At 73.8% G+C, this 57,671-nt stretch carries 48 protein-coding genes and 5 pseudogenes (2 of these 53 only partly in view); 37 read left to right on the top strand and 16 right to left on the bottom strand.

The features are described 5' to 3' along the window. The 3 genes and pseudogenes from JKP75_RS23935 to glgX all read right to left on the bottom strand — a co-directional run. Window positions 1-224: the 5' portion of a hypothetical protein gene (locus tag JKP75_RS23935; protein ID WP_309229774.1), read on the bottom strand. It extends 1,069 nt beyond the left edge of the window; 224 of the gene's 1,293 nt are visible here — the first part of the coding sequence; it begins with the start codon at window positions 222-224; its stop codon lies beyond the left edge, outside the window. An 811-nt stretch (window positions 225-1,035) separates the two neighbouring features. Beyond that, window positions 1,036-1,233: pseudogene (locus tag JKP75_RS24610) on the bottom strand (alpha-amylase family glycosyl hydrolase); the annotation flags it as partial. A 56-nt stretch (window positions 1,234-1,289) separates the two neighbouring features. Further along, window positions 1,290-3,398, bottom strand: a complete 2,109-nt coding sequence (gene glgX / locus JKP75_RS11535) for a glycogen debranching protein GlgX (protein ID WP_200493090.1) — start codon at window positions 3,396-3,398, stop codon at window positions 1,290-1,292. Between the two features lie 416 nt (window positions 3,399-3,814). Between glgX and uvrB the strand changes: the two genes are divergently transcribed. From uvrB to JKP75_RS11490, 9 genes are all read left to right on the top strand, one after another. Then, the gene (uvrB, locus tag JKP75_RS11530) at window positions 3,815-5,932 is read left to right on the top strand and encodes an excinuclease ABC subunit UvrB (RefSeq protein WP_200491079.1); all 2,118 of its coding nucleotides are present in this window, start codon (window positions 3,815-3,817) and stop codon (window positions 5,930-5,932) included. Between the two features lie 16 nt (window positions 5,933-5,948). Beyond that, on the top strand, window positions 5,949-6,356 hold the full coding sequence (locus JKP75_RS11525) for a hypothetical protein (protein ID WP_200493089.1): 408 nt from the start codon (window positions 5,949-5,951) through the stop codon (window positions 6,354-6,356). Next, entirely contained in the window at window positions 6,271-7,428 is a 1,158-nt protein-coding gene (locus JKP75_RS11520) for an alpha/beta hydrolase domain-containing protein (protein ID WP_200493088.1), read from the top strand. The genes JKP75_RS11525 and JKP75_RS11520 overlap by 86 nt, the downstream gene beginning before the upstream one ends. 251 nt (window positions 7,429-7,679) lie before the next feature. Then, window positions 7,680-8,705: a TerC family protein gene (locus JKP75_RS11515; RefSeq protein ID WP_200493087.1), complete on the top strand. Its 1,026-nt coding sequence runs from the start codon at window positions 7,680-7,682 to the stop codon at window positions 8,703-8,705. Beyond that, window positions 8,702-9,199 carry a hypothetical protein gene (locus JKP75_RS11510; RefSeq protein WP_200491081.1) on the top strand — a complete coding sequence of 166 codons (498 nt, stop codon included), beginning with the start codon at window positions 8,702-8,704 and terminating at the stop codon, window positions 9,197-9,199. Before JKP75_RS11515 ends, JKP75_RS11510 begins: the two co-directional genes overlap by 4 nt. Before the next feature lie 11 nt (window positions 9,200-9,210). Beyond that, complete coding sequence (locus tag JKP75_RS11505) at window positions 9,211-10,305, top strand: TerC family protein (RefSeq protein WP_200491082.1); 1,095 nt, start codon at window positions 9,211-9,213, stop codon at window positions 10,303-10,305. Window positions 10,306-10,740: 435 nt separating this feature from the next. Further along, the gene (locus JKP75_RS23925) at window positions 10,741-12,291 is read left to right on the top strand and encodes a prolyl oligopeptidase family serine peptidase (RefSeq protein WP_309229772.1); all 1,551 of its coding nucleotides are present in this window, start codon (window positions 10,741-10,743) and stop codon (window positions 12,289-12,291) included. Window positions 12,292-12,339: 48 nt separating this feature from the next. After that, window positions 12,340-12,627 (top strand): hypothetical protein, encoded by a 288-nt coding sequence (locus tag JKP75_RS11495; RefSeq protein ID WP_200491083.1) that lies wholly within the window; start codon window positions 12,340-12,342, stop codon window positions 12,625-12,627. Window positions 12,628-12,725: 98 nt separating this feature from the next. After that, on the top strand, window positions 12,726-13,130 hold the full coding sequence (locus tag JKP75_RS11490; protein ID WP_200491084.1) for a plastocyanin/azurin family copper-binding protein: 405 nt from the start codon (window positions 12,726-12,728) through the stop codon (window positions 13,128-13,130). Window positions 13,131-13,155: 25 nt separating this feature from the next. Here JKP75_RS11490 and JKP75_RS11485 read toward each other — a convergent pair whose 3' ends face one another. Then, window positions 13,156-13,818: an MBL fold metallo-hydrolase gene (locus JKP75_RS11485; protein ID WP_200491085.1), complete on the bottom strand. Its 663-nt coding sequence runs from the start codon at window positions 13,816-13,818 to the stop codon at window positions 13,156-13,158. Window positions 13,819-13,867: 49 nt separating this feature from the next. Between JKP75_RS11485 and JKP75_RS11480 the strand changes: the two genes are divergently transcribed. Continuing rightward, on the top strand, window positions 13,868-15,361 hold the full coding sequence (locus JKP75_RS11480) for an amidase (protein ID WP_200491086.1): 1,494 nt from the start codon (window positions 13,868-13,870) through the stop codon (window positions 15,359-15,361). Between the two features lie 151 nt (window positions 15,362-15,512). Beyond that, the gene (uvrA, locus tag JKP75_RS11475) at window positions 15,513-18,404 is read left to right on the top strand and encodes an excinuclease ABC subunit UvrA (RefSeq protein WP_200491087.1); all 2,892 of its coding nucleotides are present in this window, start codon (window positions 15,513-15,515) and stop codon (window positions 18,402-18,404) included. 38 nt (window positions 18,405-18,442) lie between these two features. Here the strand turns inward: uvrA and JKP75_RS11470 are convergent, their stop codons facing one another. Further along, window positions 18,443-19,015 (bottom strand): hypothetical protein, encoded by a 573-nt coding sequence (locus tag JKP75_RS11470; protein ID WP_200491088.1) that lies wholly within the window; start codon window positions 19,013-19,015, stop codon window positions 18,443-18,445. Here JKP75_RS11470 and JKP75_RS11465 point away from each other — a divergent pair. The 12 genes and pseudogenes from JKP75_RS11465 to JKP75_RS11410 all read left to right on the top strand — a co-directional run bounded on the left by JKP75_RS11465 (window position 18,929) and on the right by JKP75_RS11410 (window position 31,419). Beyond that, a complete protein-coding gene (locus JKP75_RS11465) occupies window positions 18,929-19,894 on the top strand; it encodes an SDR family NAD(P)-dependent oxidoreductase (protein WP_200493086.1) in 966 nt (321 codons plus the stop codon). The genes JKP75_RS11470 and JKP75_RS11465 overlap by 87 nt on opposite strands. 113 nt (window positions 19,895-20,007) lie before the next feature. Beyond that, window positions 20,008-20,364 carry a hypothetical protein gene (locus tag JKP75_RS11460; RefSeq protein ID WP_309229771.1) on the top strand — a complete coding sequence of 119 codons (357 nt, stop codon included), beginning with the start codon at window positions 20,008-20,010 and terminating at the stop codon, window positions 20,362-20,364. A gap of 140 nt (window positions 20,365-20,504) precedes the next feature. Further along, window positions 20,505-22,547: an excinuclease ABC subunit UvrC gene (gene uvrC / locus JKP75_RS11455; RefSeq protein ID WP_200493085.1), complete on the top strand. Its 2,043-nt coding sequence runs from the start codon at window positions 20,505-20,507 to the stop codon at window positions 22,545-22,547. Next, window positions 22,544-23,449 carry an RNase adapter RapZ gene (rapZ, locus tag JKP75_RS11450; protein ID WP_309229770.1) on the top strand — a complete coding sequence of 302 codons (906 nt, stop codon included), beginning with the start codon at window positions 22,544-22,546 and terminating at the stop codon, window positions 23,447-23,449. The genes uvrC and rapZ overlap by 4 nt, the downstream gene beginning before the upstream one ends. Continuing rightward, window positions 23,449-24,286, top strand: a pseudogene (yvcK, locus tag JKP75_RS24605) (uridine diphosphate-N-acetylglucosamine-binding protein YvcK). The gene rapZ and the pseudogene yvcK overlap by 1 nt, the downstream one beginning before the upstream one ends. Window positions 24,287-24,559: 273 nt before the next feature. Beyond that, window positions 24,560-25,540 (top strand): DNA-binding protein WhiA, encoded by a 981-nt coding sequence (gene whiA / locus JKP75_RS11440; protein WP_040340095.1) that lies wholly within the window; start codon window positions 24,560-24,562, stop codon window positions 25,538-25,540. A gap of 213 nt (window positions 25,541-25,753) precedes the next feature. Next, a complete protein-coding gene (gene gap, locus JKP75_RS11435; RefSeq protein WP_200491091.1) occupies window positions 25,754-26,758 on the top strand; it encodes a type I glyceraldehyde-3-phosphate dehydrogenase in 1,005 nt (334 codons plus the stop codon). Beyond that, window positions 26,758-27,951, top strand: a complete 1,194-nt coding sequence (locus JKP75_RS11430) for a phosphoglycerate kinase (protein ID WP_200491092.1) — start codon at window positions 26,758-26,760, stop codon at window positions 27,949-27,951. The genes gap and JKP75_RS11430 overlap by 1 nt, the downstream gene beginning before the upstream one ends. Before the next feature lie 14 nt (window positions 27,952-27,965). Further along, window positions 27,966-28,796, top strand: coding sequence for a triose-phosphate isomerase (tpiA, locus tag JKP75_RS11425; protein WP_200491093.1), 831 nt, complete (start codon window positions 27,966-27,968; stop codon window positions 28,794-28,796). 50 nt (window positions 28,797-28,846) lie between these two features. Continuing rightward, on the top strand, window positions 28,847-30,634 hold the full coding sequence (locus JKP75_RS11420; protein WP_200491094.1) for an ABC transporter substrate-binding protein: 1,788 nt from the start codon (window positions 28,847-28,849) through the stop codon (window positions 30,632-30,634). 90 nt (window positions 30,635-30,724) lie between these two features. Beyond that, window positions 30,725-30,958, top strand: coding sequence for a preprotein translocase subunit SecG (gene secG, locus JKP75_RS11415; RefSeq protein WP_097195411.1), 234 nt, complete (start codon window positions 30,725-30,727; stop codon window positions 30,956-30,958). A gap of 119 nt (window positions 30,959-31,077) precedes the next feature. After that, window positions 31,078-31,419: an RNA polymerase-binding protein RbpA gene (locus tag JKP75_RS11410; protein ID WP_200491095.1), complete on the top strand. Its 342-nt coding sequence runs from the start codon at window positions 31,078-31,080 to the stop codon at window positions 31,417-31,419. 3 nt (window positions 31,420-31,422) lie between these two features. On the opposite strand, the gene JKP75_RS11405 is transcribed toward JKP75_RS11410, so the two are convergent. From JKP75_RS11405 to JKP75_RS21290, 8 genes and pseudogenes are all read right to left on the bottom strand, one after another. Further along, entirely contained in the window at window positions 31,423-31,617 is a 195-nt protein-coding gene (locus JKP75_RS11405) for a hypothetical protein (protein ID WP_200491096.1), read from the bottom strand. A 110-nt stretch (window positions 31,618-31,727) separates the two neighbouring features. Further along, entirely contained in the window at window positions 31,728-32,540 is an 813-nt protein-coding gene (gene pgl, locus JKP75_RS11400; protein ID WP_200491097.1) for a 6-phosphogluconolactonase, read from the bottom strand. Beyond that, entirely contained in the window at window positions 32,537-35,155 is a 2,619-nt protein-coding gene (zwf, locus tag JKP75_RS24600) for a glucose-6-phosphate dehydrogenase (protein ID WP_242473303.1), read from the bottom strand. The genes pgl and zwf overlap by 4 nt, the downstream gene beginning before the upstream one ends. 3 nt (window positions 35,156-35,158) lie before the next feature. Then, window positions 35,159-35,704 (bottom strand): hypothetical protein, encoded by a 546-nt coding sequence (locus JKP75_RS19810; protein ID WP_207147035.1) that lies wholly within the window; start codon window positions 35,702-35,704, stop codon window positions 35,159-35,161. A gap of 436 nt (window positions 35,705-36,140) precedes the next feature. Further along, window positions 36,141-36,518: pseudogene (locus JKP75_RS19805) on the bottom strand (glucose-6-phosphate isomerase); the annotation flags it as partial. Between the two features lie 248 nt (window positions 36,519-36,766). Further along, window positions 36,767-37,885 (bottom strand): transaldolase, encoded by a 1,119-nt coding sequence (gene tal / locus JKP75_RS11380; RefSeq protein ID WP_200491101.1) that lies wholly within the window; start codon window positions 37,883-37,885, stop codon window positions 36,767-36,769. 49 nt (window positions 37,886-37,934) lie between these two features. Beyond that, window positions 37,935-39,047 (bottom strand): transketolase C-terminal domain-containing protein, encoded by a 1,113-nt coding sequence (locus JKP75_RS21295; RefSeq protein ID WP_242473458.1) that lies wholly within the window; start codon window positions 39,045-39,047, stop codon window positions 37,935-37,937. A 39-nt stretch (window positions 39,048-39,086) separates the two neighbouring features. Beyond that, window positions 39,087-40,000 (bottom strand): annotated as a pseudogene (locus tag JKP75_RS21290) (transketolase); the annotation flags it as partial. 508 nt (window positions 40,001-40,508) lie between these two features. On the opposite strand from JKP75_RS21290, the gene JKP75_RS11370 reads away from it, so the two are divergent. Further along, the gene (locus JKP75_RS11370) at window positions 40,509-41,453 is read left to right on the top strand and encodes a heme o synthase (RefSeq protein ID WP_200491102.1); all 945 of its coding nucleotides are present in this window, start codon (window positions 40,509-40,511) and stop codon (window positions 41,451-41,453) included. Window positions 41,454-41,589: 136 nt separating this feature from the next. Here the strand turns inward: JKP75_RS11370 and JKP75_RS11365 are convergent, their stop codons facing one another. Beyond that, window positions 41,590-42,531, bottom strand: coding sequence for a COX15/CtaA family protein (locus tag JKP75_RS11365; protein ID WP_309229768.1), 942 nt, complete (start codon window positions 42,529-42,531; stop codon window positions 41,590-41,592). 219 nt (window positions 42,532-42,750) lie between these two features. Here JKP75_RS11365 and JKP75_RS11360 point away from each other — a divergent pair, with 219 nt between their 5' ends. From JKP75_RS11360 to JKP75_RS11325, 8 genes are read left to right on the top strand one after another with little or no spacing between them, the layout of a single operon-like run. Beyond that, complete coding sequence (locus JKP75_RS11360) at window positions 42,751-43,494, top strand: helix-turn-helix transcriptional regulator (protein ID WP_375335631.1); 744 nt, start codon at window positions 42,751-42,753, stop codon at window positions 43,492-43,494. Continuing rightward, entirely contained in the window at window positions 43,491-44,927 is a 1,437-nt protein-coding gene (gene sufB / locus JKP75_RS11355) for a Fe-S cluster assembly protein SufB (RefSeq protein WP_200491104.1), read from the top strand. Before JKP75_RS11360 ends, sufB begins: the two co-directional genes overlap by 4 nt. Then, a complete protein-coding gene (gene sufD / locus JKP75_RS11350) occupies window positions 44,927-46,234 on the top strand; it encodes a Fe-S cluster assembly protein SufD (protein WP_200491105.1) in 1,308 nt (435 codons plus the stop codon). Before sufB ends, sufD begins: the two co-directional genes overlap by 1 nt. 2 nt (window positions 46,235-46,236) lie before the next feature. Continuing rightward, window positions 46,237-46,602, top strand: coding sequence for a non-heme iron oxygenase ferredoxin subunit (locus JKP75_RS11345; RefSeq protein WP_200491106.1), 366 nt, complete (start codon window positions 46,237-46,239; stop codon window positions 46,600-46,602). Between the two features lie 14 nt (window positions 46,603-46,616). After that, complete coding sequence (sufC, locus tag JKP75_RS11340; protein WP_200491107.1) at window positions 46,617-47,390, top strand: Fe-S cluster assembly ATPase SufC; 774 nt, start codon at window positions 46,617-46,619, stop codon at window positions 47,388-47,390. Then, the gene (locus JKP75_RS11335) at window positions 47,387-48,697 is read left to right on the top strand and encodes a cysteine desulfurase (protein WP_200491108.1); all 1,311 of its coding nucleotides are present in this window, start codon (window positions 47,387-47,389) and stop codon (window positions 48,695-48,697) included. The genes sufC and JKP75_RS11335 overlap by 4 nt, the downstream gene beginning before the upstream one ends. A gap of 28 nt (window positions 48,698-48,725) precedes the next feature. Further along, entirely contained in the window at window positions 48,726-49,193 is a 468-nt protein-coding gene (gene sufU, locus JKP75_RS11330) for a Fe-S cluster assembly sulfur transfer protein SufU (protein ID WP_200491109.1), read from the top strand. 56 nt (window positions 49,194-49,249) lie between these two features. Beyond that, a complete protein-coding gene (locus JKP75_RS11325; protein ID WP_200491414.1) occupies window positions 49,250-49,597 on the top strand; it encodes a metal-sulfur cluster assembly factor in 348 nt (115 codons plus the stop codon). 196 nt (window positions 49,598-49,793) lie between these two features. Here the strand turns inward: JKP75_RS11325 and JKP75_RS11320 are convergent, their stop codons facing one another. Together JKP75_RS11320 and JKP75_RS11315 are read right to left on the bottom strand one after the other, a co-directional pair. Continuing rightward, window positions 49,794-51,599, bottom strand: a complete 1,806-nt coding sequence (locus JKP75_RS11320) for an SCO7613 C-terminal domain-containing membrane protein (RefSeq protein ID WP_200491110.1) — start codon at window positions 51,597-51,599, stop codon at window positions 49,794-49,796. A gap of 66 nt (window positions 51,600-51,665) precedes the next feature. Next, window positions 51,666-53,831, bottom strand: a complete 2,166-nt coding sequence (locus tag JKP75_RS11315) for a DUF2157 domain-containing protein (RefSeq protein WP_200491111.1) — start codon at window positions 53,829-53,831, stop codon at window positions 51,666-51,668. Between the two features lie 130 nt (window positions 53,832-53,961). Between JKP75_RS11315 and JKP75_RS11310 the strand changes: the two genes are divergently transcribed. The 5 genes and pseudogenes from JKP75_RS11310 to JKP75_RS11295 all read left to right on the top strand — a co-directional run. Continuing rightward, complete coding sequence (locus JKP75_RS11310) at window positions 53,962-55,563, top strand: ABC-F family ATP-binding cassette domain-containing protein (RefSeq protein WP_200491112.1); 1,602 nt, start codon at window positions 53,962-53,964, stop codon at window positions 55,561-55,563. Window positions 55,564-55,754: 191 nt separating this feature from the next. Then, the gene (locus JKP75_RS11305) at window positions 55,755-55,982 is read left to right on the top strand and encodes a helix-turn-helix domain-containing protein (RefSeq protein ID WP_200491113.1); all 228 of its coding nucleotides are present in this window, start codon (window positions 55,755-55,757) and stop codon (window positions 55,980-55,982) included. Further along, window positions 55,979-56,128: pseudogene (locus tag JKP75_RS23905) on the top strand (hypothetical protein); the annotation flags it as partial. The gene JKP75_RS11305 and the pseudogene JKP75_RS23905, both read left to right, overlap by 4 nt. Window positions 56,129-56,270: 142 nt before the next feature. Next, on the top strand, window positions 56,271-56,759 hold the full coding sequence (locus JKP75_RS11300) for an enoyl-CoA hydratase/isomerase family protein (protein ID WP_309229998.1): 489 nt from the start codon (window positions 56,271-56,273) through the stop codon (window positions 56,757-56,759). A gap of 144 nt (window positions 56,760-56,903) precedes the next feature. Then, window positions 56,904-57,671, top strand: partial view of an SgcJ/EcaC family oxidoreductase gene (locus JKP75_RS11295; protein WP_242473301.1) — the beginning only. It continues 1,608 nt past the right edge of the window; the window shows 768 of its 2,376 coding nt (coding positions 1-768); its start codon is at window positions 56,904-56,906; the stop codon falls past the right edge of the window.

Below are 57,671 nucleotides of genomic sequence, written 5' to 3'. Positions count from 1 at the left end.
CGGGTGGCCGCCTCGGTGCCCGCCTGCGACAGGACGCCGTACAGCGCGTCGACGGCCGGCACCAGGTCCGGCCGGCCGGCCCGGACCGCGGCGACCGCCCGGTCCAGGTGCTCCCGGCCGTCGGGCAGGTAGCTGCGGTAGACGCCGAAGGTCGCCAGCAGCTCGGCCAGCGCCTCGGTCTGCTGCGCCCGGTCGATGCCGGGCAGCTCGCCGACGACCCGCACCAGCCGCGGCCACCTCCGAGCCGAGCATCCCGTCGGTGACCTCGCGCTTGCAGTCGTGCACCAGCTGGGCGTAGTCGACGGTGCGCCCGGACAGCTCGGTGTCCAGCGCGGACAGCGCCGGCTCGCCGGCCGGGTCGACCAGCACCCGGTCGACCTCGGTGAGCGCGTCGTAGCCCGTCGTCCCCGCTGTCGCCCAGCCCTCGGGCAGCTCCTCACCGGGCTCCAGGATCTTCTCGACCACCGTCCAGCGGTTGCCCGACGCCTCGGCCAGCCGGTGGAGGTAGCCCTTCGGGTCGGCCAGGCCGTCCGGGTGGTCGATCCGCAACCCGTCGACGGCGCCGTCGCGCACCAGCTGCAGCACCAGCTCGTGGGTGGCGTCGAAGACCGCCGGGTCCTCCACGCGCAGCCCGGCGAGGGTGTTGATCGCGAAGAACCGCCGGTAGTTGAGGTCGGAGTCCGCGCGCCGCCAGTCGACCAGCTCGTAGTGCTGGCGGGCGTGCACCTCCTGCGGCGTCCCCTCACCCGTGCCCGGCGCGATGGGGAAGCGGTTGTCGTAGTAGTGCAGCTCGCCGGCTCCGTCACCCCCACCCTCCCGACCGACGATCTTCAGCTCGGCGAGGTCGTCCGCCGAGCCGAGCACCGGGATGCGGACCTTGCCGCCGCCGAACTCCCAGTCGATGTCGAACGCCGCCGCGTGCTCGCTGGCCGGCCCGTGCTGCAGCACGTCCCACCACCACGGCGCGGCCGCCGGGTCGTCGACGCCCATGTGGTTGGGGACCAGGTCGAGCACGAGGCCCAGCCCGCGCTCGTGCAGCGCCGCGACGAACCGGTCGAACGCCGCGCGGCCGCCGCGCGCCTCGTCGATGTGCGCGTGGTCGACGGTGTCGTAGCCGTGCGTGCTGCCCTCCGCCGAGCGCAGCAGAGGGGAGGAGTAGGCGTGCGTGACACCCAGGTCGGCCAGGTAGTCCGCGACCTCGGCGGCGTCGTCGAGGGTGAAGCCGGCGTGCACCTGCAGCCGGTAGGTGGCCGCCGGCACGCCGCGCCGGCGGTCCCCGTTCTCCTCGGTCACTGCGCGGGCCCGGTGAGGACGACGATCGAGCGGGCCTGCACGGTCACGGTCTCGCCGGGCTTGACCTCGACCGGCTCCACCTCGTTCATCTCGGAGGTGTCGAGGACGGTGGTCCAGCTCCAGGAGTAGTCGTCGCTGGGCAGCGTGAACTCGATCGCCTCGTGCGAGGCGTTGTACGCCAGGTAGAAGTGGTCGTCCGTCACGTACTCGCCGCGTTCGTCCATCTCCCGGATCCCGACACCGTTGAGGTAGACGGCCAGGGACTTGGCGTGCGCGGCGTCCCAGTCCTCGTCGGCCATCTCCTCACCGGCGGGGGTGAGCCAGGCGATGTCGGGCACCGGGTCGCCCAGCCCGCGGCGCACCGGGCGACCGTTGAAGAACCGGCGACGGCGGAACGTCGGGTGGTCGCAGCGCAGCTGGGTGACCGTCTTGGTGAACTCGAGCAGCCCTTCGTCGACGTTCTCCCAGTCGATCCAGGTGAGCTCGGAGTCCTGGCAGTAGCCGTTGTTGTTGCCGCCCTGCGACCGGCCGAGCTCGTCGCCGTGCAGCAGCATCGGCACGCCCTGGCTCAGCATCATCGTGGCGATGAAGTTGCGCCGCTGCTGGGCGCGCAGCTGCAGCACCTCGGGGTCGTCGGTCTCGCCTTCGACGCCGTGGTTCCAGCTGCGGTTGTGGCTCTCGCCGTCGTTGTTGCCCTCGCCGTTGGCCTCGTTGTGCTTCTCGTTGTAGGAGACGAGGTCGTTGAGCGTGAAGCCGTCGTGCGCGGTGACGAAGTTGATGCTGGCGACCGGGCGCCGGCCGGAGTGCTGGTAGAGGTCGGAGGAGCCGGAGATGCGGTCGGCGAACTCGCCTATCGTCCCGCCCTCGCCGCGCCAGAAGTCGCGGACGGTGTCGCGGTACTTGCCGTTCCACTCCGTCCACAGCGCGGGGAAGTTGCCGACCTGGTAGCCGCCGTCGCCGATGTCCCAGGGCTCGGCGATGAGCTTGACCTGGCTGACGACCGGGTCCTGGTGGACCAGGTCGAAGAAGGCCGAGAGCCGGTCGACCTCGTGGAACTGGCGGGCCAGGGTGGAGGCGAGGTCGAAGCGGAAGCCGTCGACGTGCATCTCGGTGACCCAGTAGCGCAGCGAGTCCATGATCAGCTGCAGCGACTGCGGGAGCCGGACGTTGAGCGAGTTCCCGGTGCCGGTGGTGTCCATGTAGTACTGCTGGTCGTCCTCGACGAGCCGGTAGTACGTCCGGTTGTCGATGCCCTTGAACGACAGCGTCGGGCCCAGGTGGTTGCCCTCGGCGGTGTGGTTGTAGACGACGTCGAGGATGACCTCGATGCCCGCCTCGTGCAGGGCCCGGACCATGCCCTTGAACTCCTGCACCTGCTGGCCGTTGCTCGACTGCGCGTACTCGTTGTGCGGCGCGAAGAAGCCGATCGTGTTGTAGCCCCAGTAGTTGCGCAGGCCCTTCTGCAGCAGCGTGTCGTCCTGCACGAACTGGTGCACCGGCATGAGCTCGATGGCGGTGATGCCCAGGTCGGTGAGGTGCTCGATCGTCGCCGGGTGCGCGACGCCGGCGTAGGTGCCGCGCAGCTCCTCGGGGATCCGCGGGTTGGTCATCGTCAGGCCCTTGACGTGGGCCTCGTAGATGACCGTCTTGTTGTAGGGCGTCCTCGGCGGGCGGTCGACGCCCCAGTCGAAGTAGGGGTTGACGACGACGGACTTCGGCATGTGCGCCGCAGAGTCGTCGTCGTTGCGCTCCTTGGTCTCGAAGTCGTAGCCGAACACCGACGGGTCCCAGTCGACCTGGCCGTCGATCGCCTTGGCGTAGGGGTCGAGGAGGAGCTTGTTCGGGTTGCACCGCAGCCCCTGCGAGGGGTCGTGCGGGCCGTGCACCCGGAAGCCGTACTTCTGGCCGGGGTGGATGTTCGGGAGGAACGCGTGCCACACGTACCCGTCCATCTCGGGGAGGCGGATGCGCTCCTCGTTCCCGTCTTCGTCGAAGAGGCAGAGCTCGACCTTGTCGGCCACCTCGCTGAAGATCGCGAAGTTCGTGCCGGTGCCGTCGTACGTGGCCCCGAGGGGGTAGGCACTGCCGGGCCATACCTGGGTCATGGACTGGTTCCTCCTGCTGCGTGCCCCGGGCACGGGGCGGAGCCTCTCTCCCAGGGGCGGGGGGAGGAGGCGGGACGGGCGACCCCGTGCCCGTGCCCCGCCCGGGGGGCTCGCACACCTGGAAACGGTGTGACCCTGGCGGGCGCCGGCCGGGGAGACGCGACGGCGCCCCCGGGGACCAGCCACGGGGGCGCCGTGCGCGGAACGGCGGGCCGACCTCGCCCGGCGGATCCGGGTGGCGCTGGCCCGAGGCACCGCTCCTGCGAGCCGCGACGGTAGGGGCCGCGCTGTGCCCCCCGCAAGTACCTGCCACCGGACGGTCGCGTCCGGTCCGGGCCGGGGATCCGGGGGCGAGCAGGGGCGTCGCCGGTTCGCGGCCGCGCGTTCTGTCGCACCCCCGTCGTACCGTCGTCCCCGTGCGCACGACCACCGACATCAGGCCGACCCAGGGCCGCTTCCGCGTCGTCAGCGAGTTCGAGCCGGCGGGTGACCAGCCGGCCGCCATCAAGGCGCTCGCCGAGCGGGTGAACGCGGGGGACGAGCACACCGTCCTGCTGGGTGCCACGGGTACCGGCAAGTCGGCGACGACGGCGTGGCTCATCGAGCAGGTGCAGCGCCCCACGCTGGTGATGGCGCCCAACAAGACCCTCGCCGCCCAGCTGGCCAACGAGTTCCGCGAGCTGCTCCCCGACGCCGCGGTGGAGTACTTCGTCTCGTACTACGACTACTACCAGCCCGAGGCCTACGTCCCGCAGACGGACACCTACATCGAGAAGGACTCCTCGATCAACGAGGAGGTCGAGCGGCTCCGGCACTCGGCCACCAACAGCCTGCTCACCCGGCGCGACGTCGTGGTGGTCTCCACCGTCTCCTGCATCTACGGCCTGGGCACCCCCCAGGAGTACGTCGAGCGCGCGCTGAAGATCCGCAAGGGGGAGGAGCGCGACCGGGACGAGCTGCTGCGCACCCTGGTCACCGAGCAGTACACGCGCAACGACCTCTCCTTCACCCGCGGCACGTTCCGCGTGCGGGGCGACACGATCGAGGTATTCCCGGTGTACGAGGAGCTCGCCGTCCGGATCGAGATGTTCGGCGACGAGGTCGAGCGGCTGTACTACCTGCACCCGCTGACCGGCGAGGTCGTGCGCGAGGTCGAGGAGCTGTTCGTCTTCCCGGCCAGCCACTACGTCGCGGGGCCCGACCGGATGGAGCGGGCGATCCGCAGCATCGAGGCCGAGCTCGAGGTCCGGTTGGCGGAGCTGGAGCGGCAGGGCAAGCTGCTGGAGGCCCAGCGGCTGCGCATGCGCACCACCTACGACATCGAGATGATGCGCCAGGTCGGGTTCTGCTCGGGCATCGAGAACTACTCGCGGCACATCGACGGGCGCGCCCCCGGCAGCGCCGGCGCCTGCCTCATCGACTACTTCCCCGACGACTTCCTGCTGGTCATCGACGAGTCGCACGTGACCGTCCCGCAGATCGGCGGCATGTACGAGGGCGACATGAGCCGCAAGCGCACGCTCGTCGAGCACGGCTTCCGGCTCCCGTCGGCGATGGACAACCGCCCCCTGAAGTGGGAGGAGTTCACCGACCGGATCCACCAGTCGGTCTACCTCTCGGCCACGCCCGGCGACTACGAGCTGGGCAAGGTGCAGGGCGACGTCGTCGAGCAGGTCATCCGGCCCACCGGCCTGATCGACCCCGAGGTCGTGGTCAAGCCGACCAAGGGCCAGATCGACGACCTCGTGCACGAGATCCGCCTCCGCACCGAGAAGGACGAGCGGATCCTGGTCACGACGCTGACCAAGAAGATGTCCGAGGACCTCACCGACTACCTGCTCGAGCTCGGCATCAAGGTCCGCTACCTGCACTCCGAGGTGGACACGCTGCGCCGGGTCGAGCTGCTGCGCGAGCTGCGGCAGGGCGAGTACGACGTGCTGGTCGGCATCAACCTGCTGCGCGAGGGCCTCGACCTGCCCGAGGTGTCGCTGGTGGCGATCCTCGACGCGGACAAGGAGGGCTTCCTCCGCTCGGGCAAGTCGCTCATCCAGACCATCGGCCGTGCGGCGCGCAACGTGTCCGGCCAGGTGCACATGTACGCCGACAAGATCACCCCGTCCATGGCCCAGGCCATCGACGAGACGAACCGGCGCCGCGAGAAGCAGATCGCCTACAACACCGCCCACGGCGTCGACCCGCAGCCGCTGCGCAAGAAGATCGTCGACATCCTCGACGGCATCTACAAGGCCGCCGAGGACGCCGAGGCCGCCACCGAGCTGCTCGGCGGCTCGGGCCGGCAGCAGTCGCGCGGCAAGTCGCCGGTCCCGGGCCTGTCGTCGAAGGCGAAGGCCAAGGCCGGGTCGATCGACGTGCAGGGCCTCCCGCGCGCTGAGCTGGCCGACATGATCCAGACGATGAACGAGCAGATGCTCTCCGCCGCGCGGGAGCTGCAGTTCGAGGTCGCGGCCCGGCTGCGCGACGAGCTGACCGAGCTCAAGAAGGAACTCCGCCAGTTCGACGCCGCGCACGCCTGACCCCGGAGCCGCCCGCATGACCCGCACGACGCCGTCCCGCCCTGCCCACGAGCCGGCCTCCGTGCCGGCCGGCCCGCCGCTCGCCTCGGCGATCACCCGGGTCGAGGCCACGACCGCGCCGATCGAGCTGGCCGGCGTCACCTGGCAGCGGACGACGGGGACGGTGCACGGCGTCATCGACCCCCGGGAGCAGGTCGTGGGGCTGGCGGGGCTGCCCACCGATGCGGCGGGCCGCTGCACGTACCGCGCCGAGTTCGAGGTGATCGCGCCCGAGGGTGGCGGTGACCTCGTCCTCGTTGGACGCCGAGAACCGCGGCCGTCCCGCCGTCCTGGTCACCGTGGAGCAGTTCGCGCTCGGCTCGGCGGAGAGCTCGCCGACGGCGGCGGTCTACCCGCCCGGCCGGGGCACCGGCTTCCTCGGTGAGCACGGGCTCGGCTACGCCCGCGTCCAGTGGGAGTCCGGCATCGCGGCCGGCGTCCCGGCGACCGCCCAGGGGATCGGCGAGGTCGTCGTCCGCGACTTCGGCCGGCTGCTCACCCGGCGCACCGGAGACACCCCGCCCGAGGGGCCGGCGCTCCCGCGCTTCGGGTCGGCGGTCCTGGCCGGCATCAGCCAGAGCGCCTGGCTGGTGACCACGCTGGTGGCCGAGGGCTTCAACGTCGAGCCGCACGGCGGTGGGCCGGTGTTCGACGTGGCGGTCACGGTCTCGGGGATCGGCAACTGGCTGGCGATCAACCAGCTGGCGGGGGAGGAGGAGCAGCGGCCCTACCTCCTGCCGGACGGTGTGCCGCTCACCTACGACCGGGTGCTCACCCGCCCCGGCAGCGACCCGCTCCTCGTCGACGTCGCCACCTACACCGACTACTACCGGCTCCGGGCCGGCATCACGGCGCAGGATCCCGGCGACGGGACGGTGCCCCGGTACGACTGGCCGGCTCCGCACGCCGGCCGCACCTACCCAGACGCGGTGGTCTTCGGGGTGCTCGGGTGCAACGGCGGCGTCGAGGTGCCGCGCAACCCGATCTCCTACGAGCCCTACCTGCGCAGCCTGCTCGCCGACGTGGCCGACGTGCTCCGCGGCCGGGACGGCCGGCTGCCCCCGCCGGCGGTGTTCGAGCTGGTGCCGCCGCAGGCCGGTGCGGAGGTCAACGGCCTCCCCGGCGTGGAGCTGCCCGTGCCCGCCGTCGACGACGACACCTGGCAGCCGCGCGGCGGGGTGCGGTTCCCCGACGCCGTGGTCCCGCTGGGCCGGCCGCTGCCGGTGGCGCTGAGCCCGGTGGGCACCTCCTCGATCACCGACGTGTGCGGGAACTGGGGCGGCTGGCAGCCGTTCGACGCCGAGGAGCTGCGCGCCCGCTACGGCGACGTCGACGGGTACCTCGCGCGGTACGCGGCGGCGCTCGATGAGCAGATCGCGGCCGGGTACCTGCGCGCCGCCGAGCGGGAGCGGATGCTCCGCCACGCCCGCGCGGCGTTCCTGGCCGCCGGCGCCTGAGCCGGGTCGGACCGCTGCCACCGATCCGCAGGGTCGGGCACCGATCCGGCACCTCGGGAACACAGCAGCTCCCCGGACCGTTGGGGCCGGGGAAGACGCGCTCAGCGAGCGCGTCCGTGGAGGGGAGTATCCCCGCGCGGCGAGGTCGTCAGTACGGGGTCCCACGACCCCCGGCCCGCCGGCCGTCACCCCGGTGACGGTGGGAGAGACCTCCGGTACTGACCCCAGCGCCAGTCATCGGAGGCTTTTCCTTGGACGTCCCCTTCTGGGTGTGGGCCCTCACCGTCGGCCTCATCGTCGGCATGCTCGTCTTCGACCTCGTCGGGCACGTGCGCACCCCGCACGCCCCCACGCTGCGCGAGTCGGCGACCTGGTCGGCGATCTACGTCGGCATCGCCGTCGTCTTCGGGCTGCTGATCTTCTGGTTCTACGGTGCGCAGTTCGGCGGTGAGTACTTCGCCGGCTACATCACCGAGAAGAGCCTGTCGATCGACAACCTGTTCGTCTTCGTGCTGATCATGGCCAGCTTCGGGGTGCCACGGGAGCTGCAGCAGAAGGTGCTGCTCTACGGCATCACCTTCGCGCTCGTGCTGCGCACCGTGTTCATCCTCGTCGGCGCGGCCGCCATCGAGAACTTCAGCTGGGTCTTCTACCTCTTCGGCGCGATCCTCATCTACACGGCGTGGGCGCAGGCCCGCTCCGGCGGGCACGACGACCACGAGGACTTCTCGGAGAACCTGCTCCTGCGCGGCGCCAGGAAGGCGTTCCCGACCACCGACGAGTACCACTCGGACAAGCTGTCGGTCCGCATCGACGGCAAGCGCTACATCACCCCGCTGGCCATCGCGCTCATCGCCATCGGCAGCGCCGACATCCTCTTCGCCGTCGACTCGATCCCGGCCATCTTCGGCCTCACGCAGGAGACGTACCTGGTCTTCGCCGCCAACGCGTTCTCGCTGCTCGGCCTCCGGCAGCTCTTCTTCCTCATCGACGGCCTGCTCGACCGGCTGGTCTACCTCGCCTACGGCCTGGCCGTGATCCTCGGCTTCATCGGCGCCAAGCTGGTCATCCACGCGCTGCACACCAACGAGCTGCCGTTCATCAACGGCGGCGAGCACGTCACCGCGATCCCGGAGATCCCGACCTGGCTCTCGCTGACGGTCATCCTGCTGACGCTCGTGGTCACGACGGTGGCCAGCCTGGCGAAGAACCGCCGCGACCGGGCCGCGCGGGCCGCCCTCGCCGGCCCGGCCGACGACGTGCTGGACCCGCGGTGACCGCACCGCCGGCGGAGCTGCTCCTCGCCGGGGCACCGGCGAGGTCGATGGCCGGCGTCCTCACCCTCCTCGACGACGTCGCCGGCCTCGCCGGGGCCGTCGACGGGCTGCGCCGGCGGGTGGAGGAGCTGACCGACCTGCGCAGCGGCGAGCTGCAGGCGCTGCTCGCGGTCGCCGGCGGGGCCACGCGGACCGACGTCGTCGCCGAGCGGACCGGCCAGGTCGACGAGGCGGCGGCCGCGACGCTGCGGGCCCTCCGGGGCCGGGGTCTGGTCACCGCCGACGACGGCGGCACGTCGGGCGCGTGGCGGCTCACGGAGGCCGGGCGGGTGGTGCAGCAGCAGGCCGAGGGGCTGCGGATCCGGGTCCTGCACGGAATCGTCGACGCTCTGGGCGAGGACGCGGCGGCCGAGCTGCGCGCCTCGGTGCGCGCGCTGTCGACGGTCCTCGCGGCCCAGGGAGCGTCGGGGGCGAGGGCACTCAGCGGCCCGTAGAGTCGGGCCCCGTGGAGCTCCCCGTCTGGTTCGAGGTCGCGACGTTCGTGGGACTCACCGTCCTGCTGCTCGCCGACCTCGCCATCGTCGCCCGTCGTCCGCACGAGCCGTCGGTCAAGGAGGCGAGCCTCTGGGTCAGCTTCTACGTCGGGCTGGCCCTGCTGTTCGGGCTCGTGATCCTGGTCGTGACCGGCGGGCAGTTCGCCACGGAGTTCTACGCGGGCTGGCTGACGGAGTACTCGCTCTCGGTCGACAACCTCTTCGTCTTCGTGATCATCATGGCCCGCTTCCAGGTGCCCCGGAAGCTGCAGCAGGAAGCGCTGATGGTGGGCATCATCATCGCGCTGGTGCTGCGCGGGATCTTCATCCTGCTGGGCGCCGCGGTGATCGAGCGCTTCACCTGGGTCTTCTACATCTTCGGCGCGTTCCTCATCTACACCGCGATCAACCTGGTGCGGCACCGCGGCGAGGACGAGGAGTACGAGGAGAACGCGTTCATCCGCCGGATGCGGAAGGTGCTGCCGATCAGCAAGGACTTCCACGGCAGCAAGATCCGGGTCACCGAGGGCGGCAAGAAGCTCTGGACCCCGATGGTCATCGTCTTCCTCGCGCTGGGGACGACGGACCTGCTCTTCGCCCTCGACAGCATCCCGGCGATCTTCGGCCTGACCAAGGAGCCGTTCATCGTCTTCACGGCGAACGTGTTCGCGCTCATGGGGCTGCGCCAGCTGTACTTCCTGCTCGGCGGCCTGCTCAAGCGGCTGGTCTACCTGTCCATCGGCCTCTCGGTCATCCTCGCGTTCATCGGCGTGAAGCTGATCATGGAGGCGCTGCACACCAACGAGCTGCCGTTCATCAACGGTGGTGAGCACATCGACGCGGTGCCCGAGATCCCGATCTGGCTGTCGCTCGCGATCATCCTGGGCGTGCTGCTCGTCGCCACCGTCGCCAGCCTGCTCAAGACCCGCGGCGAGCTCACCTCCGCCGGCGCACCGCAGCTCGACGAGAGCGTTGCCGAGTCCGTGCCCGCCGGCGGGCCCGAGGCGTCCGCGGCCGTCGAGAGCCGCCTCGCCGAGGAGCAGGACGAGGACAGCGCCCGCCGCTGACCGCACCGAGGGCCGCACGGGGGCGGCCGGGCCGGCCCGGGCCACCGGCTAGCGTCGCTCCCATGCGGCCCGACGACCTCGCGCTCCTGCGCACGCCGGGCGTCCCCACCGTGTCCCCGGACGGCCGGATGGCGGTCGTCGCCGTCGAGCGGCTGGACCTCGAGGCCGACGCGTACCGCAGCCAGCTGTGGGCCGTGCCGACCGACGCGTCGGCACCGGCGCGCCCCATCAGCGCCGGCTCCCGCGACTGCTGCCCGGCGTTCTCCCCCGACGGCCGGTGGCTGGCCTACCTGGGCGCCGGACCGGACGGGCAACCGCAGGTGTGCCTGCTGGCCACCGCGGGCGGCGAACCTCGCCGGCTCACCGAGCACCCGCTGGGCGCCGGCGCGCCGGTCTGGTCGCCGGACTCACGGCGGCTCGCCTACCGTCGCCCGGGTGCCCGAGCACGGCCGGTACGGCACGGTCGAGGGCGTCGGCCCCGAGGCCGAGCCGCCGCGGCTGATCACCACGCTGACGTACCGCGCGGACGGCATCGGCTTCCTGGCCGACCGCCGCAGCCAGGTCTTCGTCCTCGACCTGCCCGCCTCGCTGCGCGACGACGCCGCGCCGCCCGCACCGGTGCAGCTGACCTCCGGGGACGCCGACTGCGCCGACGTCGTCTGGCGCCCGGACGGCGCGGCCCTCGCCTTCGTCTCCGCGCGGCACCCGCGGGCCGACCGGGACCTCGTCGTCGACGTCCACGAGATCGCCACCGACGGCTCCGGGCTGCGCCGGGTGACCGCGTCGGTCGGGCGGTGCTCGGGCCCGGCCTACGCGCCTGACGGCACGCTCGTCGTCACCGCCGTCCCCGACCTCGGGCCCGACGGGCTCGACGACGTCGCCCGCCCGGCCGTGCCCTGCCGGGTCACCGCGGACGGCGCTCTGCAGCCGCTGCTCGACCCGGAGGAGCACCGCCGCGGCGACCGCACCCCGGGGACGGTGCTGGCGGACGTCGCTGTCCTGGTCGGTGTCGAGCGGCGGGGGGCGGTCGAGCTGCTGCGGGTCCCGCTCACCGGCGGGGAGGCCGAGGTGCTGGTCGACGGACCGTTCACCGTGCGGGGGATCGCGGCGGCGGGTGGTGTCGTCGTCGCCACCGTGGCGCACGAGCGCTCGGCCGGGGAGCTGGTCGCGCTGTCCGGGGGGAGCCGGCGGCTGCTCACCCGCTTCGGCGCGGAGCTGGGCGGCACCGGCCGGCTGCACCCGATGCGCGAGCGGACGGCGACCGCCCCCGACGGCTACCCGGTGCACGGCTGGGTGACCACACCCCCGGGGCCCGGCCCGCACCCGGTGCTGCTCGCCCTGCACGGCGGGCCGTTCAGCCAGCACGGCTGGTCGCTCCTGGACGACGTCCAGGTCCACGTCTCCGCCGGCTACGCGGTGGTGCAGTGCAATCCGCGCGGGTCCTCGGGGTACGGCGCCGCGCACGGCCGGGCCATCCGGCACGCCTGGGGTGGGCTGGACGCCGACGACGTGCTCGCCTTTCTCGACGCCGCGCTCGCCGACCCCGCGCTCGACGCCGACCGGGTGGGCGTCATGGGCGGCTCCTACGGCGGCTACCTCACCGCGCTGCTCGTCGGCCGCACGGACCGCTTCGCCGCCGCGGTGGTGGAGCGCGGCTTCACCGATCCCGGGCGCTCCGGTGCGCAGAGCGCGCCGGCGTCGGCGATCACCACGCCGACGATGGTGGTCCACGCCGAGCAGGACTGGCGGACGCCGCTCGAGCAGGGCACCCGGCTCTACGTCGAGCTCAAGCGCCGCGGCGTCCCCTCCGAGCTGCTGCTGTTCCCCGGCGAGGGGCACGAGCTGTCCCGCTCGGGGCGGCCGAGGCACCGGCAGGCGCGCTTCGAGCACCTGCTGCGCTGGTGGGCCCGCTGGCTGCCGACCCCCGCGAACCCGGGCCCGGCCACCGCCGAGCTGGTCGAGCCGGAGGCCGACGAGGGGCGCTGAGGCGTTCCCGGCGGGCGCGGTCGGGCCGCCGCGCCCCTACGGTGGGGCATGGCGCTCATCTACCCGGTCCTGGCCGACGCTCCCGAACCCGACGACGACGCCCTGCCCGACTTCGCCGAGCTCGCCGCCGACCTCTCCGACCAGTGGCTGGTCGAGATCGAGGTCGGCGAGGACGGCGACGAGGGCTGCTTCGGCCCGCTGACCGCGCGCGCGGCGTGGGACCTCGCCGTCGGCGTCGACCAGCGGCGTCCCGGCTGGAACGTCTCGATCACCCCGCTCTACCTGCCCGGAACCCCGGACGAGCTGGCCGCCGCCTTCGACGACGACGACGACTGAGCCCGCCGGCGGCGGGTGGGGCGGCCGGAGGGCTTGAGCCGGGGGCCGGGGCGGCGGATGCTGCGGGGGACCCGTCGGCCGAGCACTCGGGAGCGGTCATGCAGGGTGCGCGCGCAACCGCCCTCGCGGTGCTCCTCCTGACCGCCGCGTGCAGCAGCGGCTCGGGGGACGACGGCGGCGGGGACGAGGCGGTGCCCGGGGCGCCGACCCTGCACGGGTCGGTCGGCACCGAGGAGTCCCCGGACGCCTTCGAGATCGCCCTGGTGGACGACGACGGTGAACCGGTCACCGAGCTGCCCGCCGGGCAGTACAACGTCGTGGTGGAGGACTACAGCGAGGTCCACGACTTCCACCTCAGCGGGCTCGACGGCGGCGACGTGGACGAGAAGACGCGGGTCACCGGGACGGGCGAGACCACCTGGGTCATCACCTTCGACGCGGGCGAGTACCGCTACCTGTGCGACCCCCACCCGAGCATGAACGGCCGGTTCACCGTCAGCTGACCCCGCCGGTCACCGGGTCGCCCGGTCACCAGCCGCGGGCGCGCCACTCCGGCAGCGAGGGGCGCTCGGCGCCGATCGTCGTGTCGTTCCCGTGCCCCGGGTAGACCCAGGTGCCGTCGGGCAGCGCGTCGAACAGCCGCTGCTCGACGTCGTCGATGAGGCTGGCGAACCGGCCGGCGTCCTGCTGGGTGTTGCCCACGCCGCCGGGGAAGAGGCTGTCGCCGGTGAAGACGTGGGTGCCCGCGTCCCCGGGGCCGCGCCAGACCAGCGCGATGCTGCCCGGCGTGTGCCCCCGCAGGTGGACGACCTCCAGCGGCTGCTCGCCGACGGAGACCGTCTCGCCGTGCTCGACGGTGCGGTCGACGCGCACCGGCAGGTCGGCCGCGTCGGCGGCGTGCGCGACCGTGGCCGCGCCGGTGGCCGCCACGACCTCGGGCAGCGCCCGGTGGTGGTCCCAGTGCCCGTGGGTGGTGACGACGGTGCGCAGCACCGCGTCGCCGACCAGGCCCAGCAGCGCCTCGGGTTCGGCCGCGGCGTCGATCAGCAGCGCCTCCCCGGTGGCGGTGCAGCGCAGCAGGTAGGCGTTGTTCGCCATCTCGCTGACCGCCAGCTTGCTGATCGTCAGCCCGGGCAGCTCCCGGACGTCGGGCGCTCCGCCGACCTCGACGTTCCCGGTGTAGGAGCTCATCTCCGGCCTCCGTTCGAAAAGTGTCGGCGTGCGCCGTTACGGTCCTGGCATGGACGCTAGCGGAGGTCTCGGCCTGCCCCCGATCGAGCTGCGCGCGGGGGACGGGAGCACCGGCCGGCCGGTGCCGTGGGCCGCCGACCCGGAGGGGACGCCGAGCGACCCGGGCCTGGTCGGGCTGACCGCCGCGGAGATCGCCGCCCGCGTGCGCACCGGCGAGATCACCGCCGTCGACGTGGTGCGCGCCCACCTCGACCACATCGAGGCGGTCGACGCCCGCGTCGGCGCCTTCCGCGTCGTCCGGCGCGACGCGGCCCTCGCCGAGGCGGCCGCGGTCGACGCCAGCCTCACCCGGTTCGCGCTGCCGCTGGCCGGCGTCCCCGTCGCGATCAAGGACAACGTGGCGGTCGCGGGGGAGGTCTGCACCGACGGGTCCCCCGCCCGCGCCGGCGAGCCGGAGCGCAAGGACCACCCCGTCGTCACCCGGCTGCGCAAGGCCGGCGCCGTCGTCGTCGGCATCACCCGTGCGCCCGAGCTCTGCCTCTACGCCGCCACCGACGGGCCCGGCACGGTCAGCCGCAACCCCTGGGACACCGCGCTCTCGTCGGCCGGCAGCTCCGGTGGCAGCGCCGCCGCGGTCGCCTCGGGCTCGGTGCCGATCGCGCACGGCAACGACGGCATGGGCTCGCTCCGGCTGCCCGCCGCCGCCTGCGGCCTGGTCACCCTCAAGCCGGGCCGGGGCGTCGTCCCCGGCGGCATCGGCGCGGACGACTGGTCGGGCATGGCGGTCAACGGCGCGCTGGCCACCACCGTCGGCGACCTCGCGCTGGCCCACGCCGTCCTGGCGGGGGAGACGCCCGAGCAACCCCCGGCGCCCGACCGGCCGCTGCGCATCGCGGTGAGCACGCGGTCCCCGGTCCCGGGCGTCGGTGCCGACGCCGCCACCCGGGCCGCGGTCGACGCCGTCGTCGCCGAGCTGGAGGCCGCCGGCCACACCGTCGTCCGCCGCGATCCGCCGATCACCCCCGGCGCGGCCGCCGGAGCGCTGGTCCGCTGGTTCGCCGGCGCCGAGGACGACGCCGAGTTCCTGGGCATCGACCGGCGCGAGCTCCAGCCGCGCAGCCGCACCCACGCCCGGCTCGGCCGGCTCGTGCGCCGGCTCGGGCTGGTCCGGCCGCGCACCCAGGAGCGGTTCCGCGAGCGGATGGTCGGGTTCTTCTCCGACGTCGACCTGCTGCTCACCCCGGTGACCACCGGCCCGCCGCTGGCCGCCCGCCCCTGGCACGAGCGCGGGTTCCTGGCCAACGTCACAGCCAACGCCCGCTGGGCGCCGTGGACGGCGGCGTGGAACCTGGCCGGCCTCCCGGCGGCGGTGCTGCCGGGCGGGACGCGGCCGTCCGGGCCCCCGGTGGCGGTCCAGTTCGTCGGCCCCCCGGGCGCCGAGGGACGACTACTCTGGCTGGCCGGAGAGCTGGAGCGCCGGCTCCCGTGGCGCCGCTACGCGCCCGTCTTCGACCCCACCGACCGGCCGTCCACCGCGACCTGAACCTGCCCGCCCCGCGGGCGCAGGTCACACCGCGGAGGCGGACGACCACGGCCGGCGCGGGCGTTGCACCCGGCAGATCGACGGCGGCGTCCCCGGCCCGCCCCGCAGCACCAGCACCCGCGACACCCAACCAGCGACCGACAGGGATCACATGGACCGGCTCGTCGTCCGCGGCGCCCGAGAGCACAACCTCAAGGACGTCCACCTCGACCTCCCCCGTGACGCGCTCATCGTGTTCACGGGCCTCTCCGGCTCCGGCAAGTCGAGCCTCGCCTTCGACACGATCTTCGCCGAGGGGCAGCGCCGCTACGTCGAGTCGCTGTCGGCCTACGCCCGCCAGTTCCTCGGCCAGATGGACAAGCCCGACGTCGACTTCATCGAGGGCCTGTCGCCGGCGGTGTCGATCGACCAGAAGTCGACCAACCGCAACCCGCGGTCGACCGTCGGCACGATCACCGAGGTCTACGACTACCTCCGCCTCCTCTACGCGCGCGCCGGTCAGCCGCACTGCCCCAACTGCGGCAAGCCGATCTCCCGGCAGACGCCGCAGCAGATCGTCGACCAGGTGCTGGCCATGGAGGAGGGCACCCGCTTCCAGGTGCTCGCGCCGGTCGTCCGCGCGCGCAAGGGCGAGTACGTCGACCTGTTCAGCTCGCTGCAGACGCAGGGCTTCTCCCGCGTCCGCGTCGACGGCACGGTGCACTCGCTGACCGAGCCGCCGAAGCTCAAGAAGCAGGAGAAGCACTCGATCGAGGTCATCGTCGACCGGCTCACCGTCAAGGAGAGCGCCAAGCGCCGGCTGACCGACTCGGTGGAGACCGCCCTCGGCCTGGCCGGCGGCCTCGTCGTCCTCGAGTTCGTCGACCTGCCGGACGACGACCCGCACCGCGAGCGCACCTTCTCCGAGCACCTCGCCTGCGTCGACGACGGGCTGTCCTTCGAGGCGCTCGAGCCGCGCTCGTTCTCCTTCAACTCCCCGTTCGGCGCCTGCACCGAGTGCACCGGCATCGGCACCCGCAAGGAGGTCGACCCGGAGCTCGTCGTCCCGGACCCGGAGAAGAGCCTGGCGCAGGGCGCGATCGCGCCGTGGTCGAGCTCGATGAGCAACGAGTACTTCACCCGGCTGCTCACCGGCCTGGGCCAGCAGATCGGCTTCTCCATGGACGAGCCGTGGGAGCGGCTGCCGGCCAAGGTGCAGAAGGCGATCCTGCACGGCTCGCCGGACCAGGTGCACGTCCGCTACAAGAACCGGTACGGCCGCGAGCGCAGCTACTACGCCGCCTTCGAGGGCGTGCTGCCCTTCCTCGAGCGCCGGCACGACGACACCGACAGCGACTACATGCGGGACAAGTACGAGGGCTACATGCGCGACGTCCCGTGCCCCGTCTGCCACGGCACCCGGCTCAAGCCGGAGATCCTCGCGGTCAAGCTCAACGGCCGCTCCATCGCCGAGGTCACCAACCTCTCCATCGGCGAGGCCTCGCAGTGGCTGAACGCCCTCGAGCTGGGGGAGCGCGAGAAGGCTATCGCCGACCGCGTCCTCCGCGAGATCCAGGCGCGGCTGTCCTTCCTGGTCGACGTCGGCCTGGACTACCTCTCCCTCGACCGCCCGGCCGCGACGCTGGCCGGTGGTGAGGCGCAGCGGATCCGGCTGGCCACCCAGATCGGCTCCGGCCTGGTCGGCGTGCTGTACGTGCTGGACGAGCCCTCGATCGGGCTGCACCAGCGCGACAACACCCGGCTGATCGAGACGCTGGTCCGGCTGCGCGACATGGGCAACACGCTCATCGTCGTCGAGCACGACGAGGACACCATCAAGGTCGCCGACTGGGTGGTCGACATCGGCCCGGGCGCCGGCGAGCACGGTGGCGAGGTCGTCGTCAGCGGCACCGTCGACGAGCTGCTGGCCAGCGAGCGGTCGCTCACCGGCCAGTACCTCTCCGGCCGCAAGGCCATCGAGATCCCGGCTCAGCGCCGCGAGCTCACGCCGGGCCGCGAGCTCGTCGTCAAGGGAGCCCGCGAGAACAACCTGCGCGGCATCGACGTGACGTTCCCGCTGGGTGTCCTGGTGGCCGTCACCGGCGTCTCCGGGTCGGGCAAGTCCACGCTGGTCAACGACATCCTCTACACGACGATGGCCAACGTCCTGAACCGCGCGCGCATGGTCGCCGGCCGGCACCGCACGATCACCGGCCTCGACCAGCTGGACAAGGTCGTGCACGTCGACCAGTCGCCGATCGGCCGCACGCCGCGCTCCAACCCGGCCACCTACACCGGGGTCTGGGACCAGGTGCGCAAGCTGTTCGCGCAGACCACCGAGGCGAAGATGCGCGGCTACCTGCCGGGCCGCTTCTCCTTCAACGTCAAGGGCGGGCGCTGCGAGGCGTGCTCCGGCGACGGCACGCTGAAGATCGAGATGAACTTCCTGCCGGACGTCTACGTCCCCTGCGAGGTGTGTAAGGGAGCCCGGTTCAACCGGGAGACCCTCGAGGTGCACTACAAGGGCAAGACGGTCGCCGAGGTGCTCGACATGCCGATCGAGGAGGCGGCGGACTTCTTCGCGGCCATTCCGTCGATCGCGCGCTACCTGCGCACGCTCACCGAGGTCGGCCTCGGCTACGTCCGGCTCGGGCAGCCCGCCACGACGCTCTCCGGCGGCGAGGCCCAGCGGGTCAAGCTGGCCAGCGAGCTGCAGAAGCGGTCCAACGGCCGCAGCATCTACGTCCTCGACGAGCCGACCACCGGCCTGCACTTCGAGGACATCCGCAAGCTGCTGCTGGTCCTGCAGGGCCTGGTCGACAAGGGCAACTCGGTCATCGTCATCGAGCACAACCTCGACGTCATCAAGAGCGCCGACTGGCTCATCGACATGGGGCCCGAGGGCGGGTTCCGCGGCGGCACGGTCGTCGCCGAGGGGCCGCCGGAGTTCGTCGCCACCGTGCCGGAGAGCCACACCGGCCGGTACCTGGCGAAGATCCTCGACGAGGACGCCGTGGCCGCGGCCGCCGCACCCAAGAAGAGGACCCGCAAGAAGGCCAGCTGAGCGCCCGGCCCACCCGGCTCCCGACCCGCCCGGCGAGGTCAGGGAACCGGGTGCGCCCGCACCGGGGGCCGGTGGTCCACCACCTCGACGAGGGCCACGCCGGCCGGGTCCGGGACCCGGCCGGCGGCCACGGCCGCCGCCACCGCGGCGAGCACCTCGGCGGACGGCTGCTCGCCGGACCCGTGCTCTCGGGACGCTTGCTCTCCGGGCCCCTGCCAGCGGGCCCAGCGCCGGAACCGGCCGCGGGCGACCAGCTCGATCTCCCACCGTCCCGACCTCCACGCGCGCAGCTGGGCCAGTGCCCCGGGGCGCGGGCGCGACCTCCGCGCCTCGTGCAACGCCCAGATCGCGGAACCGGTCCGGTGCCACTCGCCGCGCAGTGCCGCCAGCTCCGCGTCCACCGGGTCGCTGATGGGTGCCGCCGGGAGCCGCACATCGGTGGGCGCGGACGCCACCAGCGGAGCGGGGTGCCGCCCCAGTGCCTCCTCCAGCCGCCGGCGCAGTCGGTTCGCGTCCGGGCCGGGATGCGGTGGCGCCAGGCCGGCCCCGCGCACGAACCGCGCCCGCACCCACCACTCGCTGCCCCAGGGATCGGTCACCGTCTGCCGCACGCCACGCCTCCGTCGTCGTCGAGGAGGCGAGCATGCCGCGCGCGCCCGGGCCCGGGTCGGCGTCGTCCACAGGCCGGCCCGCGGACGTCGACGCGCCCCGGGCCCGTTCCACCCGCGGCGGCCGGCACGACAGACTGCGCGCATGGACCTCACGGACAACGTCGTCATCGTCACCGGCTCGAGCAGCGGCATCGGCGAGGCGGTCGCCCGCCCAGGCTGGCGGCGGCGGGCGCCCGCATCGTCGTCAACTCGGCATCCTCCGTCGAGGCGGGGGAGCGGCTGGCCGGGGAGCTGGGCGACGCCTGCTACGTGCAGGGCGACATCTCCGATCCCGCGACCGCGCAGGCGCTGGTCGCCGCCGCGCAGGACCGCTGGGGCCGGCTGGACGGGCTGGTCAACAACGCCGCGGTCACCGCGGAGGTCCCGCTCGCCGACATCGACGGCGTCACGGCCGACCACTGGAACCGCGTGCTCGGCGTCAACGTCGTCGGCACCTTCCTCGTCTCGCAGGCCGCGCTCCCGCTGCTGCGCGCCGCCGAGGACGGCTGGATCCTCAACGTCACCTCGATCGCCGGCATCCGCCAGACCGGCAGCTCGCTGCCCTACGCCGTCTCCAAGGCCGCCGTCGACCACCTGACGACGATCCTGGCCAAGCACGCCGGCGGCGGGGTCCGGGTCAACGCGGTCGCGCCGGGGCTGGTGGCGACGCCGTGGACCAAGACCTGGGACCAGCAGAAGGCGGGCGTCGCCGCGACGGCGCCGCTGAAGCGGGTCGCGACGCCGGACGACATCGCCGACGCCTGCATGGGGCTCATCGGGACCCGCTACGCCACCGGCCAGACGCTGCTCGTCGACGGCGGGCTGGGTCTGGTGGTCTGACGGCCTGGTCCGACGGCCTGGTTCGACGGTGCAGAACCGGGGCGTCAAGGCGGCGCCCCGGCGGCGCGGCGCCGCGCACTTGTGATCGTGGTCACTCACGGAGTACCCTCGGTGTGACTGAAGTCACCGAGGGCCGTCAGGCGGCCCACGAGGAGGCCGCGATGAGCGCGCTCACGCCCGACTGCGACCCCGACATGACCCACTGCGGTGAACCGTGGCAGGGCAAGAGCGGTCCGGGGGCCAGCGTCCTGTCCGTCGCCGTGCTGCTCACGATCCTCGGCGTCTCGCTGGCGGTCGTGGCCACGCGGGCCGTCTCCGACGCGTTCGACTACGCCGCCGTCCCGATCGCGCTGCTCGCGGCGGTGTCGCTCGTCCGCCGCCTCGCCCGCTCGGCCGCTCCGCACCTGAAGGCCGCCGTGGCGCGGGTGCCGCGCGGCGTCGCCGTCCGCCGCTCGCAGCCGGTGGGCTGACCGCCGGACCGACTCCCGACCGCCGTCCCGGGGCCCGCCCAGCGGGTCCCGGTTCCCGGCTGCCCGGACCCGGTGTGACTCCTGGGACAGCCAGGCCCCGGCCCCGGCGGCCTGTCACCCCTCCGACCTAACCTGGACGCATGGCCGACCCCTCGACGTACCGCCCGGCGGTCGGCTCGATCCCCGAGAGCCCCGGGGTCTACAAGTTCCGCGACCCGGCCGGCCGGGTCATCTACGTCGGCAAGGCCAAGAGCCTGCGGCAGCGGCTCAACAGCTACTTCGCCGACGTCGCCGGCCTGCACCCGCGCACCCGGCAGATGGTGACGACGGCGTCGGCGGTCGAGTGGACCGTCGTCGGCACCGAGGTCGAGGCCCTCCAGCTCGAGTACAACTGGATCAAGGAGTTCGACCCCCGCTTCAACGTCCGCTACCGCGACGACAAGAGCTACCCGTCGCTGGCGGTGACGCTCAACGAGGAGTTCCCCCGGCTGCAGGTCATGCGCGGGCCCAAGAAGAAGGGCGTCCGGTACTTCGGGCCCTACGCCCACGCCTGGGCCATCCGCGAGACGCTCGACACCCTGACCCGCGTCTTCCCGGCGCGCACCTGCTCCAACGGGGTGTTCAAGCGCGCCGGACAGATCGGCCGCCCCTGCCTGCTCGGCTACATCGGCAAGTGCGCCGCGCCCTGCGTCGGGCGGGTCAGCGCCGAGGAGCACCGGGAGATCGTCGACGACTTCTGCGACTTCATGGCCGGCCGGACCGAGCAGATGATGAAGCGGCTCGAGCGCGAGATGGCCGCGGCGTCGGAGAACCTCGAGTTCGAGAAGGCCGCCCGGTTGCGTGACGACCTCGGTGCGCTGCGCCGGGCCATGGAGAAGCAGGCCGTCGTGCTCGGGGACGGGACCGACGCCGACGTCGTCGCCTTCGCCCAGGACGAGCTCGAGGCGGCCGTGCAGGTCTTCCACGTCCGCGGGGGGCGCGTGCGCGGGCAGCGCGGCTGGATCGTCGACAAGGTCGAGGAGGTCACGACCGGGCAGCTGGTGGAGCAGTTCCTGCTGCAGGTCTACGGCGGCGTGGACGAGCAGACCGGCGTCGGCGAGGCGGGCGAGGCCGTGCCCCGCGAGGTGCTGGTGCCCGAGCTCCCGGACGACGCCGAGGTCTACGTCGAGCTGCTCGAGGAGCTGCGCGGCAGCAAGGTCTCCCTGCGGGTGCCGCAGCGCGGCGACAAGCGCGCGCTCATGGAGACCGTCGAGCGCAACGCCAAGGAGTCCTTCGCCCGGCACCGGGTGAAGCGCTCCAGCGACCTCACCGCGCGCTCCCTGGCGCTGAGCGAGCTGCAGGAGGCGCTCGAGCTGCCGGACGCACCGCTGCGGATCGAGTGCATGGACGTCAGCCACGTCCAGGGCACCAACGTCGTGGCCAGCATGGTGGTCTTCGAGGACGGCCTGGCCAAGAAGTCCGACTACCGCCGGTTCTCCGTCACGAACGGAACCGACGACACGGCGGCGATGGCCGAGGTCGTGCGCCGCCGTTTCGCCCGGCACGTCAAGGACGAGCAGGACCGCCGCGACGAGCAGGGCGTCGCGGCGGAGGAGGGGCGCCCGCGCCGGTTCGCCTACCCGCCCAACCTCCTCGTCGTCGATGGCGGCGCTCCGCAGGTCGCGGCGGCGGCCCGGTCGCTCGAGGAGCTCGGCGTCGTCGACGTCGCGGTCTGCGGGCTGGCCAAGCGGATGGAGGAGGTGTGGCTCCCGGGCGACAGCGACCCGGTGATCCTGCCGCGCACCTCCGAGGCGCTGTACCTGCTGCAGCGGGTGCGGGACGAGGCGCACCGGTTCGCGATCACCTACCACCGGCAGAAGCGGTCCACGACCATGCTGGTCTCCCTGCTCGACGACGTCCCCGGTCTCGGCGAGACCCGGCGAAAGGCGCTGATGAAGGAATTCGGATCGCTGAAGCGGCTGCGCGCCGCGACGGTGGAGGAGCTCATGGCGGTGCCGGGCATCGGCCGGCGGACGGCGGAGGCGGTGCAGGCGGCGATCGCCGAGCCGGCCGACCCCGCGGGTGCGGCCACCGACGCCGACCCCGCCGTCGAGACGACGACGGCGCCCGCGGGCCCGGCGGAACGGGGCGCGCCCCGGACCGGGTCCGGCCGCACCGCCGAGGTCGGCCGGGTGGCGTCGTGAACGAGGGGAGCGGGCCGGGCCTGGACGGGGCGAGCACCGAGACGCAGCCGCTGGAGGTCGTCGTCGTCACCGGGCTGTCCGGGGCCGGCAAGAACAGCGCGGGCCGGGTGCTCGAGGACCTCGGGTGGTACGTCGTCGACAACCTGCCGCCGGCGCTCCTGCTGCCGATGGTCGAGCTCGGTGCCCGCGGCGACGTGCGGCGCTTCGCCGCCGTCGTCGACGTGCGCAGCCGCGCGTTCACCAGCGACCTGCAGGAGGCCATCCGGCTGCTCTCCGAGGCCGGCCACCGGCCCCGGGTGCTCTACGTGCACGCCCGCGACGAGGTGCTCGTCCGGCGCTACGAGTCGAACCGGCGCGAGCACCCGCTGCAGGGCGGCGGCAGGCTCGTCGACGGCATCACCGCCGAGCGGAACCTGCTCACCGGCATCGCCGGTGAGGCCGACCTGTGGGTGGACACCAGCGACCTCAACGTGCACCAGCTGCGCGCCACCATCGAGAACGCGTTCGCCCGCGAGGGGCAGACGCCGCCGCTCACCGCGACGGTGATGAGCTTCGGCTTCAAGTACGGCGTGCCGCTGGACGCCGACCTCGTGGTCGACGCGCGGTTCCTGCCCAACCCGCACTGGATCCCCGAGCTGCGGCCCTTCACCGGGAAGGATCCCGGCGTCCGGGACTACGTGCTCGGCCAGGAGGACGCCGCGGAGTTCCTCGACCGCTACACCGAGGTGCTGCGGCTGCTGGTGCCCGGCTACCGCCGGGAGGGCAAGCGCTACCTGACGCTGGCGGTCGGCTGCACCGGGGGCAAGCACCGCAGCGTCGCGATCGCCGAGGAGTTCGCCCGCCGGCTCACCGCCGACGGCATCGCCGCGGTCGCCCGCCACCGCGACCTGGGCCGCGAGTAGTGGTCGACGAGCACCCGCCGGGCGGCGGCCGGCCGCTCCGGGCGGTGGCGTTCGGCGGCGGCCACGGGCTGGCCGCCGCTCTGAGCGCGTGGCGGCACCTGACCACCGACGTGACGGCCGTCGTGACCGTCGCCGACGACGGTGGTTCGTCCGGCCGGATCCGCCGGGAGCTGCCGGTCCTCCCGCCCGGAGACCTGCGCATGGCGCTGGCCGCGCTGACGGGGCCGGGGGAGCGCGAGCAGGGCCTGGCCGCGCTGCTGCAGCACCGGCTCGGCGGCACACGGGGGCCTGGCCGGGCACTCGGTGGGCAACCTGCTGCTGACCGGCCTGGTCGAGCTGCACGGCGGGGACACCGTGCGCGCCCTCGACGAGCTGGCCGGTCTGCTGGACGCCCGCGGGCGGGTGCTGCCCATGGCCGACGTGCCGCTGGACCTCGTCGCGCAGGTCGAGCGGATCGACCTCGAGGACCGCACGCGGTCGCGCACCATCCGCGGGCAGGTGGCGATCGCCACCACCCCGGGCCGGGTGCGGCAGATCCGGGTCTCCCCGGACGACCCGCCGGTGCACCCCGCGGTGCTCGACGCGATCGCCGGCGCCGACGTGGTCTCGCTGGGGCCGGGTTCCTGGTACACCTCCGTGCTGCCGCACCTGCTGGTCCCGCAGCTCCGCGCGGCGCTGACCGCGACGGCCGCGAAGGTGGTGGTGGTGCTGAACCTGGAACCGCAGCCCGGTGAGACCGACGGTTTCTCGCCGGAGGAGCATGTGTCCGTGCTGCAGGCGTCATCTCGGCGGGGTGCCGTTGCACAGCGTGATCGCCGATGCGGACTCGGTGGTTGACCGCCGTGGTCTCCTGTCTGCGGTGCGTTCGTGCGGTGCCGAGCTCCTGCTGGCGCCGGTAGCGGAACTCGACGGTGCACCCCGGCATGATCCGGGGCGCCTGTCCGCCGCTCTGGCGTCGGTGGTCGGGATCCGCTGAACGGGTAGAGGCTTCCGGCCGGGTATGCCACGCACGGGACCTGGTCGGTACGAGGGGGAAGAGGGGACGCCGCTCATGGCGACAACCCGGGGGACGGCGACGGACGAACCCGTCGCTACGTGGGGGTGGACGACGTGGCGATGACGGCCATGGTGAAGGACGAGCTCTCGAGGGTGGAGTGCACGAAGACCTCCGAGCGCAAGGCGGAGGTCACCGCGCTGCTGCGCTTCTCGGGCGGCCTGCACATCGTCGGCGGCCGGGTGGTCATCGAGGCCGAGCTGGACACCGGCTCGGTGGCCCGGCGGCTCCGGCGGGACATCAGCGAGGTCTACGGCTACACGAGCGGGGTGAGCGTGCTCGCCGGCGGCAACATCCGCCGGGGCGTGCGCTACCTCGTCCGCATCGCCAAGCACGGCGAGGGCCTGGCCCGGCAGACCGGCCTGGTCGACCAGCGCGGCCGGCCCGTCCGGGGTCTGCCGCCGGCGGTGGTCTCGGGCAGCATCAACGACGCCGAGGCGGCCTGGCGGGGCGCGTTCCTCGCCCACGGCTCGCTCACCGAGCCCGGCCGGTCCTCCTCGCTCGAGGTGACCTGCCCCGGCCCGGAGGCCGCCATGGCGCTGGTCGGGGCGGCGCGCCGGCTCGGCATCGCCGCTAAGGCGCGCGAGGTCCGCGGCGCCGACCGGGTCGTCGTCCGGGACGGTGACGCGATCAGCGCGCTGCTCACCCGCATGGGCGCCCACGACGCCGTCATGGCCTGGGAGGAGCGGCGGATGCGCCGCGAGGTCCGGGCCACCGCCAACCGGCTGGCCAACTTCGACGACGCGAACCTGCGCCGGTCGGCGCGGGCGGCCGTCGCGGCCAGCGCCCGCGTGGAGCGCGCCATGGAGATCCTCGCCGGGGACGCCCCCGAGCACCTGCTCGTCGCCGGCCGGCTGCGGCTGGAGTTCGGCCAGGCGTCGCTGGAGGAGCTCGGCCAGCGGGCCGATCCGCCGATGACCAAGGACGCCGTCGCCGGGCGCATCCGCCGGCTGCTGGCGATGGCCGACAAGCGCGCCAAGGACCTCGGCATCCCGGACACCGAGTCCGTCGTCACCGACGACATGCTCACCCAGTAGCGGCACCCGCTCCCGCGCTCCGACCAGATCGCCGATCTCGCACGCTTCCCCGCCCGGAACCGTGCGAGATCGGCGATCTCGCCGTTCCGGGTGGTTTGGCGAGCGACCGTGAGACGCCCGGATCCGGGGCCGCTAGGGTTTGGCGGAGCGAGGTCGCGCGGCGCGCGCGACCCGGTGGCGCGGCAACGCGATAACTCGACGTGGAGGTCTGCAGTGACGGTCCGGGTAGGCATCAACGGATTCGGCCGGATCGGCCGCAACTTCTGGCGGGCCGCCGCGGCCAGCGGCCAGGACATCGAGATCGTGGCGGTGAACGACCTCACCAGCAACGAGGCGCTCGCCCACCTGCTCAAGTACGACAGCATCCTGGGCCGCCTCGGCCGGGACGTCGAGGCCTCCGCCGAGGGCATCACCATCGGCGGCAAGCAGATGAAGGTGCTCTCCGAGCGCGACCCGGCCAACCTGCCCTGGGCCGACCTGGGTGTCGACGTCGTCGTCGAGTCCACCGGCTTCTTCACCAAGGCCGCCGACGCGCGCAAGCACGTCGACGCGGGTGGCGCCAAGAAGGTCATCATCTCCGCGCCGGCCACCGACGACGACATCACGATCGTCATGGGTGTCAACGACGAGCTCTACGACGGCTCGCAGACCGTCATCAGCAACGCGTCCTGCACCACGAACTGCCTGGCCCCGCTGGCCAAGGTCCTCAACGACGCGTTCGGCATCGAGCGCGGTCTGATGACCACGATCCACGCCTACACCGCCGACCAGAACCTGCAGGACGGCCCGCACAAGGACCTGCGCCGCGCGCGCGGTGCCGCGCTCAACATGGTGCCGACCTCCACCGGTGCCGCGAAGGCCATCGGCCTGGTCCTGCCCGAGCTCAAGGGCAAGCTGGACGGCTACGCCATCCGCGTCCCGGTCCCGACCGGCTCGGCCACCGACCTCACGGTGCAGCTGAAGAACGAGGCGACCGCCGACGACATCGACGCCGCCTACCGCGAGGCCGCGGCCGGCCCGCTCGGCAAGTACCTGACCTACACCCGCGACGAGATCGTCTCCTCGGACATCGTCACCGACCCGTCGTCGTGCATCTACGACGCCAAGCTCACCAAGGTCTTCGGCCCGATGGCCAAGGTGCTGGGCTGGTACGACAACGAGTGGGGCTACTCCAACCGCCTCGTCGACCTCACCGCGCTGGTGGGCTCGAAGCTCTGATGCGTTCCGTCGACGACCTCATCGCCGAGGGCGTCTCCGGTCGGCGCGTGCTCCTGCGCGCCGACCTGAACGTCCCGCTGGACAAGCAGACCTGCGAGATCACCGACGACGGCCGCATCCGCGCGAGCCTGCCCACGCTGCAGGCGCTGCGTGACGCCGGCGCCCGGGTGGTCGTGGCCGCGCACCTCGGCCGGCCCAAGGGCACCCCGGACCCGCAGTTCTCCCTCGCGCCCGTCGCGGCGCGGCTGGGCGAGCTGCTGGGGACGACGGTGCCGCTGGCCGCCGACGTCGCCGGCGACGACGCCCGCGCCAAGGCCGGTGCGCTGGCCGACGGCGAGGTGCTGCTGCTGGAGAACGTCCGCTTCGAGGCCGCCGAGACGTCCAAGGACGACGCCGAGCGGGGCGAGCTGGCCGACCGGTTCGCCGCGCTGGCCGACGTCTACGTCGACGACGCGTTCGGTGCCGTGCACCGCAAGCACGCCTCGGTGTTCGACGTCGCCCAGCGGCTGCCGCACGCGGCCGGCCGGCTGGTCGCCCGCGAGCTCGAGGTGCTCACCCGCCTGACCACCGACCCCGAGCGGCCCTACGTGGTCGTCCTCGGTGGCTCGAAGGTCAGCGACAAGCTGGCGGTCATCGAGGCGCTGCTGCCCAAGGTGGACCGACTGCTGGTCGGCGGCGGGATGTGCTTCACCTTCCTCGCCGCGCAGGGCCACGGGGTGGGCAGCTCGCTGCTCGAGGCCGACCAGGTCGAGACCTGCCGCCGGCTGCTCGCCGCGGCCGGCGACCGGATCGTGCTGCCGGTCGACGTCGTCACCGCCACGGCGTTCAGCGCCGACGCGGAGACCGGCGTCGTCCCGGTCGACCAGATCCCCGACGGGCTCATGGGCCTGGACGTCGGCCCGCGGACCGTCGAGGTGTTCGGCACCGAGCTCGGCGCCGCGCGCACCGTCTTCTGGAACGGCCCCATGGGCGTGTTCGAGCTGGCCCCCTTCCAGGCGGGCACCCGCGGCGTGGCGCAGGCCGTCGCCGCCGTGGACGGCCTGTCCGTGGTCGGCGGTGGCGACTCCGCCGCCGCGGTGCGGCAGCTCGGCCTGGACGAGGCCGCCTACGGCCACATCAGCACCGGCGGCGGCGCGTCGCTGGAGTACCTCGAGGGCCGGGAGCTGCCCGGCCTCGCGGTGCTCACCGACTGAGCGGGGATCCACGCATGGCACGCACCCAGCAGCCCCCGGCCCGCACCGGCCGCCGGCCGCTCATCGCCGGCAACTGGAAGATGCACCTGACGCACCTGGAGGCCATCGGCCTGGTGCAGAAGGTCGCCTTCTCGCTGAAGCTGGCCGAGCTCGAGGCGGCCGAGGTGGTCGTCGTCCCGCCGTTCACCGCGCTGCGCAGCGTCCAGACGCTGGTGGCCGGCGACAAGCTGGCCATCGGCTACGGCGCGCAGGACGTGTCGGCGCAGGACTCCGGCGCCTACACCGGCGAGGTCAGCGGCGCGATGCTCAACGCGCTCGCGTGCACCTACGCCGTCGTCGGCCACTCCGAGCGGCGGGCGTACCACGCCGAGACCGACGAGGTCGTGGCCGCGAAGGTCCGCGCCGCCCTGCGCCACGGGCTGGTGCCGATCCTGTGCGTGGGGGAGGGGCTGGAGGTCCGCAAGGCCGGCCAGCACGTCGCGCACTGCACCGCCCAGCTCGACGCCGCGCTCGACGGGCTGACCGCCGAGCAGGTCGCCGGGGAGCCCGGCGCCGGGGGCGGCGTCGTCGTCGCCTACGAGCCGGTGTGGGCCATCGGCACCGGCGAGGTCGCCACCCCCGAGGACGCGCAGGAGGTGTGCGGCGCACTCCGGGCGCGGCTCGCCGAGCGGTTCGGACAGGAGACGGCCGCTGCCGTCCGTATCCTCTACGGCGGGTCGGTGAAGGCCGCCAACACGGCCGGCATCCTGGCCGGGCCGGACGTCGACGGTGCCCTCGTCGGCGGGGCGAGCCTGGACGCCGACGAGTTCGCACAGATCTGCAGGAGCGCCGCCGAGGCCAGCTGAGTCGTTGCTGGCCGCCGCCGGCGCACGACCCGGGGGCGGAACAGCACGTCGTGAACGAGACGCTCGAACGGCTCAGCCGGCGCCTGCCGTCCTGGGCGCAGGGGCGGCAGGGGCGGCTGGTCCTCGCGGTCACCGCCCTCGTCGTCGTCGTGCTGGTGCTGGCCGTCAGCTGCCTCGGCGGTGCCGGCGGCCGCACCGACGTCCCCGTCGTGGAGGCCTCGGCAGACGGCGGGATCGACGGCGTGCGCGCACCGTCGGAGACGACCGGCGGCACCCTGCGCGTGGTGGCCGGCGAGGTCGACAGCCTCGACCCGCAGCGCTCCTACAAGCCGGGCGTCTGGAACCTGATGCGGCTCTACACCCGCACGCTGGTCACCTACTCCTCCGAGCCCGGCCGAACCGACGAGCTCGTGCCCGACCTGGCCACGGACCTGGGCACGCCGTCCGAGGACGGGTTGAGCTGGACGTTCACCCTCCGCGAGGGCGTCAGGTTCGAGAACGGCCGGGCGATCACCGCGCACGACGTGAAGTACGGCATCGAGCGGTCCTTCGCCGCCGAGGTCATCGTCGGCGGCCCCACCTACGTCGTCGACCTGCTGGACGACCGCGCCAACCCCTACGCCGGCCCGTACCAGGACGAGGCGCCCGACCGGCTGGGCCTGGCCTCGGTGGAGACGCCGGACGAGCGGACGATCGTCTTCCGGCTGCGCGCCGCCTCGGCCCAGCTGCCCTACGTGCTGGCGCTGCCCTCGAGCAGCCCGGTGCCCGCGGAGGCCGACACGGGCGGGGACTACGGCATCGACCCGGTCTCCTCGGGGCCCTACGCGATCACCTCCGTCGACGTCGCCACCGGCATCCAGCTCGACCGCAACCCCGAGTGGGACCCCGCCACCGACGCCGTCCGCACCGCCCTGCCCGACCGGGTGGTCGTCCGCACCGGGCTGTCCGGGGTGGAGCGCGACCAGGCGCTCCTGGCCGGTTCCGCCGACGTCGACATCGCCGGGTCCGGCGTGCAGGCGCCCACCACCGCCCGGCTGGAGGGGGACGGCGGCGAGGAGCTGCGCACCCGGGTGGACGACGTCACCAGCGGCGCGCTGCGGCTGCTCGCCATCCCCACCGACGTGGCCCCGTTCGGGAGCAGCGCCTGCCGGGCGGCGGTGGCGGCGGCGATCGACCGGCGGGCGGTGCAGGAGGCGCTGTCAGTCGGAGGGCAGACCGTGCGCACCTCCCGGCTGTGGACGCGGGCGCTGGGCGGCGGGCCGGAGGACCCCGACCCCGCACCCGACCTGGACGCCGCGCGCCGCCACCTCGAGGAGTGCGGGGTGCCCGACGGCTTCGCCACGGTGCTCGCCGTACCCGACGCCCGCGCCAGCGTGCAGGTTGCCGAAGCGGTCGCCGAGCAGCTCGGCGCCGTCGGCATCGAGGTGGAGGTCCGCCCGCTGGACGCGGCCGGCTTCTACGCCACCGACGTGGGCAACCCCGACAGCGTGGCCGCCAGCGGCTACGGGCTGGTGCTGGCCACCTCGACGCCGGACTTCCCGACCCCGGCGTCGCTGCTGGTGCCGCTGGTGGACGGCCGCAGCATCCGGCAGGTCGGCAACACCAACTACGCCCGGCTGGCCGACCAGGGGATCAACGAGCTGATCGACAGGGCCTTCGCCGCCGGCGCGGGAGCCCGGGAGGAGTGGCTCGCGGTGGCCGCCGCGGCCGAGGGGACCGCCGCCTACGTGCCGCTGGCGGAGGCCCGGGTGCAGCTGCTCGCCGGGCAGCGGCTGCGCAACGGCGTGGTGATGCGGCCCTACACCGGCTACGACCTGGCGACGGCCGGCGTCCGCTGACCGCGGCGTGCCGGGACAGCGGCGGGCGTCGGTTAGGCTCGGGGACGAGAACCGGTGCCCCGCGCCGGTCACGAGCCTGGAGAGGTCTTGATGGAGGTCGTCCTGAACGTGCTGCTGGTCCTCACCAGCACGCTGCTCGTGGTGCTGATCCTGCTGCACCGCGGCAAGGGTGGCGGCCTGTCCTCGATGTTCGGCGGTGCCGCGTCCGCGTCGCTCTCCGGCTCCTCGGTCGTGGAGAAGAACCTCAACCGGCTGACCATCTTCACCGCGCTGATCTGGACCGTCTGCATCGTCGGGCTGGGCCTGCTCGTCAAGGTCGGCTGACGACCCCCACCTCCCCGCAGATCGCGCGCGAAACGTGATCAGGAATGGGCGCGCCAGGCTCTAGACTTCGGCCGCTGTGGTGATCTGCCACATGTCGGGTCGGAGATCAGGGGGCGCTCGTGGCTGGTGGCAACGCGATCCGCGGCAGCAGGGTCGGTGCAGGGCCGATGGGTGAGGCGGAGCGCGGCGAGGCCGCCCCTCGTCTCCGGCGGCCGTACTGGTGCGCGAACGGGCACGAGACCCGGATCGCCTTCGCCAGCGACGCCGACGTCCCCGAGCTGTGGGACTGCCCGCGCTGCGGTCTCCCCGCGGGTCAGGACCAGGGCAACCCGCCGCCGGCTCCGCGCACCGAGCCGTACAAGACCCACCTGGCCTACGTGCGCGAGCGCCGCAGCGACGCCGACGGGGACGCGCTCCTCGAGGAGGCGCTCAGCCGCCTCCGCGCCCGCCGCGGCGCCTGAGCCTCATGCGCTGATCTGCCCGTCCCGGGTGCGCCAGCTCGCGGTCGCCACGTCCCAGTAGTGGTGCCGCGGGCGGGCGCGGAACGGCCGCCCGGGTCCGGAGGTGAAGGCGTCACCCTGCGGCACGGCGTCGTCGGGGGACGCAGCGCGCGGAGCCGGCAGCACCGGGGCGGTGGTCCGGCGTTCGAGAACGCTCATGGCCGCAGGATGAGCCGCCGCTGCCCGGCGCGACAGGGTCCCCGGGCGCGGTGCCGCACGGGCCCCGGCCCGCCGTCACCCGCTGCAGCGCTACGACACCCGCTGCAGCGTCAGGAGCGCGCGGGCAGCCCGCTCGCGGCGGCGGCGTCGAGCAGCCACCGCGTGGCCCGGGTGCCGTGCACACCCGCCGCCGGCAGGTCCCTCGGCTCCGCGCCGGACAGCGCGCGGGCGACGGCCTCGGCCTTGCCCTCACCGGCGACGACGACCCACACCTCGTCGGCGGCACCGATCGCGCCGAAGCCGAGGCTGACCCGGGTCGGCGGCGGCTTGGGGCAGTCGCGGACGGCGAACACCGGGCGCTCGTCGTCGACCGCGGGGGAGTCGGGGAAGATCGAGGCGACGTGGCCCTCGGGGCCCATGCCCAGCAGCAGCACGTCGAAGCGGGGGACGGCTCCGTCATCGCCGGCCGCGGCGGCCAGCTCCCCGGCGTACCAGGCGGCGGCGTCCTCGGGCTCGGCGAACTGCCCGTCCGACGGCGGCATCGCGTGCACCCGCGCCGGGTCCACCCCGACGGCGTCGAGCAGCGCGCGCCGGGCGGCCTTCTCGTTGCGCTCGTCGTCGTCGGCGGGGACGAAGCGCTCGTCGCCCCACCACACGTCGACCTGCCCCCAGTCCACGGTCTCGCGCACCGGCTCGGCAGCCAGGCCGGCCACGTGCTCGAGGACGGCGATGCCGATCGACCCGCCGGTCAGCACCACCGATGCGGTGCCGCGCAGCACCTGGGCGGCGGCGAGCCGGGCGACCAGCGCCTCGGCGACGCTGCGCGCCAGCCGGTCGGCGTCGGGCTCGATGACGACGTCCGGCACGGGGCGCCGGGTGCCGGGCAGCCGCGCGGCGGCCTCGTCGCCGGGGGAGAGGCTCACGACCTGCTCCCCTGCGCCGCGGCACCGTCCCGGTCGTCGTCCTCGGAGGGGTCGAACCAGACGTGCTCGCGCTCGGGGGACCGCTCGGTGAGCCCGCTGAGCCCGCACGCGGTCTCGAGTGCGTCGCTGTAGGGCTCGTCGGGGTCGAGCCGGCGCAGCTCCTCGCTGAGCAGGTCGCCCAGGGCGCGTGCGGGCAGTGCGACCGTCCCGTCGGGCCGGTTGGGCTGGGAGATGACCGCGCCGCCGCGGTGGTCGGCGGTCACCCGCACCTCCTCGTCCTGGTCCAGCCGCAGCACGACCGACTCGACGCCGCTGGGGCCGGCGTCCCGGTTGCCCTCGACGACCTCGATGGCGCAGCCGCACCGGGAGGAGATCCACCCGGCGAGCAGCTGCGCGGTGGCGTTGTGCGGATCGCCCTCGACCCGGCCGCCGGTGATGCGGACGGCGTCGCCGCGGCGGCCGGCCACCGAATCGACGGTGGAGGCGAGGATCGCCCGCCAGGCGGTGCTGCGGGTCCAGGTGAGGTCGGTGTCGCCCGGGACGTAGTCCTCGCCGCGGGTGCGCAGCGCGGCGCGCGGGTCGGCGGCCAGCGAGCTGTCGGTGATCCGGCGGTCGGCGAAGACCGCCAGCGCGTCGGTGGCCAGCTGGTCCGGCGGCGGCCCGTGCCACCACGCGACGACGGGGGCGTCGGCGGCCAGCAGCGGGAGGACGACGGACTCCGAGTGCAGGGCCAGCCGGCCGTACATGCGCAGCACGACCGCCTCACCGGGCCCGAGCCGCCCGCCGATCTGCACCTCGGCGTCCAGCCGCGGCACGGGCGCCTCGATCTGCCGGCGGACCACGATGAGCACCCGGCAGGGGTGCATCTCCGCGGCGTAGGTGGCGGCCTCCTCGGCCTCGGCGACGCGGGCCTCGTCCGCGACGACGACGAGGGTGAGCGCCACCCCGGAGAGGACGGCGCCCCCGGTCCGCCGCTGGGCCGCCAGCTCCTTGACCACCGCCGAGCCGGTGGTGTCCCACAGCGTCGTCACGGTCGCTCCTCTGCTCGCGGTGCCGCGGACGGACAGAAATGGCCATTTCTGCTCTGGAGGCGGGTCACGGTCGCCGCCACTGGCGGTTCTCGGCGGCGAGCATCTCGTCGGCCGCGCGTGGCCCCCACTCGCCGGCGCGGTAGGGCGCCGGCTCGGTGGCCCGGCCCAGAACTCCTCGAGCGGGTCGATCACCGCCCAGGAGGCCTCCACCTCGGCGTTGCGGGGGAAGAGCGTGGCGTCGCCCAGCAGCACGTCGAGGAGCAGCCGCTCGTAGGCCTCGGGGGAGGTCTCGGTGAACTGCTCGCCGTAGAGGAAGTCCATCGAGACGTCGCGGACCTCCATGACGCTGCCCGGCACCTTCGACCCGAACTTGAGGGTGACCCCCTCGTCCGGTTGCACCCGCACGACCAGCTGGTTGTTGCCCAGCTCCTCGGTGTCGGTGTCGGCGAAGGGCAGGTGCGGCGCACGCTTGAACACCAGCGCGATCTCGGTGACCCGGCGGGGCAGCCGCTTGCCGGTGCGCAGGTAGAACGGCACCCCGGCCCACCGCCGGGTCTCGACGCCGAGCCGGACGGCCGCATAGGTCTCGGTGGTCGACGCGGGGTCGACGCCCTCCTCCTGGCGGTAGCCGTTGGCCCGCTCGCCGGCGAGCCAGCCCTGCTCGTACTGCCCGCGGACGGCGAAGGTCTGCAGGTCGTCCGGGAGCGAGATGGCCCGCAGCACCTTGAGCTTCTCGATGCGGATCTGCTCGGCGGAGAACTCGACCGGCTCCTCCATGGCGGTGAGCGCCAGCAGCTGGAGCAGGTGGTTCTGCAGCACGTCCCGGGCGGCGCCGGTCTCCTCGTAGAAGCCCGCGCGGCCGCCGATGCCGACGTCCTCGGCCATGGTGATCTGCACCGAGTCGACGTGGTGGCCGTTCCAGACCGGCTCGAACAGGGTGTTGGCGAACCGCAGCGCCATCAGGTTCTGGACGGTCTCCTTGCCCAGGTAGTGGTCGATGCGGAAGACGTCGTCGGCGCTGAACACCGAGTCGACCAGCTCGTTGAGCTTCCGGCTCGAGGGCAGGTCGGTGCCGAACGGCTTCTCGACGACGACGCGGCGCCAGCGGTCGGGGGTGCTGTCGGCCATCCCGGTGCGCTGCATCTGCTTGAGCACGGTCGGGAACATCGCCGGCGGGATGGAAAGGTAGAACGCGGCGTTGCCACCGATGCCGTGGCTGCCCTCCAGCTCCGATAGCGCGCCGGCCAGCTGGTCGAAGGCGTCGTCGTCGTCGAACGAGCCCTGCACGAACCGGACGCTGCCGGCCAGCCGCTCCCACACCTCCTCCCGCCACGGGGTGCGGGCGTGCGTGCGGGCCGACTCGCGGGCAAGGTCGGCGAACTCGGTGTCTCCCCAGTCGCGGCGGGCGAACCCGAGCAGCGCGAAGTTGGTCGGCAGCAGCCCCCGGTTGGCGAGGTCGTAGACCGCCGGCAGCAGCTTCTTGCGGGCGAGGTCGCCGGTGATGCCGAAGACCACGAGGGCGCAGGGTTCGGGGACCCGCGGCAGCCGCCGGTCCCGGGGGTCGCGCAGCGGGTTGGGGATCATCGCTCAGGCCAGCGCCGCGAGCAGCTGTCCGATGCCCGCCGCCCGGTCGGTCAGGTGCAGGTGCAGCAGCGGGCGCCCGCGGTCGGCGAGGGCCTTGCGGTCCCCGGCGGCCTGCGCGGCCTGGAGGCCGCCGAAGGTGAACGGCCGGTCGGGCACCGGGAGGTCGGTCCCGATCTCCGCGGTGATCTGCAGGTACGCGCCCTGCTGCGGACCGCCCTTGTGGTACTGGCCGGTGGAGTGCAGGAACCGGGGGCCCCAGCCGAAGGTGACCGCGCGACCGGACCGGGCGGCCAGCGCCGAGCGCAGGTTCCCGGCGCTGGCGTCGGCCAGCCGGTCCAGGTAGGCCATGACCGCCAGGTAGCCGTGCTCGGGGACCGCGGCCAGCAGCGCGTCGAGGCCCAGCGCCACGCCGTCGTGCGAGCTCAGGTCGACGCCGTCGAGCACGCCGCCGCTGCCGCGCAGCTCGATCGCGCCGATCGTCGCCAGCGGGGGCTCGTCCGGCAGCCCCGAGTCGAGGATCGCGTTGGTGTTCTCCTTGGACTCGGTCACGTTCGGCTGGTCGAACGGGTTGATGCCTCAGCACCCGGCCGGCGACGGCGGTGGCGTACTCCCAGCCGAGGAACTGCGCGCCCAGCGGGCCGGTGACGCCGAGCGAGGGCTCGGCGTCCGGGCTCCCGGCGCCGACGACGGCGAGCACGGTGTCCGCGGCGACGGCCCCGGGGGCGGTGGGGGACTCGAGGACGACGGGCAGGATGCCGCGGCCCTCCTTGCCGGTGGACTCGGCGATGAGCTGCTCGGCCCAGTCGCCGAAGCCCTCGATCGCGGTGCCCGAGCCGGCCGGGGCGTCGGCCAGCGCCAGCTTGTCGCGGCCCTGCACGGCGGCGGCGCCCAGGACGGCGCCGAGCTCGAAGGCCGGGTTGCCCGGCTCCGCGAGGTGCTCGGCCAGCTCCTCGGCCTCGTCGAGCAGGGCGCCGACGTCCGCGCCGGCCAGCGCCGAGGGCACCAGCCCGAAGGCCGACAGCGCGCTGTACCGGCCGCCGACGGTCGGGTCGGCGAGGAAGACGGCGCGGGCACCCATGTCGGCGGCGGTCTCCGACAGCGGCGAGCCCGGGTCGGTGACGACGACGAAGCGTCGGCCGGTCTCCTTCTCGTCGAGGCCCGCCTCGGCGAACGCCGCCTGGAAGGCGCGCCGCTGGCTGTCGGTCTCGACGGTGCCGCCGGACTTCGAGCTGACCACGACGACGGTGCGGTCGAGGTCGGTCATCGCCGCCGCGACCTGGCCCGGGTCGGTGGTGTCCAGCACGACCAGGGGCACGCCCGCGGTCCGGCAGATGACCTCGGGCGCGAGCGAGGAGCCGCCCATGCCGCACAGCACGATCCGGTCCAGGCCCTCGTCCTGCAGCTGCGCGCGCAGCTCGGCGAGCTGCGCGACCAGCGAGCGCGAGGAGCTGGGCAGGTCCAGCCAGCCCAGCCGGACCGCGGCCTCGCTCTCGGCGTCGGGGCCCCACAGGGTGGCGTCCTTGCGGGCCAGCCGTGCGGCGACGTCGTCCCCGGTCAGCGTGCCGCGGACGTCGTCCGGCACCTGGAGGCCCCGGACATCGACTCCGAAACTCACTTCTTGTCCTCCAGCTGGGTGCGCACCGAGTCGGTCAGGTCGTCCCAGGAGTCGACGAACTTCTGCACGCCCTCGTCCTCGAGCACCCGGAACACGTCGTCCAGGTCGACACCGGCGTCGGCCACGGCCTGCATGACCTCGGTGGCCTCGTCGTAGGCCTTCTGCACCGGGGTGCCGGGCTCGCCGTGGTCGGCGTAGGCCATGAGCGTCTTCTCCGGCATGGTGTTGACCGTGCCGGGGGCGATGAGCTCGCTGATGTAGAGCGTGTCCGGCAGCTCGGGGTTCTTGACGCCGGTGGAGGCCCACAGCGGGCGCTGCGGCCGGGCGCCCTTCGCCTCGAGGGCCTTCCAGCGGTCGGAGGAGAAGACCTCCTCGTAGGCCTGGTAGGCGAGCTGGGCGTTGGCGACCCCGGCCCTGCTCTTCAGCCCCTTGACGAGCGCCGGGTCGGCGTCCGATGAATCCAGCCGCTTGTCGATCTCGGTGTCCACGCGGGACACGAAGAACGAGGCCACCGAGGCGATGCCCGAGAGGTCGGCGTCCGGGTCCTCGGCGAGCCGGTCCTCGAGGCCGGACAGGTACGCGTCCATGACCTTGCGATATCGGTCGGGGCTGAAGATCAGCGTGACGTTGACGCTGATGCCCTTGGCGATCGAGGTATGGATGGCCGGGAGGCCGGCCTCGGTCGCCGGGATCTTGATGAACAGGTTCGGCCGGTCCACCAGCCACCACAGGTGCGCGGCCTCGGCCGCCGTGGCGTCGGTGTCGTGGGCCAGGCCCGGCGCGACCTCCAGGGACACCCGGCCGTCGCCGGGCTGCCGGTCGGCGACCGGCCGGAGCAGGTCGCAGGCGTCCCGGACGTCGGCGGCGGTGATCGTGCGCAGCGCCTCCTCGACGCTCACCTGCCGCACGGCCAGCGCGTGCAGCTGGTCGTCGTAGGACTCCGACCCGCTGATCGCCGCGGCGAAGATCGTCGGGTTGGTGGTGACGCCCACGACGGAGTGCTCGTCGACCAGCGACTGCAGGTTGCCGCTGCGGATGCGGTCACGGGACAGGTCGTCGAGCCAGACTGCGACCCCGGCGGAGCTCAGCTCGGCCAGCTTCTCGTTCTGCGCCATGACGGGACCTCTCGGATTCGATCGGTGGAGCCGGTCGGTCGCTGAGCTGTCAGCGGTCGCCGGTGGGGGAGTGGAGGACGCCGGAGGCGTCGGGTCCGAGGGGTCCGACCGGCTCGCCGGAGGCCGCCTCGATGCTCTCGCGAGCTGCGGCGACGACCGCCTCGGCGGTGAAGCCGAACTTCTCGTAGAGCACGCCATAGGCAGCGCTGGCGCCGTAGTGGTCGATTCCCACGATCCGGCCCGCATCGCCGACGAACTCGCGCCAGCCCTGCGGGATGCCCGCCTCGACGCTCACCCGGGCGCGGACGGTCCGGGGCAGGACCTCCTCGCGGTAGGCGCGGTCCTGCGCGGCGAACCACTCCACGCACGGCACGGAGACGACCCGGGTCGGGATGCCGTCGGCCTCGAGCTGCTCGCGCGCGGCGACGGCGATCTGCACCTCCGAGCCGGTGCCCAGCAGGATCACCTGCGGGGTGCCCGAGGACGCCTCGGCCAGCACGTAGGCGCCGCGCGCGGTGCCCTCGGCGGAGGCGAACCGCTCGCGGTCGAGGACCGGGAGGTTCTGCCGGGACAGCGCCAGGCCGGCCGGCCGGTCGTTGTGCTCGAGGATCGTCCGCCAGGCGACGGCGACCTCGTTGGCGTCGGCCGGGCGGACGACGTCCAGGCCCGGGATCGCGCGCAGCGCGGCCAGGTGCTCGATCGGCTGGTGGGTCGGGCCGTCCTCGCCCAGGCCGATCGAGTCGTGCGTCCACACGTAGGTGACCGGCAGCTGCATGAGCGCCGCCAGCCGCACCGCGCCGCGCATGTAGTCGGAGAAGGTGAGGAAGGTGCCGCCGTAGACGCGGGTGCCGCCGTGCAGGGCGATGCCGTTCATGACCGCGCCCATGGCGTGCTCGCGGACGCCGAAGTGCAGGGTGCGCCCGTAGGGGCCGCCGCTCCACGTCTTGGTCTGCCGGTCGGCGGGCAGGAACGAGGGCTCGCCCTTGACCGCGGTGTTGTTGCTCTCCGCGAGGTCGGCCGAGCCGCCCCACAGCTCGGGCAACGCCGGGTAGAGGGCGGCCAGCACCTCGCCGGAGGCCTTGCGGGTGGCCACGCCCTTCTCGTCGGCGGGCCAGCTGGGCAGCTTCTCCGCCCAGCCCTCGGGCAGCGTGCGGGTGGTCATCCGCTCGAGCAGCGCCGCGCCCTCGGGGTTGGCCTGCTGCCAGGCGGTGAACCGCTCCGACCACTCGGCATGCGCCGTGCGGCCGCGGTCGACGACCTGCCGGGCGTGCTCGAGCACCTCGGGGGCGACGGCGAAGGACTTCTCCGGGTCCAGGCCGAGGACCTCCTTGGTGGCCCGCACCTCGTCCTCGCCGAGCGCCGAGCCGTGCGAGGCACCGGTGTTCTGCTTGGTGGGCGCCGGCCAGGCGATGATCGTCCGCAGCACGATGATCGACGGGCGGTGCGTCTCGGCCTTGGCGGCGGCGAGCGCGGCGTCCAGCGCGGCGAGGTCCTCGCCGTCGTCGACGTGCTGCACGTGCCAGCCGTAGGCCTCGTAGCGCTTGCCGACGTCCTCGGTGAAGGCGACGGTCGTGTCGTCCTCGATGGAGATCCTGTTGTCGTCGTAGACGAGGACGAGGTTGCCCAGCCGCTGCGTGCCGGCCAGGGACGACGCCTCGCCGCTCACGCCCTCCTCGAGGTCACCGTCGGAGCAGAAGGCCCAGATGGTGTGGTCGAACAGGCTCTCGCCCTCGGGGGCGTCGGGGTCGAGCAGACCGCGCTCGCGGCGGGCGGCCATGGCCATGCCGACGGCGTTGCCGACGCCCTGGCCGAGCGGGCCGGTCGTGGTCTCCACGCCCGGGGTGTGTGGTTGACCTCCGGGTGACCCGGGGTGAGCGAGCCCCACGTGCGGAGCGCCTGCAGGTCCGCCAGCTCCAGGCCGTAGCCGGAGAGGTAGAGCTGCACGTAGAGGGTGAGGCTGGAGTGCCCCATCGAGAGGATGAACCGGTCGCGGGCGACCCAGTTCGGGTCGGTGGGGTCGTGCCGCAGCCAGCGCTGGAACAGCAGGTAGGCCGCCGGCGCCATGCTCATCGCCGTCCCGGGGTGGCCGTTGCCGGCCTTCTGCACGGCGTCCATCGCGAGCACGCGGGCGGTGTCGATCGCCGCGCGGTCCAGGTCGCCGAAGCCCTCGGGGAGGGTCGGGTTCGGCTGCGCGGGGGAGCCGGTGGGGGAGTCGGTCGCGGCCTCGGCGGGAGCCTCGGGTGCGGTGCTCTGGGTGGAATCCGTGCTCGTGCTGTCCGGTGCCATCGTGGCTCGGTGCTCCCTCGGGTCAGGGCCTGGCGGGCCGCCCGGTGGGACGACTGCGTCCGGGCGGACGACGTGCGCTGCAGCGACGGGCCGCCGGTCACCCCGCCCGTTGCCGGACCGGGAACACGTCGTCGTCGACGTCGGCCCTACCCGCTGCACGCGCAGCATCAACGTGATCAAGCCTAGTCGTGCGGAACCGGGACCGCGCCCAGGGAGGAGGCCTCCGCGGGCTACAGTGGGTGCCGTTCCCATCCCCGGTTCGGAGTAGGCCCCTCGTGCTTTTCGCCTGGCCTGCAGTGCCCTGCTGCTCGCGCGTCGCCGCGTCGGTGGGCACCCGGTGACGGCGCTGTCGGAGCGATCCGCCGCCCCCACCCGCAGGGATTCGACCGGACGAGCGGCCGCCGTGCGGCGCCGCGTGCTCGCCTACGTCGGGCTCACCAAGCCGCGGATCATCGAGCTGCTGCTGGTCACCACCGTCCCGGCGATGATGCTCGCCGACCGCGGCTGGCCCTCGCTGTCGCTGCTGCTGTTCACGCTGGTCGGCGGGACGCTCGCGGCCGGCGCGGCCAACGTCTTCAACTGCTACTTCGACCGCGACATCGACAAGCTGATGCAGCGCACGCAGAAGCGGCCGCTGGTCACCGGCGAGGTCACGCCGCGGGCCGCGCTGGTCTTCGGCATCGCGCTGACGGTGACGTCGATCGCGCTGCTGCTGGCCACGACGACCGTGCTGGCCGCGGCGCTCGCGGCGGCGGCGATCTTCTACTACGCCGTCCTCTACACGATGGTCTTCAAGCGGCACACCCGCCGCAGCACCGAGTGGGGCGGGGTCCCCGGCGCGGCGCCGGTGCTCATCGGCTGGGCGGCCGTGACCGGTTCGCTGGACTGGCCGGCCGTCGTCGTGTTCGGCATCGTCTTCGCCTGGCAGATGCCGCACTTCTGGGCGCTGGCCCTGCGGTTCAAGGACGACTACGCCCGCGCCGACGTGCCGATGCTCCCGGTGGTGACCAGCGAGATCTCCGTCGGCCGGCAGTCGGTCGCCTGGGCCTACGTGACGGTCGCCGTCTCGCTGCTGCTGTGGCCGGTGGCCACGGGCTACGGCATCGGGCTGGGCTACACGATCCCCGCGGTGCTGCTCGGCGGCTGGTTCGTCGTGGAGTCCCACCGGCTGCTCGGCCGGATCCGGCGCGGCGGCGACATCCGCTCGATGGCGCTGTTCCACGTCTCGATCTCGTACCTGTCGCTGCTGATGGTCGCGATCATCGTCGACGCCATCGTCTGAGCCGGTGAGGAGCGATCTCACCAACGCGCGCATGGGCGAGCTGCTCCACGACTGATCACGTGGACGTCGTCCCTCGGCAGGCCATGACCGGCCCGGTTCTGGCCGCCCGGGGGACACCGTTCCCCGGACGACAGGGTCACCGCGTGGCGGCGACGGGCTCCGGGGTGGCGTCGAGGGGGAGGTCGGACGCCGGGCCGCGGACCGACCAGACCAGGCGCGCGGTGTACGCGGTGATGAGCACCGCGCCCAGCATGTGCGCCAGCACCAGGGCGATCGGCAGCTCGGTGAAGTACTGCACGTAGCCGATCACCCCCTGGACGAGCTGCACGACCAGCAGGTCGCGCGCGGCCCGGCGGACGCGGTCGGGGGTGTCCGTCGCGTAGAGGGAGACGAGCAGCGCCACGGTCAGCCCGATCAGCAGGAAGACGACGTCGGCGTGCAGCTGGCTGATCAGCTCGGTGTCGATGCCGATGCGGTTGCCGGTCGGGATGCCGTCGTCGTCGACGTCGCCGCTGTGCGGGCCGCTGCCGGTGACGATGGTGCCGACGACGACCACGGCGGCCGTCGCGGCGGCGATGCCCCAGGTCAGCAGGACGAACGGGCGGCGCACCAGGGGCCGGCCGACGCCGGGCTCGCGGGACCGCAGCCACAGCGTCGTCGCCAGCGCGACCAGCACCGCGGAGACGAGGAAGTGCGCGGCCACCGTCCACGGGTTGAGACCGGTGAGCACGGTGACACCGCCGAGCGCGGCCTGGGCGGGGACGCCGAGGAAGGTGAGGACGGCGAGCGGCCGGAGGTCCCGCCGCGGCGAGCGCCAGACCGCGACGAGGGTGGCGATCGCGGCCGCGGCGACCACGAAGGTGAGCAGCCGGTTGCCGAACTCGATCGCGCCGTTGATCGCCAGCTCGTCGGTGGTGACGAAGCTGTCCTCGGTGCAGCGCGGCCAGGTCGGGCAGCCCAGCCCCGAGCCGGTGAGCCGCACGGCGCCGCCGGTCACGACGATGAGGCCGTTGACGACCGCGTTGACCAGCGCGAGGCGCGAGACGAGCGTGGGGGAGGGCGTGGGCAGTACCGGCACGCCTCCGATGCTAGGTGGCGGGTGCTCGTGGTCCGCCCGCTCCGGGGTGCCGTCGCGCACGCCCCGGTGACCCTGGTCACGGGAACGGGCCGACGGGGCGGTTCTTAGGTGGACCTTGCTTGCGGGGGCCCCGATTTAGGACACACTCGTGTTGTGGAAAGCGCCGCGGACACCTCTCGCGCGTCGGCTCCGGCCGACGACGGGCGCACCCGCGACCGCGTGAGCGCCCTGCTCCTCGAGCACGGGCCGCAGACCGCCACCGAGCTGGCCGCCCGGCTGGGCATCTCGCCGGCCGCCGTCCGCCGCCACCTGGACGCCCTGGTCGCCGCCGGCCGGATCGAGGAGCGGGGGGACGGGCGGGCGATCGGCGCGGCGCACCGGGGCCGCGGCCGCCCCGCCCGCCGGTTCCACCTCACCGATGCCGGGCGCTCCGCGTTCCCGCACGCCTACGACGACCTGGCGCTGACCGCGCTGCGGTACGTCGCCGCCTCCGGTGGCCCCGACGCCGTCCGCGCCGTCGCCGAGCAGCAGCTGTCCGGGCTCGAGGCCCGCGCGTCCAGCGCCGTCGAGCGGGCCGTGCACGAGGCCGGGGGAGAGCCGGTCGACCGGGCCCGGGCCCTGGCCGCCGCGCTCACCGCCGAGGGCTACGCTGCCACGGCCTCCGCGATCTCCGGCGGGGGGCAGCTCTGCCAGCACCACTGCCCGGTGGCGCACGTGGCCGCGGAGTTCCCCCAGCTGTGCGAGGCCGAGACCGCGGTGATCGGCCGGCTCGTGGGCACCCACGTGCAGCGGCTGGCCACGATCGCCCACGGCGACGGGATCTGCACCACGCACCTCCCAGGACCCCTGCGTCCGGGGAACAGAACGACCCCCGCACGCCCTGTACCAGGTGAGCGAGCAGCGCCCCTCAGCGCGCCCACCAGCAGCACCCCCACGAACCACCGGGAGAGGACGCCCGCATGACCAGCACCCAGCAGCCGGCCACACCGCTGACGCAGGACGAGCAGATCGAACAGCTCGGCCGCTACGAGTACGGCTGGGCCGACGCCGACGTCGCCGGTGCCTCCGCCCGGCGCGGGATCGACGAGGACGTCGTCCGCGACATCTCCGCCCGCAAGAACGAGCCCGAGTGGATGCTCGAGCGCCGCCTCAAGGCCCTCAAGCTCTTCGGCCGCAAGCCGATGCCCGACTGGGGTTCGGACCTCTCCGGCATCGACTTCCAGAACATCAAGTACTTCGTGCGCTCCACCGAGAAGCAGGCCACCTCGTGGGAGGAGCTGCCGGAGGACATCAAGAACACCTACGACCGGCTCGGCATCCCCGAGGCGGAGAAGCAGCGCCTGGTCGCCGGTGTCGCCGCGCAGTACGAGTCCGAGGTCGTCTACCACCAGATCCGCGAGGACCTGGAGGAGCAGGGCGTCCTGTTCCTGGACACCGACACCGCGCTCAAGGAGCACCCGGAGATCTTCCAGGAGTACTTCGGCTCGGTGATCCCCTCCGGGGACAACAAGTTCGCCGCGCTGAACACCGCCGTGTGGTCGGGTGGCTCCTTCATCTACGTGCCGCCGGGCGTGCACGTGGAGATCCCGCTGCAGGCCTACTTCCGGATCAACACCGAGAACATGGGCCAGTTCGAGCGGACGCTGATCATCGTCGACGAGGGCGCCTACGTGCACTACGTCGAAGGCTGCACCGCGCCGATCTACAAGAGCGACTCGCTGCACTCCGCGGTCGTCGAGATCATCGTCAAGAAGAACGCGCGCTGCCGGTACACGACCATCCAGAACTGGTCGAACAACGTCTACAACCTGGTCACCAAGCGGGCCGTCGCCCACGAGGGCGCGACCATGGAGTGGGTCGACGGCAACCTCGGCTCCAAGGTGACGATGAAGTACCCGGCGGTCTGGATGACCGGCGAGCACGCCAAGGGCGAGGTCCTCTCGATCGCCTTCGCGGGCGAGGGCCAGCACCAGGACGCCGGCGCCAAGATGGTGCACGCCGCCCCCAACACCTCCTCGACCATCGTGTCGAAGTCGGTGGCCCGCGGCGGCGGCCGCACGTCCTACCGCGGCCTCGTGCAGGTGGACGAGGGCGCCTACGGCTCCAAGTCCACCGTCAAGTGCGACGCCCTGCTGGTCGACACGATCAGCCGGTCGGACACCTACCCCTACGTCGACGTCCGCGAGGACGACGTCTCCATGGGTCACGAGGCGACCGTCTCGCGCGTCAGCGACGACCAGCTCTTCTACCTGATGAGCCGCGGCCTGTCCGAGGACGAGGCCATGGCCATGGTGGTGCGCGGGTTCGTCGAGCCGATCGCCCGCGAGCTGCCCATGGAATACGCCCTCGAGCTCAACCGGCTCATCGAGCTGCAGATGGAAGGTGCCGTCGGCTGATGTCCGACCCGAACACCGATCTCACCACCGCGCCCGCCACCCTCGCCTCGGAGCTGTTCGCTCCGGGCGTGGGTGCGCAGGCCGGCCCCCCGACCTCCCCGGCGTCCGACACCGGTAGCGCCGGCGACGTGCCGCCCGGCGCGCACTCGCACGGCGGCCCGGCACCGACCGGCTCGCCGGCTGAGCGGTTCACCTCGACCGACCCGGACGCCTTCGGCGTGCCGACCGGCCGCGAGGAGACCTGGCGGTTCACCCCGATGAAGCGGATCAAGCCGCTGCTCGACGGTGCCGCCTCGGACGCCCGGCTCACCTGGACGACGGACCTGCCCGAGGGCGTCGAGCTCACCCGCGTCGAGGCCGGCGACCCGCTGGTCAAGGGGCTGCCCGAGCCCGTCGACCGGCTCGCCGCGCTCACCCGCCAGCGGGCGGACGGCGCGGACGTCGTCCGCATCGCCAAGGAGGCCCAGCTCGACCGCCCGGTCACCCTCGCCCTCGCGGGCACGGGTGCGGACGACGTCGTGTGGGGTCAGCTGGTCGTGGAGGTCGGCGCGTTCGCGAAGGCGACCGTCGTCCTCGACCACACCGGCGCCGCGAAGTACTCCGGCGGTGTGACCGTGCTCGCCGGCGACGGCGCGCAGGTCACTCTCGTGTCGGTGCAGGACTGGGCCCCCGGCGCCGTGCACGGCGGCCAGTACGACGCCGTCGTCGGCCGGGACGCGACCTTCACGCAGGTCGTGGTCACCCTCGGCGGCGACCTCGTCCGCCTGGTCAGCAACGTGCAGTACGCCGGCCCCGGCGGCAGCGCGGAGCTGTTCGGCGTCTACTTCTCCGACGAGACGCAGCACCAGGAGCACCGGCTCTGGGTCGACCACGCCGTCCCGAACTGCACCAGCAACGTGCTCTACAAGGGCGCGCTGCAGGGCGAGGGTGCGCGCACGGTCTGGATCGGCGACGTCCGCATCCGCCCCGCCGCGACCGGCACCGAGACCTACGAGCTCAACCGCAATCTGGTGCTCACCGACGGCGCCCGCGCCGACTCGGTGCCCAACCTGGAGATCGAGACCGGTGAGATCGTCGGCGCCGGCCACGCCAGCGCCACCGGCCGGTTCGACGACGAGCAGCTGTTCTACCTCTGCTCGCGCGGCATCGACGCCGAGACGGCCCGCCGCCTCGTCGTCCGCGGCTTCTTCGCCGACGTCGTCCAGCACATCGGGGTCGACGCGCTGCAGGACCGGCTGATGGGCACCATCGAGGCACGCCTCGGTGCCCTCCCGGGCCTGGACGACCAGCCGGTCGAGGTCGCCTGACCATGGCCTTCGAACGCGTCTGCGGACTGTCCGACGTCCCCGAGAGCGGCGCCCTGCGCGTCGAGCTCGCGGACGTCGACGTCGCCGTCGTCCGCTTCGAGGGACAGCTGTACGCCCTCGAGGACCGGTGCTCGCACGCCGACGTCCCGCTGAGCGAGGGGGACGTCGAGCTCAACGGCTCTGCCCCCACCATCGAGTGCTTCCTGCACGGCTCGTGCTTCGACCTGCGCACGGGCGAGCCCACCAACCTGCCGGCGACCGAGCCGGTCGACGTCTACCCGGTCCGCGTGGAAGGGGAGGACGTCTTCGTCGACACCGAAGCCAGTGCGGCGAGCGACGTCCAGAACCTCCAGGCGGCCGGTGAATGAGAGAGCGAGAAGAAGTGTCCGTTCTGGAGATCCGCGACCTGCACGTGACGGTCGGCGAGGGTGACGACACCAAGGAGATCCTCCGCGGCGTCGACCTCACCGTCCGCTCGGGCGAGACCCACGCGATCATGGGCCCCAACGGGTCGGGCAAGTCGACCCTGGCCTACTCGATCGCCGGGCACCCGAAGTACACCGTCACCGGTGGCACCGTGACCCTCGACGGCGAGGACGTCCTCGCGATGACCGTCGACGAGCGCGCCCGCGCCGGCCTGTTCCTCGCGATGCAGTACCCGGTCGAGGTGCCCGGCGTCTCGGTGTCGAACTTCCTGCGCACCGCCGCGACCGCGGTCAAGGGCGAGGCGCCGAAGCTGCGCACCTGGGTCAAGGACGTCAAGAGCGAGATGGACCTGCTCGAGATGGACTCCGCCTTTGCCGAGCGCAACGTCAACGAGGGCTTCTCCGGCGGTGAGAAGAAGCGCCACGAGATCCTGCAGATGCGGCTGCTCAAGCCGGCCATCGCGATCCTCGACGAGACCGACTCCGGTCTGGACGTCGACGCGTTGCGGATCGTCTCCGAGGGCGTCAACCGCACGCGCGAGGAGGGCGAGATCGGCGTCCTGCTGATCACGCACTACACGCGGATCCTGCGCTACATCAAGCCCGACTTCGTGCACGTCTTCGTGGCCGGCAAGGTCGTCGAGGAGGGCGGCGCGGAGCTCGCCGAGAAGCTCGAGAACGAGGGCTACGCCGCCTACGTGAAGGACTCGAAGGAGACCGCGACGGCATGACCGCGACCGCCTCGCGTCCCGGCACGGGGGCGCTGCACCCGCTTCCCCTGGACGTCGAGGCGATCCGGGCCGACTTCCCGATCCTGGGCCGCACGGTCCGGGACGGGAAGAAGCTCGTCTACCTCGACTCCGGGGCCACCTCGCAGAAGCCGCGCTCGGTGCTCGACGCCGAGCGCGAGTTCTACGAGCGGTACAACGCCGCCCCGCACCGCGGCGCGCACGCGCTCGCCGAGGAGGCGACCGGCCACTACGAGGCCGCCCGCGCCACCATCGGCGCGTTCATCGGCGCCCCGGAGCGGGAGATCGTCTTCACCCGCAACAGCACCGAGGCGATCAACCTCGTCGCCTACGCGCTGTCCAACGCCGCGACGGCGAAGGACCCCGCCTACCGCACCCACGCCGTCGGCCAGGGCGACGAGATCGTGGTCTCCGAGATGGAGCACCACGCGAACCTCGTGCCGTGGCAGCAGCTGTGCGAGCGCACCGGGGCCACCCTGCGCTGGCTCGGGCTGACCGACGACGGCCGGCTGGACCTGTCCGACCTGTCCACGGTGGTCAACGAGCGCACCAAGCTGGTGGCGATCACCCAGCAGTCGAACATCCTCGGCACGATCAACCCGCTCGGCGAGATCATCGCCCGAGCCCACGAGGTCGGCGCCCTGGTGCTGGTCGACGGCGCGCAGTCGGTGCCGCACCAGCCGGTCGACGTCACCGAGCTCGGCGCGGACTTCCTGGTGTTCTCCGGGCACAAGATGCTGGGCCCGACCGGCATCGGCGTGCTGTGGGGCCGGTACGAGGTGCTCGACGCGCTGCCGCCGTTCCTGACCGGTGGCTCGATGATCGAGGTCGTGCGGATGGAGGGCAGCACCTTCGCCGCCCCGCCGCAGCGCTTCGAGGCCGGGGTCCCGATGACCGCGCAGGCCATCGGCCTGGCCGCGGCCGTCGAGTACCTCCAGGCCCTGGGCATGGACCGCGTCGAGGAGCACGAGAAGGTGCTCACCGCGTACGCGCTGGAGCAGCTCGCCGCGATCCCCGGCGTCACCGTGATCGGCCCGCCCGACACCGTGGCCCGCGGCGGGGCGATCTCCTTCACCGTCGAGGGCATCCACCCGCACGACGTCGGCCAGGTGCTCGACGACCACGGCATCGCCGTCCGGGTGGGGCACCACTGCGCCTGGCCCGTGGTCCGGCGGTACGGCGTCCCGGCCACCACCCGCGCCACGTTCTACGTGCACACGGGCTACGACGACATCGACGCGCTCGCCGACGGAATTCGCGCGGCCCAGAAGTTCTTCGGAACGGTGTGAGGACCGCGCACATGGAGTTGACCAGCTGATGCAGCTCGAGTCGATGTACCAGGAGATCATCCTGGACCACTACAAGAACCCGCACGGGCGCGGGCTCCGCGAGCCGTTCGAGGCCGAGGTGCACCACGTCAACCCGACCTGCGGCGACGAGGTGACGCTCCGGCTGCACCTGGAGGGCGACACCGTCGCCGACGTCTCCTACGAGGGCATGGGCTGCTCGATCAGCCAGGCCTCGATCTCGGCGATGTACGACCTCGTCCTGGGCAAGAGCGTGACCGAGGCGCTCGCCGCGGGCGAGGACTTCATGACGCTGATGCAGGCCAAGGGCGACCCGACCGTGGCCGAGAAGCTCGAGGACAGCCTGGAGGACGCCGTCGCGTTCGCCGGGGTGTCGAAGTACCCGGCCCGCATCAAGTGCGCCCTCATGAGCTGGATGGCGTTGAAGGACGCCACCGCCCGGGCACTGTCCACGACCACACCTGGAGGAACGCCGTGAGCGCCGACAGCAGCACCGAGAACGCGACCCCCGCCACCGACGGCGCGCCGGGCGACCTGCCGGCCTACAAGACCGCGCTGCTCGAGGACGTCGAGGAGGCCATGCGCGACGTCGTGGACCCCGAGCTCGGCGTCAACGTCGTCGACCTGGGCCTGGTCTACGGCCTCGACGTCGCCGACGAGGGCGAGTCCCAGGTCGCGGTCATCGACATGACGCTGACCTCCGCGGCCTGCCCGCTGACCGACGTCATCGAGGACCAGGCCCGCCAGGCCCTCACCGGTGGCCCCGGCCCCGGCCTGGTCGACGACATCCGGATCAACTGGGTCTGGATGCCGCCGTGGGGCCCCGACAAGATCACCGACGACGGCCGCGAGCAGCTGCGCGCGCTGGGCTTCCGCGTCTGATCTCCTCCGCTCCGCCGGAGGCCCGCCCCCTCACCGGGGGCGGGCCTTCGTCGTCCGCTCCTCCCCGGCCTGCCGCCGAGCCGGCTGCTGGTCGACACCCCCGTGCGTGCCGGCGGCGTCTCCGCGGCCCCGGAGACCACGCGCATGCGCATCCGGGTGACGACGGGCGTCGTATCCCCCCGAGCGAGCGGTCCCCTCAGCGCAGGTCGGCGAGGCGGGTCGCGAAGCCGGCGACCGGGCGGTGCTCCCGGCGCGCGCCGATCGCCAGCAGCGCGGTGCCCACGAGCAACGCCGTGGCGACCGGCCACGGCAGCGCCCGGACGGCGAGCCCGAGCCCGACGACCAGGGCGGTCACGGCACCGATGACCAGCGGCGCCCGGCAGCCGAAGCGGGCGCCGGCGACCAGCACGACGGCGGCGACCGCCGGGACCAGCACCGCCCGCAGCACGTCGGGCGCGAGGACGGCGAGCGCCGCGGAGGGGATCGCGGCGACCAGCAGGCCCGGGCCCCACGCCGACCACGAGCTGTCCCGCACCAGCCCGCGACCCGAGGCCGCCAGCAGCCCGAGCGCTGCCGGCAGGCTGTAGGCCTCGACCGCCGTGGCGTCCGCGAGGCCGGCCGTGATCCAGCCGGCGACGACGAGTTCGGCGGCGCCCACGCGCCAGGCCGCGGCGGGCTCGTCCGGGGTGCCGGCGTCCGCGCCGGTGGACCGGCCGGTCCACCAGGCCCAGGCGAGGCTGACCGCGCCCTGCACCGCGAGGTGCACGGCGAGCTGCGCCGGTTCGCCGGCCGCGACCAGCACGACCGCGGCGGCCGCCGCGCAGGCCGCCGCGGCCGAGGCCGTCGCCCGGCGGGAGTCGGGCTCCAGCCGGGCGGCGGTGGCCAGGGCGAGGACGAACAGCGCGGTGAGCCAGCCGGCGACCGGCGCGGGCGGAGCCCAGCCGTCGGGCAAGCCGAACAGCGCGGCGGCGGCCAGGCAGCCGACGGCCGTGGGGGCGGCGACGGGGCGGTCGTCGCGCCGGACCGCGGCCACCCACACCGTCGGGGCGGCGGTGAGCAGGAGCAGCAGCGCGATCTCCGACCAGTGCCGGCCGTCGAGCAGGCGCAGCACCGACAGGGCGGCCAGGAGCACCCCACCGGTGAGCGCGACCGGCAGCAGCAGCCCGCGCCGCCAGCCGGAGAGCCCGGCGGCGGACGTGGCGGCGACGAGGACGCCGGCGAACCCGCCGACCGCCACCGCGACCGGTCCGCCGGCCGAGACGGCGCCGGTGACGGCGACGGCGGTGATCGCGCCCGCCACCACCGGCACCAGCCGCGGCGGCCCGAGCAGCACGTCGAGCGGCTGCCGCAGCCGCGCGAGCAGCAGCCCGGCGGCCGCGGCGGTGACCAGCGCTGTCGCGGCCCAGCGCTCCAGCGGTCCCGCCGTCCACGCCTCCCGGGATCCGCTCAGGACGCCGGCGGCGAACCAGGGCGCGGTGGTCAGCAGGGCCAGGCGGCCGACCAGGGGGCGGGCCTCCAGCGCGACGCCGAGCCCGACGAGGGCGACGCCCAGGCACAGCTCGGTGGTCAGGGACCCGGGGACGGCGCCGAGCGAGCGCAGCACCGCCAGCTGCGCGCACGCCCACGCGGCCAGCGGCCAGGCGGCGGGCAGCGGCGAGACCAGCCGGAGAGCGAGGAACGCCCCGGCCAGGACCAGGGCCGGCAGCGGGCTCCCGGCCGACGGGCTGCCCGGATCGCTGGCCGCGAGCGCGAGGCCGGCCGCGCTGGCGGCGAGCGTCTCGGCGGAGCTGCGCAGCCCGGCGCAGTCGGCCCGCAGCGCGGCGGCCGCGGCGACGGCTGCCAGGACGAGCACCAGCGCGCGCGCCCCGGCGCCCCCGGAGGCGGACACCACGGCGGCCCCGGCGCTGACCAGCAGGACGGCGCCGACGCCGAGCAGCACCTGCGGCGGGCGGGCCCGCTCGGGCAGGGGAGCGGTCGGGCGGGAGGCGACCTGCTGCTCCATGACCGCCTCCTTCCCGTTCGGCGCGGCCTGCTCACCGTAGGTCGGCGCGCGGGCCCCGGCACACGGTCAGCGCATCTGGCCCACCCAGGCCACGGCCTCGCGCGCCTGCTGCCGGCGCCGCTCGTAGGTCGCGCCCACGGCGAGGAGGAGCAGGGCGGCGGTGCCGAGGGAGACCCAGAGGGGGAGCAGCGGCGCGTACGGCGCGAGCCGCGCGACCGTGACCAGCAGCAGGACGCCGGTGCCGATGACGAACGGCGCCTGGCGGTGGCCCAGCGTGCCGAAGACGACCAGCCCGGCCGCGCCGGCGACCACGAGGACCAGGCGCAGCGCCGTCGGCTCCGCCGCCACCACCAGGGCCGAGGGGACCAGCGCGACGCCGACCGCCGCGCCCTCGGCCGCCCACGAGGGCGCGCCCGAGCGCAGCGCCGGGACGGCCAGGACGAGCAGCCCGGCCGCGGCCGGCAGCGTGTACGCCTCCGGGGTCTCCACCCCCGCGCCGCCGACCGCGATCCAGGTCGCCACCACCAGATCGGCGACCGCGACGACGGCGACCGGCCGCTGGCCCGCGACCACCGCGTAGCAGCCGGCCGCGACGCCGAGGACGCCCAGTTGCAGGCCCACCTGGCCCCACGCCTCGACCGACGCCGAGGTCGCGCCCGCGGCCAGCCCGGCCAGCGCCGCGGCGGCGGCGACCGGGTACTCCTCGGCCCGGTCACGGCGGGCGGTCGCGGCACCGAAGCCGGCGGCCGCGAGCAGCGCCAGCAGCAGGCCGGCCACCACGGCGGGCAGCACGTCGTCGGCACGGGCGAGCAGCAGCGCACCCGCCGACGCCAGCACGGTGGCCGCGGCAGCCGCCGGGCGCAGCGCGACCACCCTCAGCGCGGTGACCAGGGCCGGCACCGTCGCGGCCAGCGCCACCGCGGCGAGTGCGCCGTACCGCTCGTCGTCGGCCAGCGACTGCGCGTGCACCAGCACCAGGGCGGTGCCCGCCGCGACGACCGGCGCGGCGGTCCGGAGCCGCTCGGCCAGCAGCGCGCCGGCCGTGAGCAGGCCCAGGCCGAGCGAGGCCGCGATCCACCAGCCCTGCCCGTCCGCGTGCTGCAGCGAGCCGGCCAGGCCGAGCCCCACCATGGCGCCGAACGCCGCCGGCACCGTCCAGGAGGGCAGACCCGGCAGCAGCACCGGGTTGCGGCGGTCGACGGCGAGCGCAGCGGCGCCCGCGACGGCGAGCACGGCGGTGCTCGCCCAGGAGTCGGCCGCATCCGCCCCGGCCGCGGTACCGATCCCGCCCACGACACCGGCCGTTCCGGCGACCGCGGCGAGCACGAGCGCCACGCGGTCGACGCCCGGCCGCAGCCGGCCGGCGGCGGCGAGGTCGGCCGCGGCGAGCGCGAGGGCGGCGGCCACCCCCGCCGGGCCGGAGACGAGGTCCGCCCCCAGCAGCAGGAAGGGCAGCGGCTGCGCGGCCAGCAGGGCGGCGAGCGGCCAGACCGCCGTCGTCCGGGTGAGCCGTCCGAGCAGCAGCGCGACGCCGAGGACGACGCCGCACGAGATCGCCGTCCAGAGGCGGAGCGGCAGGTCCTCGATCCCCGGCAGGCCGCGCGCCCGCGCCGCACCCAGGTCGATCGCGAGCAGGGCGGCTCCGGCGGCGGCGAGCGCCTCCTCGGTGGCGCGCAGCCCCCGACGGGCCGCCCATGTCGAGCAGCCGCAGGCCACCGCGGTGACGGTGAGCATCAGCCCGGCCTGGAACACCAGCCCGAGGCGGGTCCAGGCGACCGCGACGAAGGCGAGCGCCGCCGTCACCAGCAGCAGCGCGCCGAGGCCGAGCAGCACCTGCTGCGGGCTCAGTTGCCGCCGCGGCGGCCGGGGAGCGGGTGCGGCCTGCGGGGGCCCGGCGGCCGGCGGCGCGGTCGGGGGAGCGGGAGGCGGCGGGAAGGTGCCCGGCGGCGGGAAGGCGGCCACCGGCGCCGGGGCCGCGGGCGGGGCGACCGGCGGTCCCCACGCGGGCGCTCCGGTCCGCGGCGCGCCGGGGGCGGCCGCGCGCAGCGACGCCAGCAGCGCGTCGCGGTCCCGGGCCAGCTCGCCGAGCGTCGTCCCGATGCGGGCGACCACCAGCGCGGCGTGCGCCGCCGCCGGCAACCCGCAGGACGGGCACGGCCCGGTCCCGACGTCGCCGGTCGGCCGGCCGCAGACCGGGCACTCGTACCCCCACCCACGTGCACCCGGTCCCATGACCGCATCTTCGCGGGTCCGGCCCGTGCGTGGGGCGCCCGTCCACAGAACACGCCCGGGCGGGCGATGCCGCCGATGTCACCCCGGCGACGTGGGGGGAATCGCACCGCGAGCGCCTACCCTGGGTTCAGTGATCACGACGACCGGCCTCGAGCTCCGCGCCGGCGCGCGCATCCTCATCAGCGAGGCGACCCTGCGCGTGCAGCCGGGTGACCGCATCGGCCTGGTCGGGCGCAACGGCGCCGGGAAGACCACCACCCTCACCACGCTCGCCGGCGAGCGGCAGCCGCACGCCGGCTCGGTGGAGGTCACCGGCGAGCTGGGCTACCTGCCCCAGGACCCCCGCAGCGGCGACCTCGACATCACCGCCAGCGACCGGGTGCTCTCCGGCCGGGGGCTGGACGTGCTGCGCAACCAGATGGTCAAGGCGCAGGTCGCCATGGCCGAGCCCGCCGACGACACCGAGATGGACCGGGCCGTGCGCCGCTACGGCCGGCTCGAGGACCAGTTCGCCGCGCTCGGGGGCTACGCCGCGGAGAGCGACGCCGCCCGCATCTGCACCAACCTGGGGCTGCCCGACCGGGTCCTCGCCCAGCCGCTGCGCACCCTCTCCGGTGGTCAGCGCCGCCGCGTCGAGCTCGCCCGCATCCTGTTCTCCGACGCCGAGACGCTGCTGCTCGACGAGCCGACCAACCACCTCGACGGCGACTCGATCACCTGGCTCAAGGGCTTCCTGGCCAGCCACAAGGGCGGCCTGATCGTCATCAGCCACGACGTCGAGCTGCTCGACGCCGTCGTCAACAAGGTGTGGCACCTCGACGCCAACCGGGCCACCGTCGACGTCTACAACCTCGGCTGGAAGCCCTACCTCGCCCAGCGCGAGACCGACGAGCGCCGCCGCAAGCAGGAGCGGGCGAACACCGAGCGCAAGATCGACACCCTCAACGCCCAGGCCGACAAGATGCGCGCCAAGGCGACCAAGGCCAAGGCCGCCAAGAGCATGGACAAGCGGGCCGAGCGGCTGGCCGCCGGGCTGGCCGACGTGCGGGTCCAGGACAAGGTCGCCAAGCTGCGCTTCCCGACGCCGGTGCCCTGCGGCAAGACCCCGCTCACCGCGGAGGGCCTGTCCAAGAGCTACGGCTCGCTGGAGATCTTCACCGACGTCGACCTCGCGGTGGACCGGGGGACGCGGGTCGTCGTCCTCGGGCTCAACGGCGCGGGCAAGACGACGCTGCTGCGGATGCTGGCCGGAACCGAGCTGCCCGACACCGGCGAGGTCAAGGCCGGCCACGGGCTGCGGGTCGGCTACTACGCGCAGGAGCACGAGACCATCGACATGGACCGCACCCTGCTCGAGGTGATGCGGTCCGCGGCGCCGGACAGCACCGACACCGAGCTGCGGCGGATCCTCGGCGCCTTCCTCTTCTCCGGTGAGACCGTCGACCAGCGCGCGGGCACCCTCTCCGGCGGTGAGCGGACCCGGCTGGCGATGGCCACCCTGGTCATCTCGGGCGCCAACGTGCTGCTCCTGGACGAGCCGACCAACAACCTCGACCCGGCCAGCCGCGAGCAGGTGCTCGAGGCGCTGCGCACCTACACCGGGGCGATCGTGCTGGTCACGCACGACGAGGGCGCCGTCCGCGCGCTCGACCCGGACAAGGTGATCCTGCTGCCCGACGGCACCGAGGACACCTGGAGCGAGGACCTCGCCGACCTGGTCGAGCTCGCCTAGGGGGATGGAGCACTGTCGCGCCGAGTGGGGCCCGGAGGGTCCCGCGCAGGCGTGACGGACGCGCTCAGCGCAGCCGGGGTACGGCTCGTGGACGCGGTGCGGTCCGGAGGACCGCGATGTCATTGCCTTCACGTCGCGGACAGCGTGCCGGTGGCTGATCATGAATGGAACAGCTGACACGGAGGGGAGCCATGGCCGACACGAGCACTGCGGACCTGGGCAAGGGCAAGCGGATCACCGGCGGTGACCGGAGCACGCTCGCCGACGAGCTGCGCAAGCGGTACGACGACGGCGAGAGCATCCGCTCGCTGGCGGAGTCGACGAAGCGCTCGTACGGGTTCGTCCACCGGCTGCTCTCCGAGTCCGGCGCCACCCTCCGCAGCCGCGGCGGCGCCAACCGGAACAGCAAGAAGGCGTGAGCGCGCCGACCCCACCCGACGGCTTCGTCCGCACCGCGCGGGACGGCGCCGTCCTCACCGTCACCCTCGACCGGCCCGAGCAGCTCAACGCGCAGACGCCGGCCACCTGGGCCGCGCTGGCCGCGATCGGCGACTCGCTGGACGACGAGGTCCGCGTGGTCGTGCTGCGGGGCGAGGGCCGCGCCTTCTCGGCCGGCCTCGACCGCAGCATGTTCGACGCCTCGCCGGGCACCACCGGCGGCCTCGGCGAACCTCGGGCGGCGCCCGTCCGCGGACGCCGAGGAGCAGATCCGCGAGTACCAGCGCGGGTTCCGCTGGCTGCGGACGCCGGGCATCGTCTCGATCGCCGCGGTGCAGGGGCATGCCATCGGGGCGGGCTGCCAGCTGGCGCTCGCCTGCGACCTGCGGGTGCTCGCCGAGGACGCGCAGCTGCGGCTGCCCGAGCCGACGCTCGGCCTGGTGCCCGACCTGACCGGCACCAGCACGCTGGTCGAGCTGGTCGGGTACTCGCGGGCGATGGAGATCTGCCTGACCGGCCGCCCGGTCGGTGCCGCCGAGGCGCACGCGATGGGGCTGGCCAACGTCGTCGTCCCGGTCGCGCAGCTCGACGCGGCCGTCGCGCAGCTGACGCACGCGCTGCTGGGCCCGCCGGCCGGTGCCAGCCGGGAGACCGCCGCCCTGGTGCGCTCCGCGGTGCGCAACGACCCCGCCACGCAGGACGCCGCCGAGCGGGCCGCGCAGGTGCGCCGGCTGCGGGAGCTCGCCGGCGGGCGCTGACCGTCGGAGGTCGCTGCGAGGCTGTGCTCCTGCGGGCCCGTCCGGGTCCGCCGGAACAGCGCCGTGCCCGCGCACGTTGCGCGGGAGGCCGACGCCGGGAACGGCGCGGCAGGAGGAGGCGCAGCACCACGTGAGGTCGGAACCATGCACCCCACCATGACCTCGATGGCCGCGATGCGGTCGTTCCGCCGGGATCCCTCGGTCACCGGCCGCCGGCTGCCTCCGGGCACCGTGCGGCGGATCCTGGGCGTCGCCCGGCCCTACCGCCGTGACCTGGGGTTCTTCCTGGGGCTGGTCGTCGGATCCTCGCTGATCGGGGTCGTCACCCCGCTGCTGGCCGGGAACATCGTCAACCGGATCGCCTCGCTGGAGGGCACCTCGGGCGACATCGTGCGCATCGCGCTGTTCATCGCCGGCCTGGCGGTCGTCGACGCCGCGATCTCGCTGGGTACCCGCTGGTACTCCGCGCGGATCGGCGAGGGTGTCATCTACGACCTGCGCAGCCAGGTGTTCGCGCACGTCCAGCGCATGCCGGTCGCGTTCTTCACCCGCACGCAGACCGGTGCGCTGGTCAGCCGGCTGAACAACGACGTCGTCGGCGCCCAGCAGGCGTTCACCTCCACGCTGTCCGGCGTCGTCTCCAACGTCATCGGCCTGGTGCTGACCGCCGGGGTCATGCTCACGCTGTCGTGGCAGATCACCCTGCTCTCGCTCGTGCTCGTGCCGCTGTTCGTGCTGCCGGCGCGGCGCATCGGCGGCCGGCTGCAGGAGATCACCCGGGAGTCCTACGAGCTCAACGCGTCGATGAACGCGACGATGACCGAGCGGTTCAACGTCGCCGGCGCGCTGCTGGTGAAGCTGTTCGGCCGGCCCGACGCGGAGGAGCGCTCCTTCAGCGGCCGCGCCGCCCGC

The organism is Blastococcus sp. TML/M2B, assembly GCF_016612865.1.
GTDB lineage: Bacteria > Actinomycetota > Actinomycetes > Mycobacteriales > Geodermatophilaceae > Blastococcus.
The sequence above is the reverse complement of the archived record's forward strand: the minus strand, read 5'-3'. Positions and strand labels throughout refer to the sequence as shown.

What these genes read in the sequence shown, in the direction of transcription:
- sufD (WP_200491105.1), top strand. Translation starts at nt 44,927, where the DNA reads ATGTCCGACCCGAACACCGATCTCACCACCGCGCCCGCCACCCTCGCC.
- JKP75_RS11465 (WP_200493086.1), top strand. Translation starts at nt 18,929, where the DNA reads ATGCGGTGGCGCCAGGCCGGCCCCGCGCACGAACCGCGCCCGCACCCA.
- JKP75_RS11335 (WP_200491108.1), top strand. Translation starts at nt 47,387, where the DNA reads ATGACCGCGACCGCCTCGCGTCCCGGCACGGGGGCGCTGCACCCGCTT.
- tal (WP_200491101.1), bottom strand. Translation starts at nt 37,885, where the DNA reads ATGGCGCAGAACGAGAAGCTGGCCGAGCTGAGCTCCGCCGGGGTCGCA.
- JKP75_RS11305 (WP_200491113.1), top strand. Translation starts at nt 55,755, where the DNA reads ATGGCCGACACGAGCACTGCGGACCTGGGCAAGGGCAAGCGGATCACC.
- JKP75_RS11315 (WP_200491111.1), bottom strand. Translation starts at nt 53,831, where the DNA reads ATGGGACCGGGTGCACGTGGGTGGGGGTACGAGTGCCCGGTCTGCGGC.
- JKP75_RS11345 (WP_200491106.1), top strand. Translation starts at nt 46,237, where the DNA reads ATGGCCTTCGAACGCGTCTGCGGACTGTCCGACGTCCCCGAGAGCGGC.
- glgX (WP_200493090.1), bottom strand. Translation starts at nt 3,398, where the DNA reads ATGACCCAGGTATGGCCCGGCAGTGCCTACCCCCTCGGGGCCACGTAC.
- JKP75_RS11405 (WP_200491096.1), bottom strand. Translation starts at nt 31,617, where the DNA reads ATGAGCGTTCTCGAACGCCGGACCACCGCCCCGGTGCTGCCGGCTCCG.
- sufU (WP_200491109.1), top strand. Translation starts at nt 48,726, where the DNA reads ATGCAGCTCGAGTCGATGTACCAGGAGATCATCCTGGACCACTACAAG.
- JKP75_RS11495 (WP_200491083.1), top strand. Translation starts at nt 12,340, where the DNA reads ATGGCGCTCATCTACCCGGTCCTGGCCGACGCTCCCGAACCCGACGAC.
- JKP75_RS21295 (WP_242473458.1), bottom strand. Translation starts at nt 39,047, where the DNA reads ATGACCACCCGCACGCTGCCCGAGGGCTGGGCGGAGAAGCTGCCCAGC.
- tpiA (WP_200491093.1), top strand. Translation starts at nt 27,966, where the DNA reads ATGGCACGCACCCAGCAGCCCCCGGCCCGCACCGGCCGCCGGCCGCTC.
- JKP75_RS11525 (WP_200493089.1), top strand. Translation starts at nt 5,949, where the DNA reads ATGACCCGCACGACGCCGTCCCGCCCTGCCCACGAGCCGGCCTCCGTG.
- JKP75_RS11430 (WP_200491092.1), top strand. Translation starts at nt 26,758, where the DNA reads ATGCGTTCCGTCGACGACCTCATCGCCGAGGGCGTCTCCGGTCGGCGC.
- JKP75_RS11320 (WP_200491110.1), bottom strand. Translation starts at nt 51,599, where the DNA reads ATGGAGCAGCAGGTCGCCTCCCGCCCGACCGCTCCCCTGCCCGAGCGG.
- secG (WP_097195411.1), top strand. Translation starts at nt 30,725, where the DNA reads ATGGAGGTCGTCCTGAACGTGCTGCTGGTCCTCACCAGCACGCTGCTC.
- uvrA (WP_200491087.1), top strand. Translation starts at nt 15,513, where the DNA reads ATGGACCGGCTCGTCGTCCGCGGCGCCCGAGAGCACAACCTCAAGGAC.
- JKP75_RS11485 (WP_200491085.1), bottom strand. Translation starts at nt 13,818, where the DNA reads ATGAGCTCCTACACCGGGAACGTCGAGGTCGGCGGAGCGCCCGACGTC.
- uvrC (WP_200493085.1), top strand. Translation starts at nt 20,505, where the DNA reads ATGGCCGACCCCTCGACGTACCGCCCGGCGGTCGGCTCGATCCCCGAG.
- zwf (WP_242473303.1), bottom strand. Translation starts at nt 35,155, where the DNA reads ATGATCCCCAACCCGCTGCGCGACCCCCGGGACCGGCGGCTGCCGCGG.
- sufB (WP_200491104.1), top strand. Translation starts at nt 43,491, where the DNA reads ATGACCAGCACCCAGCAGCCGGCCACACCGCTGACGCAGGACGAGCAG.
- JKP75_RS11480 (WP_200491086.1), top strand. Translation starts at nt 13,868, where the DNA reads ATGGACGCTAGCGGAGGTCTCGGCCTGCCCCCGATCGAGCTGCGCGCG.
- JKP75_RS11490 (WP_200491084.1), top strand. Translation starts at nt 12,726, where the DNA reads ATGCAGGGTGCGCGCGCAACCGCCCTCGCGGTGCTCCTCCTGACCGCC.